48 protein-coding genes, 1 tRNA gene and 1 pseudogene (1 of these 50 running past the window's edge) are annotated in these 57,671 nt (G+C 38.6%); 13 read left to right on the top strand and 37 right to left on the bottom strand.

Annotated features, from left to right (window positions below; all coding sequences use genetic code 11):
* On the top strand, positions 1-665 hold the 3' portion of the coding sequence (locus tag CL42_RS05445; protein WP_035265911.1) for a thiazole synthase. It extends 121 nt beyond the left edge of the window; the window shows 665 of its 786 coding nt (coding positions 122-786); its start codon lies off the left edge, out of view; it ends in the stop codon at positions 663-665.
* A 31-nt stretch (positions 666-696) separates the two neighbouring features.
* Here the strand turns inward: CL42_RS05445 and CL42_RS05440 are convergent, their stop codons facing one another.
* Together CL42_RS05440 and CL42_RS05435 are read right to left on the bottom strand one after the other, a co-directional pair.
* The gene (locus tag CL42_RS05440) at positions 697-1,356 is read right to left on the bottom strand and encodes a glutathione S-transferase family protein (RefSeq protein WP_035265910.1); all 660 of its coding nucleotides are present in this window, start codon (positions 1,354-1,356) and stop codon (positions 697-699) included.
* A gap of 264 nt (positions 1,357-1,620) precedes the next feature.
* Positions 1,621-2,232, bottom strand: coding sequence for a glutathione S-transferase N-terminal domain-containing protein (locus tag CL42_RS05435; protein ID WP_035265907.1), 612 nt, complete (start codon positions 2,230-2,232; stop codon positions 1,621-1,623).
* Positions 2,233-2,441: 209 nt separating this feature from the next.
* Here CL42_RS05435 and CL42_RS05430 point away from each other — a divergent pair, with 209 nt between their 5' ends.
* Positions 2,442-3,887, top strand: coding sequence for a SulP family inorganic anion transporter (locus tag CL42_RS05430; RefSeq protein ID WP_035265905.1), 1,446 nt, complete (start codon positions 2,442-2,444; stop codon positions 3,885-3,887).
* A 37-nt stretch (positions 3,888-3,924) separates the two neighbouring features.
* On the opposite strand, the gene CL42_RS05425 is transcribed toward CL42_RS05430, so the two are convergent.
* Positions 3,925-6,387, bottom strand: a complete 2,463-nt coding sequence (locus CL42_RS05425; protein WP_051586531.1) for an ExeM/NucH family extracellular endonuclease — start codon at positions 6,385-6,387, stop codon at positions 3,925-3,927.
* A 210-nt stretch (positions 6,388-6,597) separates the two neighbouring features.
* Here CL42_RS05425 and trmB point away from each other — a divergent pair, with 210 nt between their 5' ends.
* Positions 6,598-7,314: a tRNA (guanosine(46)-N7)-methyltransferase TrmB gene (trmB, locus tag CL42_RS05420; protein ID WP_035265903.1), complete on the top strand. Its 717-nt coding sequence runs from the start codon at positions 6,598-6,600 to the stop codon at positions 7,312-7,314.
* Positions 7,315-7,342: 28 nt separating this feature from the next.
* On the opposite strand, the gene CL42_RS05415 is transcribed toward trmB, so the two are convergent.
* From CL42_RS05415 to CL42_RS05390, 6 genes are all read right to left on the bottom strand, one after another.
* Positions 7,343-8,119 (bottom strand): Rossmann-like and DUF2520 domain-containing protein, encoded by a 777-nt coding sequence (locus CL42_RS05415; RefSeq protein ID WP_035265901.1) that lies wholly within the window; start codon positions 8,117-8,119, stop codon positions 7,343-7,345.
* Positions 8,120-8,204: 85 nt separating this feature from the next.
* Positions 8,205-9,230 carry a hypothetical protein gene (locus tag CL42_RS05410; RefSeq protein WP_035265899.1) on the bottom strand — a complete coding sequence of 342 codons (1,026 nt, stop codon included), beginning with the start codon at positions 9,228-9,230 and terminating at the stop codon, positions 8,205-8,207.
* Between the two features lie 128 nt (positions 9,231-9,358).
* Positions 9,359-10,258 (bottom strand): lysozyme inhibitor LprI family protein, encoded by a 900-nt coding sequence (locus CL42_RS05405; protein ID WP_035265898.1) that lies wholly within the window; start codon positions 10,256-10,258, stop codon positions 9,359-9,361.
* A 191-nt stretch (positions 10,259-10,449) separates the two neighbouring features.
* Complete coding sequence (locus CL42_RS05400; RefSeq protein ID WP_035265897.1) at positions 10,450-11,685, bottom strand: dihydroorotase; 1,236 nt, start codon at positions 11,683-11,685, stop codon at positions 10,450-10,452.
* 10 nt (positions 11,686-11,695) lie between these two features.
* On the bottom strand, positions 11,696-12,712 hold the full coding sequence (locus CL42_RS05395; RefSeq protein ID WP_035265895.1) for an aspartate carbamoyltransferase catalytic subunit: 1,017 nt from the start codon (positions 12,710-12,712) through the stop codon (positions 11,696-11,698).
* Between the two features lie 307 nt (positions 12,713-13,019).
* Positions 13,020-13,637 (bottom strand): LysE family translocator, encoded by a 618-nt coding sequence (locus tag CL42_RS05390; RefSeq protein WP_035265893.1) that lies wholly within the window; start codon positions 13,635-13,637, stop codon positions 13,020-13,022.
* A gap of 171 nt (positions 13,638-13,808) precedes the next feature.
* On the opposite strand from CL42_RS05390, the gene rlmKL reads away from it, so the two are divergent.
* Entirely contained in the window at positions 13,809-16,013 is a 2,205-nt protein-coding gene (rlmKL, locus tag CL42_RS05385) for a bifunctional 23S rRNA (guanine(2069)-N(7))-methyltransferase RlmK/23S rRNA (guanine(2445)-N(2))-methyltransferase RlmL (RefSeq protein ID WP_035265891.1), read from the top strand.
* A gap of 46 nt (positions 16,014-16,059) precedes the next feature.
* On the opposite strand, the gene CL42_RS05380 is transcribed toward rlmKL, so the two are convergent.
* From CL42_RS05380 to clpB, 6 genes are all read right to left on the bottom strand, one after another.
* Entirely contained in the window at positions 16,060-16,494 is a 435-nt protein-coding gene (locus CL42_RS05380; RefSeq protein ID WP_035265889.1) for a hypothetical protein, read from the bottom strand.
* A 99-nt stretch (positions 16,495-16,593) separates the two neighbouring features.
* Positions 16,594-17,736 carry a hypothetical protein gene (locus tag CL42_RS05375; protein WP_035265888.1) on the bottom strand — a complete coding sequence of 381 codons (1,143 nt, stop codon included), beginning with the start codon at positions 17,734-17,736 and terminating at the stop codon, positions 16,594-16,596.
* Between the two features lie 10 nt (positions 17,737-17,746).
* Entirely contained in the window at positions 17,747-19,270 is a 1,524-nt protein-coding gene (locus CL42_RS05370; protein ID WP_035265886.1) for a GH3 family domain-containing protein, read from the bottom strand.
* Positions 19,270-19,845, bottom strand: a complete 576-nt coding sequence (locus tag CL42_RS05365) for a hypothetical protein (protein ID WP_155756959.1) — start codon at positions 19,843-19,845, stop codon at positions 19,270-19,272. Before CL42_RS05365 ends, CL42_RS05370 begins: the two co-directional genes overlap by 1 nt.
* Positions 19,832-20,107, bottom strand: a complete 276-nt coding sequence (locus CL42_RS16980) for a hypothetical protein (RefSeq protein WP_155756958.1) — start codon at positions 20,105-20,107, stop codon at positions 19,832-19,834. The genes CL42_RS05365 and CL42_RS16980 overlap by 14 nt, the downstream gene beginning before the upstream one ends.
* Positions 20,108-20,312: 205 nt before the next feature.
* The gene (clpB, locus tag CL42_RS05360) at positions 20,313-22,889 is read right to left on the bottom strand and encodes an ATP-dependent chaperone ClpB (RefSeq protein WP_035265885.1); all 2,577 of its coding nucleotides are present in this window, start codon (positions 22,887-22,889) and stop codon (positions 20,313-20,315) included.
* Positions 22,890-23,331: 442 nt separating this feature from the next.
* Here clpB and CL42_RS05355 point away from each other — a divergent pair, with 442 nt between their 5' ends.
* Positions 23,332-23,820: a rhodanese-like domain-containing protein gene (locus CL42_RS05355; protein ID WP_035265884.1), complete on the top strand. Its 489-nt coding sequence runs from the start codon at positions 23,332-23,334 to the stop codon at positions 23,818-23,820.
* Between the two features lie 64 nt (positions 23,821-23,884).
* On the opposite strand, the gene CL42_RS05350 is transcribed toward CL42_RS05355, so the two are convergent.
* The gene (locus CL42_RS05350; RefSeq protein WP_035265883.1) at positions 23,885-24,310 is read right to left on the bottom strand and encodes an OsmC family protein; all 426 of its coding nucleotides are present in this window, start codon (positions 24,308-24,310) and stop codon (positions 23,885-23,887) included.
* A 149-nt stretch (positions 24,311-24,459) separates the two neighbouring features.
* Between CL42_RS05350 and crp the strand changes: the two genes are divergently transcribed.
* Together crp and CL42_RS05340 are read left to right on the top strand one after the other, a co-directional pair.
* Positions 24,460-25,173, top strand: coding sequence for a cAMP-activated global transcriptional regulator CRP (crp, locus tag CL42_RS05345; RefSeq protein WP_035265881.1), 714 nt, complete (start codon positions 24,460-24,462; stop codon positions 25,171-25,173).
* A 159-nt stretch (positions 25,174-25,332) separates the two neighbouring features.
* Positions 25,333-26,382 (top strand): NADP(H)-dependent aldo-keto reductase, encoded by a 1,050-nt coding sequence (locus tag CL42_RS05340; protein ID WP_035265879.1) that lies wholly within the window; start codon positions 25,333-25,335, stop codon positions 26,380-26,382.
* A 117-nt stretch (positions 26,383-26,499) separates the two neighbouring features.
* On the opposite strand, the gene CL42_RS05335 is transcribed toward CL42_RS05340, so the two are convergent.
* From CL42_RS05335 to gap, 5 genes are all read right to left on the bottom strand, one after another.
* Entirely contained in the window at positions 26,500-27,276 is a 777-nt protein-coding gene (locus CL42_RS05335; protein WP_035265878.1) for a M48 family metallopeptidase, read from the bottom strand.
* A 102-nt stretch (positions 27,277-27,378) separates the two neighbouring features.
* Complete coding sequence (locus CL42_RS05330; protein WP_035265876.1) at positions 27,379-27,687, bottom strand: hypothetical protein; 309 nt, start codon at positions 27,685-27,687, stop codon at positions 27,379-27,381.
* 138 nt (positions 27,688-27,825) lie between these two features.
* The gene (locus CL42_RS05325) at positions 27,826-29,145 is read right to left on the bottom strand and encodes an adenylosuccinate synthase (RefSeq protein WP_035265875.1); all 1,320 of its coding nucleotides are present in this window, start codon (positions 29,143-29,145) and stop codon (positions 27,826-27,828) included.
* Positions 29,146-29,215: 70 nt separating this feature from the next.
* Entirely contained in the window at positions 29,216-30,382 is a 1,167-nt protein-coding gene (locus CL42_RS05320) for an ATP phosphoribosyltransferase regulatory subunit (RefSeq protein ID WP_035265874.1), read from the bottom strand.
* Between the two features lie 227 nt (positions 30,383-30,609).
* Positions 30,610-31,641, bottom strand: coding sequence for a type I glyceraldehyde-3-phosphate dehydrogenase (gap, locus tag CL42_RS05315; RefSeq protein ID WP_035265873.1), 1,032 nt, complete (start codon positions 31,639-31,641; stop codon positions 30,610-30,612).
* A 368-nt stretch (positions 31,642-32,009) separates the two neighbouring features.
* Here gap and alaS point away from each other — a divergent pair, with 368 nt between their 5' ends.
* The 3 genes from alaS (at position 32,010) to csrA (ending at position 36,548) form a co-directional block, all read left to right on the top strand.
* Positions 32,010-34,703: an alanine--tRNA ligase gene (gene alaS, locus CL42_RS05310; protein ID WP_171076753.1), complete on the top strand. Its 2,694-nt coding sequence runs from the start codon at positions 32,010-32,012 to the stop codon at positions 34,701-34,703.
* Between the two features lie 65 nt (positions 34,704-34,768).
* Positions 34,769-36,049: an aspartate kinase gene (locus tag CL42_RS05305; RefSeq protein ID WP_035265871.1), complete on the top strand. Its 1,281-nt coding sequence runs from the start codon at positions 34,769-34,771 to the stop codon at positions 36,047-36,049.
* 244 nt (positions 36,050-36,293) lie between these two features.
* A complete protein-coding gene (gene csrA / locus CL42_RS05300) occupies positions 36,294-36,548 on the top strand; it encodes a carbon storage regulator CsrA (RefSeq protein ID WP_035265869.1) in 255 nt (84 codons plus the stop codon).
* A gap of 66 nt (positions 36,549-36,614) precedes the next feature.
* On the opposite strand, the gene rnhB is transcribed toward csrA, so the two are convergent.
* On the bottom strand, positions 36,615-37,181 hold the full coding sequence (gene rnhB, locus CL42_RS05295) for a ribonuclease HII (RefSeq protein WP_035265924.1): 567 nt from the start codon (positions 37,179-37,181) through the stop codon (positions 36,615-36,617).
* Between the two features lie 66 nt (positions 37,182-37,247).
* On the bottom strand, positions 37,248-37,598 hold the full coding sequence (locus CL42_RS05290; protein ID WP_035265866.1) for a hypothetical protein: 351 nt from the start codon (positions 37,596-37,598) through the stop codon (positions 37,248-37,250).
* 234 nt (positions 37,599-37,832) lie between these two features.
* On the opposite strand from CL42_RS05290, the gene CL42_RS05285 reads away from it, so the two are divergent.
* Positions 37,833-38,390 carry a cytochrome b gene (locus CL42_RS05285; protein WP_035265864.1) on the top strand — a complete coding sequence of 186 codons (558 nt, stop codon included), beginning with the start codon at positions 37,833-37,835 and terminating at the stop codon, positions 38,388-38,390.
* Between the two features lie 12 nt (positions 38,391-38,402).
* On the opposite strand, the gene CL42_RS05280 is transcribed toward CL42_RS05285, so the two are convergent.
* From CL42_RS05280 to efp, 14 genes are all read right to left on the bottom strand, one after another.
* Positions 38,403-38,726, bottom strand: a complete 324-nt coding sequence (locus CL42_RS05280; protein WP_228133230.1) for a hypothetical protein — start codon at positions 38,724-38,726, stop codon at positions 38,403-38,405.
* A 130-nt stretch (positions 38,727-38,856) separates the two neighbouring features.
* Positions 38,857-39,855, bottom strand: a complete 999-nt coding sequence (locus CL42_RS05275) for an adenosine deaminase (RefSeq protein ID WP_035265862.1) — start codon at positions 39,853-39,855, stop codon at positions 38,857-38,859.
* A 73-nt stretch (positions 39,856-39,928) separates the two neighbouring features.
* Positions 39,929-41,248 (bottom strand): NCS2 family permease, encoded by a 1,320-nt coding sequence (locus CL42_RS05270; protein WP_035265860.1) that lies wholly within the window; start codon positions 41,246-41,248, stop codon positions 39,929-39,931.
* Positions 41,249-41,698: 450 nt separating this feature from the next.
* Positions 41,699-41,815, bottom strand: a complete 117-nt coding sequence (locus CL42_RS17235; protein ID WP_092766106.1) for a hypothetical protein — start codon at positions 41,813-41,815, stop codon at positions 41,699-41,701.
* 236 nt (positions 41,816-42,051) lie between these two features.
* Positions 42,052-44,256, bottom strand: a complete 2,205-nt coding sequence (locus CL42_RS05265; protein WP_035265923.1) for an OsmC domain/YcaO domain-containing protein — start codon at positions 44,254-44,256, stop codon at positions 42,052-42,054.
* A 235-nt stretch (positions 44,257-44,491) separates the two neighbouring features.
* A complete protein-coding gene (locus tag CL42_RS05260) occupies positions 44,492-46,723 on the bottom strand; it encodes an NADP-dependent isocitrate dehydrogenase (RefSeq protein WP_035265859.1) in 2,232 nt (743 codons plus the stop codon).
* Between the two features lie 565 nt (positions 46,724-47,288).
* Positions 47,289-47,365, bottom strand: a tRNA-Val gene (locus CL42_RS05255).
* 26 nt (positions 47,366-47,391) lie between these two features.
* Positions 47,392-49,302, bottom strand: a complete 1,911-nt coding sequence (locus CL42_RS05250) for a DUF3488 and transglutaminase-like domain-containing protein (protein WP_265596982.1) — start codon at positions 49,300-49,302, stop codon at positions 47,392-47,394.
* 132 nt (positions 49,303-49,434) lie between these two features.
* Entirely contained in the window at positions 49,435-50,340 is a 906-nt protein-coding gene (locus tag CL42_RS05245; RefSeq protein WP_155756957.1) for a DUF58 domain-containing protein, read from the bottom strand.
* Between the two features lie 10 nt (positions 50,341-50,350).
* Positions 50,351-51,310: an AAA family ATPase gene (locus tag CL42_RS05240; RefSeq protein ID WP_035265922.1), complete on the bottom strand. Its 960-nt coding sequence runs from the start codon at positions 51,308-51,310 to the stop codon at positions 50,351-50,353.
* Positions 51,311-51,414: 104 nt separating this feature from the next.
* Positions 51,415-52,425, bottom strand: a complete 1,011-nt coding sequence (locus CL42_RS05235) for a 2-dehydropantoate 2-reductase (protein ID WP_035265857.1) — start codon at positions 52,423-52,425, stop codon at positions 51,415-51,417.
* A 125-nt stretch (positions 52,426-52,550) separates the two neighbouring features.
* A complete protein-coding gene (locus CL42_RS05230; protein ID WP_035265855.1) occupies positions 52,551-52,853 on the bottom strand; it encodes a YbdD/YjiX family protein in 303 nt (100 codons plus the stop codon).
* The gene (locus tag CL42_RS05225) at positions 52,850-54,943 is read right to left on the bottom strand and encodes a carbon starvation CstA family protein (protein WP_035265853.1); all 2,094 of its coding nucleotides are present in this window, start codon (positions 54,941-54,943) and stop codon (positions 52,850-52,852) included. Before CL42_RS05225 ends, CL42_RS05230 begins: the two co-directional genes overlap by 4 nt.
* Before the next feature lie 170 nt (positions 54,944-55,113).
* Entirely contained in the window at positions 55,114-55,683 is a 570-nt protein-coding gene (gene efp / locus CL42_RS05220; RefSeq protein WP_035265851.1) for an elongation factor P, read from the bottom strand.
* Positions 55,684-56,030: 347 nt separating this feature from the next.
* On the opposite strand from efp, the gene epmB reads away from it, so the two are divergent.
* Positions 56,031-57,047 (top strand): EF-P beta-lysylation protein EpmB, encoded by a 1,017-nt coding sequence (gene epmB, locus CL42_RS05215; RefSeq protein ID WP_035265849.1) that lies wholly within the window; start codon positions 56,031-56,033, stop codon positions 57,045-57,047.
* A gap of 12 nt (positions 57,048-57,059) precedes the next feature.
* A pseudogene (locus tag CL42_RS05210) lies at positions 57,060-57,671 on the top strand (GTPase); the annotation flags it as partial.

The following is a 57,671-nucleotide window of genomic DNA, read 5'->3' as shown; positions in this document are numbered from 1 at the left end:
TCGTTACTGTTGCAATCCGTCGCGTAAACATTGGTCAAAATCCAGATCAACCTAACCTACTCTCAGTGATTCCACCGGAAAAATACACCATTCTTCCCAATACAGCTGGTTGCTTTGATGCCAATAGTGCCATTCGCACTTGTATGCTCGCACGTGAACTTTTAGATGGTCACAATTTAATCAAGCTTGAAGTATTAGGTGATGAAAAAACGCTTTATCCTAATATTACTGAAACCTTAAAAGCTGCAAGAACATTGATCGATGATGGTTTTGAAATCATGGTTTATACCTCTGATGATCCTATCGTCGCGCAAGAACTTGAGAGTATGGGCTGTGTCGCTATTATGCCTTTGGGGAGTTTAATTGGTTCTGGTTTAGGTATTCTTAATCCACATACCATTTCTATCATCAAAGAAAATGCCAAAGTCCCTGTCTTGGTGGATGCTGGGGTTGGTACAGCTAGTGATGCTGCTATTGCGATGGAATTAGGTTGTGATGGCGTACTCATGAACACTGCAATTGCTGCTGCACAGAATCCGATTCTAATGGCTTCTGCTATGAAAAAAGCCGTTGAAGCTGGACGCGAGGCTTATCTTGCTGGTCGTATGCCACGCAAACGTATGGCAAATGCAAGCTCTCCAGAAACTGGATACTTTTTTAAATAAAAAAAACCCACTTTTTAAAGTGGGTTTTTTCTTAACTCACTCGACGATACAAAGGATCATCCAATCCATCAATTTTGATAAAGTTAGGTAAATCTTTTATTCTTTCAATCCAAGCGCGTACGTTTGGATAAGGCTCTAGAGAAATATCACCCATAGGTGCTAACGCGACATAGACAAACACTGCGATATCCGCAATAGTTGGTCTATTATTCGCTAACCATTCACGGTCTTTGAGCACACCATCTAAAATAGCCAAAGATTTGTGACCACGTATTTTCGCCTCTTTAAATGTTTGCTCAGTACTTTCTAATCCCAAACCATTGTATGGACCTTTGAAAGACAATATCGCGCGTGCCGTGAAAACCCCGAATTGCACCCAACTGGCAGCAAAGGCAAGCCAATCTACAATTTTAGCTTGTTCGACTAAATCTTCAGACCACCATGTGTTTTTATCTGAATATTTACCTGCTAAATACACCAAAATTGCGGCAGAATCAGTTAAAACAATATCGCCATCTACTAATGCTGGCACTTCGCCTTTAGGATTAATTTTTAAAAATTTCTCACTATGCTGTTCATCACTGAAATAATCTAGTTCTACAATTTCAAGATCCACTTTCAATAATGCTGCTAACAGACGTACTTTATAACTGTTACCTGATTCGTTGTAAGAATATAATTTCAAACTCATTTTTTAGTCCAACGATTTAAATACAAAATATAAATATCATATTTTAATCAACAACTTAAATAATGTTTAGTTCAAAAAATATCATGAATAAAGATATCTTATTTAATGAATTATCACTGAATCTGAAACGAATTATGATGAAAAATTTGTCTTTTTAATGCTCTCTATTTCTAAATAATCTTTGTGAAATTACTCTGAAAATTTTAGATTAAAAAAAGAGCCTTTCGGCTCTTTCTCAAAAAAAACGGAACGAAACCTTAAATGTTAAGGAATCAATCCTTCATCTCTCATCGCAATCTGTACAGACTGACGCTCTGCAACTTTATTGCGTATATGAATAATATTTTTATAAGGACTCAAGTCATGTTCAATAAGATTCGACCAATTGGTGAGTACAAATAAGTACGCATCTGCAGGTCCAAAATTATCATCTACCAAATAATCATTATTAGATTCACCAATGGTTTTATCAATGAATGTCAGTAAACGATCAACTTCGGCATACGCTTTTTGTTTTGCATCGTCCGTGAGCGTTGCACCGAAAAACACTGCATAAGCATCGTGTAATTCAGAATTTAGATAACCAAGCCACTCTAATACTTTTGCTCGACCTAATCCAGAAGGTGGGATTAAATCTTGAGCAGGATCATGCTGTGCCAAAAATGGTAAAATTGCGACATTTTCCGTTAAAATTAAGCCAGGATTAATTTCTAGCGCCGGCACATAGCCTTTAGGATTAATTGCGAAGTAATCCTCGCCTTTTTCAGTGGTATGAGTTTTAAGATCAACACGAACCAAATCAAAATCAACATTAATTTCATTTAAAATAATATGCGCTGCGAGTGAACATGCACCTGGCGAATAATACAACTTCATACTTTTTCCTTGTTATCTAACTACTATCATTTTTAAATTGCTTCACGCTTTTTTTCAATAAGAACTGTTTTTTAAATTGCAAGCAAGCGTAAACATCGATGATCTCCTTATGAATATTGTGCAGATTGAATTAATTTTCAAGCTTTTTTCAGCTTTTATTTGTGTGATGTTTTACCATAGCGCTGCTACATCTTTGTGAAAGGCAAATTGTGATTTATTTAAAGAAAGATCAGTGGTTTTCTAACATTCGAACTGACGTACTTGCAGGCTTAGTCGTAGGCTTAGCTTTGATTCCAGAGTCAATCGCATTTTCGGCGATAGCTGGCGTTGATCCTCAGGTAGGTCTGTATGCCTCATTCTGTATAGCTGTTACGATCGCCTTCTTTGGTGGTAGGACTGCTATGATTTCGGCTGCTACAGGTGCAATGGCGCTGCTGATGATCACTCTTGTTAAAGAACACGGATTACAATATTTATTGGCAGCAACGATTCTGACAGGTGTAATTCAAATTATCGCTGGATATCTCAAAGTCGCAAAACTCATGCGTTTTGTTTCCCAGTCGGTGGTCTATGGTTTCTTAAATGCTTTAGCGATTCTCATTTTTATCGCTCAATTTCCAGAAATTGCTCAAATGAATAGCTTAGGTTATATATTTTTAGCGATTGGTTTATTGGTCATTTACGCATTTCCTCATTTGCCCAAAATCGGAAAAATCATACCATCGCCATTAGTGTGTATTATTGTACTCAGTGTATTGGCACTCCTTCTTGGCGCTGACATGAGAACAGTCAGTGATTTAGGTGCATTTCCAGATACCTTGCCTGTATTTTTAATTCCTGAAATTCCATTCAGTCTCGACACTTTACTTATTATCTTACCGTACTCTCTCACGCTCGCCACAGTTGGTTTGCTTGAGACCATGATGACTACGACTGTGATTGATGAAATGACTGAGTCTGAAGGAGATCGTCATCAAGAATGTCGCGGTCAAGGGATCGCGAACATGGTAAGTGGCTTTATGGGGGGTATGGCTGGATGTGCAATGATCGGTCAATCCATCATCAATGTCAGCTCAGGTGCAAGAACAAGGTTATCCACATTAGTGGCTGGTGTTTTTTTGCTATGTCTCGTGGTCTTCTTTAAAGATTGGTTGGCTTATATTCCTATGGCGGCTTTAGTCGCCATTATGATCATGGTCGCGTTCACCACATTTAATTGGGATTCAGTAAAAAATTTCCGCAAACATCCCGTGCAAAGTAATGTTGTCATGCTTACTGTCGTGATGATAGTTCTTGCAACACATAACCTTGCTCTAGGCGTATTGATTGGTGTAATTCTGTCAGCCCTATTTCTCATTAATAAACTCGAGAGTGAAGTAAAAGTTCAATCTGAATTAGAAAATCACGTGCGATACTATACGGTGAAAGGTCAAATATTTTTCAGTAGTGCAGAAATTTTTTATGCATTTTTTGATTTCAAAGAAGATATCAAGCAAGTAGAAATAGATCTCAGCTATGCTCATATTTGGGACATCACGTCTGTCAATATGTTAGCGAATGTCGTGGCTAAATTTGAAGCTCAAGGGACTCAGGTACGTGTGATTGGTTTAAACCAAGCGAGCGTAACATTGATAGAACGTATCTCAAACACTTAAAAAAAGAGCCAAATGGCTCTTTTTTTACTGCTAAGTTTTAGGAATGGTTTCTGCGTCTCCAACCAATCAAGGCTAACAGGCTTAATCCTAAAATGGATAGCCAGTTCAACGAACCACCACCTGACTTAGTGTCACGCTGTGGCTGCTCAGCATTTGTTGAGCTGTTAAGCTCTAAGTCGACAATCACTGGATCATGATCAGATGATCTAAATGCATGATCAGCATAAAAGAGCGACTTCTGCTCTGTAGTCTTAAATTCTTCGTTATAATCTAGGTTCGTTGGCTCATCAGCGTTAATGTGCCATACAAATGCACGCTTAACCGCAGGAAAGAGCGAAGCATCAGCTAAAGCATGATCCAAATTACCAGCTCCACCAAATCCAGCTTTGTTACTGTCGACACCAAATACATAGGTATACGCCTGTTCGCCGAGCCCTACAACCTTGTTCGCCAGTACATTCGTATAATTAGCACGCTCTAAAGCCAAGATAGGATCTTCTTTTGCATAACTGTTTAAATCACCAATCAAGAGCGTATTCGGATGACCTGTAATTTGCGTTGGATTCTTTGCAATCCACTGCATGAGTTGTTGTACCGCTTTAACCCGTGTCGCATTCCAACACCCCTGACCATCACCTTGATCCGCATCAGCAGATTGATCATTTGAAGGACAACTACCTTTAGACTTCAAATGATTCGGAATAACCGTAAAGATTTTACCGCCACTTAATGGTTGAAAACTCTGAGCGAGGGTCACTCGATTTCTTTGTGACTGATCATCAAACACTGCAGCAGCATTAACAGGTTTTACACGCTTACTGTTGTAAATAATCGCAACAGCAATCGCATCATCACCTAATCGATTTGAATTTGGCGGAGTGATATATTTCCACTCCGATCCAAGTGCTCGTGTTAAATATGCAATGGCACTATTTTCACCATAACCATTATTCGCAATTTCCATTAAACCAAATACATCAGCATCGATTTCTTTCATTGCACTGACTATTTTGGCATGTTGCTTCTCAAACTCAGCTTTGCTGCTAGCACCTCGCTCAGTTGGAAAACCATTTAAGCCATTGTCATAGTTCAAAACATTGAAAGCCACGACACGGGTTTGGTTTGAATTTTTCTGAATCATCGGTGGCCGCGGGTTGTTCGCTTTAATTTGGATTTGAGTACGACCTTGTACAGGTTGAATACGCCAAGAATTAAATCGATATTCTAGAATACCCTCAACAGCATTTAACTGATCACCTGCACGTAGGGTATTTAAAGCACTAAACTGACTTGGCAGTGTAGGCGTTAAATTTTGTGCATTATATCCATCATCAAGTTCAATTTTGGACAAAAGATTTTTTTGCGCCAATGCCGTTGCTTCTCCTGATTTAGCTGGATAAATATTGGTCGGCATAAACAAACGTCCTAGACTTAATGACAGTTGTCCGTAGCGACCATAATTGTAATTTTCACTTACCGTTAATGTTTGAGGGATTTTAACCAACATACCTTGATAACGCTTTGGCGCATGCCCTGACGCGTTAGTTAAACTCTCAAATGGTAACTCGATTGATAATGGCGTTATCCTAGCGCTTGCCGCTTGATTACAAGTTAAAATATTTTCGGATAAATTATCAATCTGTAACTGATTTTGATATTCAGTTAATCGACCTTTAAGAACGACTTCTTCTCCGACTTTTCCTCCTTTTATAGGACTTGAAGCAGGAGCATATACAAAAATCGCGTTAGTTAGATCGGGTTTTGCTTTGGCATCAGGGGTTTGGATATAGAAACCTGAGAATCCATTCGCATAACGATAATCCGCAGTAATCACCCCCTTCACAGTATAGTTTTGATTCTTAGCTGCTTGTGAGAGTTCAGCGATAGGTGTATTCGCAGAGTTACAACTTAGAGTCGTCGGAGATGGCTCTATTGGTTCATTTGTACTAATCTCTAAATACTGGTTAAAAGCATTTCGATCCGACCATTTAGCCCACTCTTTTTGAATTTCAAAGGGTGCAGATGGATCTATCGAAACGACATCATGTGTTTTCTTTGTACGTTCAAAGCTTAAACCGGTTGCCCAGTTTTGCTGTATTCCAATCGCACCAAAACGGTCGACAGCCACATTGTTTTTATAGAGAACAATTGCATCATCGCCATTGAATGATAGGTTAGCAGTTTGCTGAACTACTTCACCCAATTCAGTTTTTAAATTTGAATGTCCAATTAAAAAGTGCTGCTGAGCTGTTAAAGTTCCTTGCAGCTTAACCGTCAAATTCGCGGTGGTTAGACCATTCGGAAATATTTTTAATTGATACGCGGATAAATCGACAACACCTCCATCTGGATTGTATAGTTCAATACCTTTCTTGTTGTTATTACCATCCACATACTGGCTGATCATGAGTTCAGCATACGGCGTTGAACTAAATCCGATCAAACATAAAGATAATGTGAGTTTATTGAACACCCATTTATTTAGCGTTATTTTATTCATTTTAAGTCTTATTCATTGTTCATATTATTTTCCAAGCCTAGTGTACAGGCATGACAAGTAGATGAACAATTCATGACATTTTGAAAAAGTTCATGAATAGATCGACAAATCATTGATAGCTACGTAGCGCTTTCAGGTAGAAAAAGGTTTGACTTAGGAGACTCAGGTCTTAAAATACCGCATTCGAATTTTTTCTCATTTGCCAAAGTTATGTCGAACGATCAATTAGACCCGCAAGTTGTAGAATTAGACAACTTGAACGAGCATCGCGAAATTGTCACATTTATGCGCCGTTCATCTCCGTTGAATACTTCTCAACGAACTGCGCTTGAACAATATGGTCACTTAATTTTGGAATATCCTGTTGGTGATTTACGTCAGCAATTTGAGCATCCTGAACGTCCATTGACGGTTGAAATAGGTTTCGGTATGGGGCGCTCTCTTGTACTTATGGCAAAAGCCAATCCTGAACGCAATTATGTCGGCATCGAAGTACATGTTCCCGGCATTGCACAATGTGTATATGAAGCGGGTATGGCTGGTTTGACAAACTTACGTTTACTTGATGCGGATGCAATTCAAGTTTTGCGTGAAATGCCAGATAACAGTATCAATGCAATTCAACTTTATTTCCCCGATCCTTGGCAGAAAAAACGTCACCATAAACGTCGCTTCGTCTCACACGATCGTATGCCTTTAGTTGAAGAAAAACTTGAAATGGGTGGAACATTCCATGCTGCGACCGATTGGGAACCCTATGCAGAATGGATGTTAGATGTATTAGATAACCGCCCTCGTTTAGAAAATATGGCGGGTAAAGGTAACAGTTATCCTCGTCCTGACTGGCGTCCTCAAACTAAGTTTGAACGTCGTGGAATTGAAGAAGGCCATAAAATTAACGACTTCTTATTTAAAAAGATTCAATAATAAAAAACAGGACTTAAGTCCTGTTTTTTTATTCTGATTGTCTTTTATAAATTTGATCACTCACCACACTATACACTTGGCTTAAATCCGTACGTCCAGCCTGCGCCAGCATCTCTTGATGCATATGGATAATGTTTTGATCACCACGCATCGCTGGACCAGTTTGCACCTGTTTTGGGGGATTTAAAGTCGCTTTTTTCGCAGTTTCCAAAATCAATGGGTACAATAAATTAAAATCGACTTTTTGTGCATCTACGAGCTGCTTAGCGACGTCATAGCAGTAGTTGGTAAAGTTACACGCGAAGACAGCTGCTAAATGCAAACTCAAGCGCTGTGTTGAGTCATATTGATAAACCTTTTGACTCAACTCTTTTGCCATTTGAGTCAAGGAGGCTAAATCTTGGTCGCGCATCGCTTCAACAAATATTGGCGTACTCAACCAATCAATTTGACTTTCAAAGCTAAAGGTTTGTAGTGGATAGAACACACCTGCACGCTCATGATATTGCGTGATTTTAGAGATATGGGTACTGCCAGACGTATGTACAATTAAAGCCTGAGGAAGCTGTTTTGCAACTTTTTCAGCAACTTCTTCAATTGCCTTATCACTCACCACCAATAATGCAATATCAACAGTGTCTTCGAGATCTTCAATTGCATTGCATGGTCTAGCTCTTACTAAAGCCGCCAACAAATTGGCTTTAGATTGCTCTCGACTAAACACTTGGACAATCTCATGATGCTGACTCAATACCTGAGCCAAATGATGAGCTACGCGCCCTGCTCCAATCACACTAATACGCATATCGCTTCCACATATATTCTGTATACCTAAGCATGCCGATAAAAAAAGGGCGAATCAATTCGCCCTTTTGCTATATTGTAATGAATTAATTAAACACATTGTTTAGGTATACAATTCTCTCATTGGTCTTTTGAATGAAACATTTAGAATATTGCATCTCAACATTCATTTGATTCATTTCATTGTCCCAATATTGATAATGTTGCTGATAAGTTTCGCGTTCTTTTTCTGGGATACTTTCAATTGACTTTTGAGAGACCACTTTACAGTCCACGTCACGACGTTCGAACCATTCAGTTTGATCGCTCTTTAGCTGCTCTTTTTGTTCGCCGCTCAAATTATCCCAAGTTAAATTAAGTCGCTCGACAGCTCTTGCTTGCTCTTTATCTAAATCAGATTTTCTCAATTGCATAGCTTTGAGTGCCAAGGCCTTTTGTTTTTGTTGAACAGCCTCATACTCTTCGTAAGCTTTTGATTCATTCTGATTTGCTTTACGAAATGCTTCAAATTGAACAGCATATCTCGTCATACTTGCAGCAATATCTAACAATGCATTATCAGGTTGCACACTCAGCATTAAACCTTCTTTATCCGTCTTGGTAATCTCATAATTCAAAGTGCCTGTGAGCTTATCTTGCCCATAACTGATATTGCCATGAACATCATTAATCCAATGTTGGAGCGTATAACTACCTTCGTCATGTTCACATTCATATTCGCAAGGTTTTTCAAGGTATGCATTTTCAGCACGACGTTGAAGCCCCTTCGGCAGGTGGATAACCAACTGGCTTGAACACGTCAATTTGTTTGTTGCATTTGAAGGATCACTCGTTGTTGTAATCGACTTGAGTTCAAATCTAAGCGATGAGTTGATTTGGGAAAGTAATTTTAAATCTGACTCATACTGATCTGTTGCTTTTAAACGACGATCTAAAATGTTGTTATATTCCTGTTGCGCAAAGCGTTCAATTTCTTTGACATTCGTAGGAGAAGTACAACTCCAATCAGCAATTTCTACATTCTGTGAGGTGTCTTTGCTTTTCTTATTCAGATCACAACCTGCAACGAAGATGGTAGAGATAATCAAAGCCAATTTAATCTTATACGTCATTTTTTATACCGCATATTTATAATTTTGACATATTTAATCAAATAAAAAACAACAACTCCATCACATTTTTATTTTTTTAAAATTTGATGCGTAAAAGCTAACGCTCAACAACCCTGATTAATCAATGCCTAACTTAGAGTGAAAATTTTTTGCTGTAATTCAGATGTTCGACTAATCGCCATATTTGTTTCGCAATTCAATCTAAAAACTTCAGGATTATCGGCACCTTCACTATTTAGTTTGCATTCTAAATTACGCTTTTTAGCCCACAGTTCTTGCTCGTATTGTATTTTTTGGCGTGCTTGAAGTGAAGATCTACTCCATACAGAATTTAGATCTTCATTGGCTTGATCTAATTTAAGTTGTGCTTCAGCAATAAGAACGGATTGATAATCGTCTGAGGTTTTATTTTGATTATTTAAAAGTGCTTGTTTCTTTTGACGATCTAACGCTAAAGCCGTCAAACGTGAAGGTTTTAAATGTGCATCTATTAGAACTTTTTGCATAAAGCTGGTGAAATGTAGTGCATTCACCAATTGTACAGTTACTTCATGCTCTGAAATTCGTACACTATAATTTAACTCAGTAGAAATCTGATTGTTCTCAAAGTTTAATTGAGAAAGTGCGGCTGATTCTAAAACATTTGACTCTCGATTTAATGCGCGTGATACATCAGCATCCGTCAGATAATTTGATGGTAGTTCAGCAGTGACTCTTGCTGTACACATCGTCTGATCAGAGGATCTCATTTTCTTTATTTTATCAATGTTTTCAATTTTAAATTGAACTGGTTTCAAACTACGCTGTAAGAGTTGACCATCTATAATAACTTGATCATTTTCTATAATACTTTTGAGTTGAGTCGCTGAGATATTCGCGATGTCTTTATGGATGACTTGTTCGAGTTTTAATTGCACTTCAGGTTGATCACAACGATTAAAAGCATACATGATTGAATACACTTGTTGGCATCCTGACAACACACCAACCATGCACAATGTGGTCAATGTTTTCATCTGAAGTTTCATGCTACTCCCCCAATCAAACTCAAGCTCTTGATACCAAACCTCATTGGTTTTGTTTTGATTCTTATTAAAGCTCTCAGTTAAATTTTATTAAAAAATAAAGATCTTCATAAAATATACTGAATCATGAATTATTCAATCATCCATAATAAAAAAGGCCGATATTAATCGACCTTTAAATGATTGAATTCACATTATTTTATGAAAGTACGAATTACCTTACCTTTGACTTTTTGATTAATCAATGGTGTATTTTTACCTTGAGAAATAATAGAAGATTTATCAAGTGTCCATTCCAAATCTGGATCAACCAGCACCCATCCAGCCTGTGCTTTCCATGTCTCAGTCATCTGTGCGACAGCAGCTGGCGCACTCGTTACTTTTTCAACCCACTCTAATGGACTAAATAGACCTTCTTCAATCAATTTGATTCCAAAAGGAACATATGAATCAAAAGCAGTAAAACCTGGCAAAGTCTCTGCAAAAGGTGCCATTTTTGCAGAACTACTGAGTGGTTCATGATGCGTACAAATCGCGTCAATTACTCCAGATTTCAGACCCTGACGAAGTAATTCTTTATCAGATTCTGCACGCAAAGGTGGACGTACATGTGCCAAGCAGTTGAATCCATCAATTAAAGACTCTGTAAGATGTAACTGATGCATTGCAACATCACACGTGACTGGCAATCCTTTTTCCTTCGCGATACGTATTAACTCAACTGAAGCACCACAAGACAGTAACCCGAAGTGTGCGCGGACTTTTGTTGCCTCTATCATTAATAGATATTTTGCGATCGCGACCGTTTCTGCCAAAGCAGGAATCATTGGTAAACCTTGGCGTGAAGCAATAAAGCCTTCATGCACACAGCCATCTTTCGCAATTTGAGGCTCTTCAGCATAGAATACGACAGTTAAATTCAAACCTGCAGCATATTCAAGCGTACGAAGCACCACATCGTCATTCGCAAAAGGTGCATTTGCATTTGATACAGCAGTACAACCACCCTTTTTTAAACCCGCCATGTTGGCAGGTTGATTTCCTTGAAGCCCTTGTGTTTGTGCACCTATCACCTCAAGGTAAATCCCGCCATCTAACATTGCCTTTTCAACAAGACCATGAATTAAAGCGCCATTGTCCTGAACGATAGGTTTTGAATCTGGTGGGGTAAATACATGTAAAATGCCATTTTCACGTGCTGCTTTACCTTCAGATTTCAACGTTCCATGTTGTTGTTGACCTGGCTCTCGTAAACGTGCACACAAATCAACCATCGTTGGCATCAGCCATTTGCCTTGCCCATCGATGCTTTCATGAACCTCAGAAGTCGCTTCGATGCGTTTTCCATCTTGAATAAAAATAGTTTCTATTTGATCAGTTTGAGCAATTGGATCTAGGACGCGTACATTTTCGACTTTAACAATAGACATGACTGATTCCTTATACCGCAACTGCTTCAATTAAACCTTGTTCTTGTAACTGACCCTGCATCGCCAGCGCGAGAACTGCCATACGCACCGCAATACCATTAGTCACCTGATTCAAAATCACGGATTGAGGACCATCTGCAATACTTGAATCAATCTCAACACCACGATTCATCGGCCCTGGATGCATCACGATACAATCAGGTTTCGCCAAAGCCAAACGCTCTTTGTTCAGACCATACATTTTGTAAAATTCGGCTTGTGACGATAATGCAGGTGAATCGATACGTTCATTTTGAATACGTAAAGTAATGATGACATCACAATCCTTAATCCCAGCTTCCATATTGTTAAATAGGCGAACACCTTCACCATATTCATCAAAGCCATAAGGAAGTAAAGTATTCGGCGCAATCACACGAATATCTTTACAACCTAATGTTTGCAACGCAGCCACATCAGAACGTGCAACACGTGAATGTTTAATATCCCCAATGATCGCAATGGAAATATCTTCAAATTTTTTATTGGTTTCACGGCGAATCGTAAGCATATCTAACATTGCTTGAGTTGGATGCGCATGACGTCCATCACCCGCGTTGATAATCGCAACAGTTGGACAAACATCCTTCGCAATAAAATGTGCAGCACCCGATGAAGAATGTCGAACCACAAAGATATCGGCCGCCATTGCCTCTAAATTCCACAGTGTATCTCTCAATGTTTCGCCTTTAGAAGTACTTGAGCGAGCAATATCAATATTGAGTACGTTGGCAGAAAGACGTTTTGCCGCTGCTTCAAATGTCGTTCGTGTACGTGTCGAATTTTCGAAAAACAGATTCATTACCGTTTTGCCTTCAAGCAAATTATTGGTAATGAGCTGATTTTGGTCATTAAAAAAGGACTGTGCAGTGTCCAATATTTTTGTAAGAGTTTCTTTTGAAAGGCCTTCGATGGTGAGGAAGTGTTTGAGATTCCCATCTTGGTTGAGTTGAATCTGGCTCGGTGTATGCAATGCAGCGAAGTGCATGAGAGATTCCTTATACGTTAAGTCAACGTATTATACAGATTCTAAAATGATTTGGCAGTGACCCACACTGCAGCTGATCAATATCTAACTTCATCACGACTTATGATGTTTCATAAAATTTTTCAAAAACTTAATTTAACCAAAAGCATTCCATTGAAATCTTCTAATTCTCTCAAAATTAGGCTCATAACTCCTACATAAAAGCTTGTTTATCTTTATTTTCATACATATGTTCAATCCAATTTCCCTGAAATAGTGAGTTAGATTATAAAAATAGAAATTTTCAATAAATGATCCACTCATAGTTTTATGGATATGTTAAAAAATAAGTGAGACACATCTGTATAGCAATCACAATTAAAAGACTTCCCATCACCCTATTGAAAATTCTTGCCCGATTTCCCACATTAAGAAAGTGAGCCAATTTTTCCCCTGCATATCCCCAAAGCCATAAAGAGACATAGCAGACCATAAAATAAATCAAAACAAAAAGCGCTAAATAAACACTATTCTCTGAAGCTGAAAATAGGGCTGCACCTGAAACGGCGGCAATCCAAGCTTTTGGATTCAGCCACTGCATTAACGCACCTTGCGTAAAATTTGGAATCTTCTCTAGATCTTTGTGATCTGTTCGAATTTTTTCGCCTTTAGCGCTTAAAATATTCCAGCCAATCCAAACCAATAGAGCCGTTCCTAACAGCGCAATAGCGTCCAAAAGAACCGGATACAATAAAATAATCTGATATAAACCAAAGCAAACTGCTGCAAGTAAAGCAGTAAATCCAATGGTAGCACCTGAAATAAAAGCAAAAGTTTTTCGAACACCAAAGTTCATACTGCTACTGAGAATAGTTAAATTAACAGGTCCAGGAGAGATAGACATCGATAATAAAAAGGTAAACATAGAGAAAATTAAAGCCAGCATATTTTTTTATCTTTTAGTGTTTTTTAGTTTTATGGGGCTATATCAACCAGTTTCAATCAATCTTTTAAATTTAAATTATTTTTAAAATGGTTGGATCAACGCATTAAAGCAGTTTTAAAATCAAAAATAAGTTAAAATATACGATTGCTTTATTAGTCTTTGGGAATGTTCATGAATTCTAAACCTCGTCTTTCTACATATTGGGTTACCTGTGCAGATGGGCTTGAAACCTTACTTCAAGAAGAAATTGAAGGTTTAGGAGTACAAAACGTTGAACGTTTCCCTGGGCGATTGGTTTTCAAAGGTCAATTGGCTGATGCCTACCGCATTTGTATGTGGTCTCGTCTTGCATCACGTGTTTTGACGCCTATCCATACGTTTGAAGTTGAATTTACTCACGATGCACGCGATGTAGCTGAAGAACTCTACGAAGGTGCAAATAGTTTTGACTGGTCGCTTATTTTTGCACCTCAAAGTACATTTGCTGTGCGTTTACATGTCGAACGTGAGATCAAAGTCAACAGCCAATTCGCCACCTTACGTGTGAAAGACGGTATCGTAGATTCCTTCATGGAGGCTGTCGGTAAGCGTCCAAGCATCGATATCAAACAACCAGAAATAACCATTTACGCTTTGGCTGGTAAAAAAGAACATACTTTCTGTTTAGATTTGTCTGGCGATTCATTGCATAAACGTGGCTATCGCCACTATATGACTGATGCACCTATCAAAGAAAACTTGGCTGCAGCCATTCTTCAACACGCACAATTAATTGAAAAGAATCCAGATATTGTTCTTGATCCAATGTGTGGTTCAGGAACATTTATTATTGAAGCTTTAATGATGTTAACTGACCGCGCGCCTGGTTTGGTTCGTCGTTTCGGCTTTAATGGCTGGAATGGTCATGATCATGATCTTTGGATGCAAATTAAAGGTGAAGCTGCGGAACGTCACAAAGTTGCCTTAGAAAAACCGCTTCCAAAATTCTATGCCTTTGACGCAGATTGGGAAGCAGTAAAAGCAACCAAAAATAATATCCGCGCAGCAGGATTTGAGGCGTTGCTTGATCAAATTCAAATTGAAGAGCGTACCCTTTCTGATTGGCCAGATTTTAAAGCAGAAGGTAAATCTGTGGTCGTTGTCACTAACCCACCTTATGGTGAGCGTCTTGGTGATAAAGGCTCTAGCCGTTCATTCTATCTTGGTCTATCTGGCTTACTTCAAAAGAACTTTGCCAACCAAACTGCCGCAGTTATTGCAGCTCAAATTGAACAAGCAGACGTGTTGGCATTTAGCGAAACTCAAACGCTTCGCTTAATGAATGGTAAGCTACCTATTTATATTCGCTCAGGTAAGATTAAGCCACCTGTTGTGACACAACCTTTCTTAGCCAATTGGCTACCACTTCAATTCGATAAAATTGAAGGTGCTGAAGATTTTACAAATCGTTTGCAAAAGAATATGCAGAATTTGAAAAAATGGGCTGTAAAAGAAAATATCTATTGTTTGCGAATTTATGATGCTGATCTACCAGACTTCAATGTCGCTGTAGATCTATATGGTGACCGATTGCATGTTCAAGAATATGCCCCACTAAAATCAATCGATCCTGAAAAAGCGAAAAAACGTTTTAATCTTGCTTTACAAGCAATCCGTGCTGTCACAGGTTTAGGTCGCGATGCCATTTTTATCAAGACTCGTGCTCGTCAGGAAGGTAAAAACCAATACACTAAACAAAGTACTGCCTCTAAACGCTTTATCGTTCAAGAAGGCAAAGCGAAAATCTTGGTTAACCTCACAGATTATTTAGATACTGGTCTTTTCCTCGATCATCGCCAAATTCGCTTACGCATCGCTGCTGAAGCGAAAGGTAAACATTTCCTTAATCTATATAGTTATACCTCAACTGCAAGTTTACATGCTGCGTTAGGTGGTGCTGCGAGCACGACCAGTGTCGACCTTTCAAATACTTATTTGAACTGGTCTAAAGAAAACTTTGTCTTAAATGGTTTAACGGTTGATCATGCTGACCAACAACACCAGTTCTTTGCCAGTGATTGTTTTGAATGGTTAAAAGAAGGTCATGAACAATATGACTTAATCTTTATCGATCCGCCAACGTTCTCGAACTCTAAAAAATTCCATGGTACGTTTGACGTTCAACGTGATCACTTATCCCTGATTAAGCGTGCAATGAATCGTTTAACCACTGGTGGTACACTGTATTTCTCAAATAACTATCGTGGTTTTGAATTAGACGACGAAATCAAAGCGTTTTATGACATTGAAGAACTCACCCATGAAACAATTGGTCTAGACTTTAAACGTAATACTAAAATTCACCGTTCATGGAAAATTAGACATCTTCAAGCCTAATGATTAGAGAGCTTGACCAATAAAAAGGGCAATTCGTTTGCCCTTTTTATTTTCTTAAATTTTTTGAAGGTGGATATTCCTTAGTCACAATAATGATAGGATCAGTTGAAACATAGACAGTGCGTGGTAGCGTATCATAAGGATAATGCGTCAGTGGTTTAATGGTTTTGCTAATCTGCTCTGGATCTGCTTTTTTGGTCAACTCAAAATCAGAAACCGCATTTGAAACCAATTGCTTCTGATTAAATTCTTCTGCTTGAATCTGAGCCAAATGTTGTTGATTCTGTATTTGTTCTTCAGTGCTTTGTGCTACTTCATTTTTTAATTCTTGCACTAAATTTTCATTCAAATTTTGATCAATCACTTGCTGTTCGATAAGTTCAGATTCATCTAATTTCTGTGCAGTTGCCCATTGAAAACTACACATCAGCATGCCAGAAATTAAAATTGACCGTCGAAAAGTAACACTTATAAATTCCATTTTTTATCTCGAAAATTATTATTGTAGTTTTATTTATATATTTATTAATTACAGCTAATCAAGTGCGTTCACCCGCATTCCGATGAACGCACCACATTCTTAAATACGACTCACTTCAAAGTAAGAGTATTTAGAACGATCAATCACGTCATAGGGTTTACTTTCATAACTATGAAGCGTGTGAACTGCTTTCATTTTATGTGATGAACACTGTTCTAGAACTTGCTTACGTGGATCATTCTCAACCACTGTCACACAAAATGATGTTTTACCCTGAGCTTTCACCAATGTGTTTACATTGGTCAGCATAAACTTTAATACTTCAACCGCATTTGGATGACAGAGGAAACTATGCGTCATGAGATAATCAAAGGATTGCCCCTCTTCTGGAAGCGTTAACTGTCCAGTAATACGAGCATAAGTGTTATAAACAGGCTTCAACAGTTTTAACGTTTTAGAATAACTCGCCACTTTAGTTTGTTTAAAATCTTTTTGATCCCACAAACCAAATAAACCTACGATTTTTTGATCTGAATTGAGCACTAAATGAAAGTCTTCTAACCTCAACCCATACCAAAAAGGATGATTAGCTTCCAGTAACTGTTTAAAGTCATAATCAGGTAAAAAATTATAATGAGAAGCCATTTCTTGTATAAAACCATTGACCGCATCAATCTTATCTATGGTCAGTGTTTCAAGGCGAAGTCCAGCAGACTGCTTAAACTTAGGTACCTTAGAAATGGTAAAAGTAGTCATCGAATCAAAGATATAAGGTAAAGCGTATCCTTCTCTTTCACGATGCATCATATTTCGAGCTACTTTATTATCTTCTAAAATCACGCTTTGAAAGATAATTTCACGTGGTAAGCAGTCAAAAATGTATTCCATAAAGACATTAAAGGCTTTTTTACCCCGGGCAGTGAGCTTGATCCGTAGATCTGAAACATAGCGTAATTGTTCAGCGGCACCATTAATCCAATACAATTTCCAACCGATGTTCATCATGGCAATAATCTGATCAGGTTGATCTTGATGTACGACAACCAAAATTTCGGGCTTATTATATTGTGCATGTGTGGCCCGAAAATAACTCGGTTTTCGCTCAAATGAAATCACCATACCGTTACTCGGCATACTTTCAGAAATCAGCTCAATCAATTGAGGATCATCTTGCTCCGCAGCATAACGTAGATAAAATTCAGGCGATATTTTTGATCGATATAGTAAATTTTGCTCTGTCATTTTTAAATTCTTAAATAAATTTCATTTTCTTCAAAGGTTCTGGCTTGATATTCCCCTCAATCATGCCATTGCGCATTGCGATAGTCTTATATTCATGCCATGCATCTTCCACATGCATCACGCGCGCTTCATCTAATTGCCCTAAATTACGCGCCAGCTCATAGTGAAAATTTTGTTTTAGCAATTGATCTAACTGTTGATCAGACGGCTGCCCACTCACACTACCCTCAGAAAGCAAAACATAATAAGGTTTCGATTCGGTCTGTTCTATTCCAAGTAAACTAATGGGTAAAAAACCGTTTTGTTTAAATGTATCGATCACACTCAAAGCAACCGTTTGATCAATCTTCTCACCGACCAAATCAACTGTCATCTTTCGACCAAGGAATTTAAAGCAAGGGATACCCTGATAAAAAGTATCAACCAATAACTCATCATCAATAATATAGCGTTTCAAACCTGACCCCGTCGTAATAATAGGACTCACGATTTGACCTGGTTTAAGCAGCCAAGCAGGATAAATTTGCTGAGTATCTAAATCCTGAAACTCATAAAAATGAGCTTGATACATCAGTGGATAATGATCTTCTAAAGGTATAGTTACCACACCTTCAGTGGCCCAAAGCCCTTTACCCTCAAAACTTACACCCTTAATTTTGGTTTTTAGAATTTGTGCCCAGTGCTGTGCACTTGCTGTATCCCAAGATGAAATTAAAAATAGCTTTGGCCATAATTTTTTCCAACAAGTCGGGTCTTCCAAATCTAATTGTTTTAAAATCTGGCTACGTTGCACAGATTTTTTGATTTTTAAGAAATCTAATCTCTGACGACTCCACTGACCAGTCGATAAAACTTCAACGATTTCACTCTTATTTTCTTGGATAATTTCGATCAGTTGCAGTGCAAAAGTTGGACTCCAAACCGAAATCATGCCGAGATTTGCATCTCTGACTAAATACACAGCTGTAGCGAACATCGCATCTTCAGCAGTTTCTGCCAAAGCAATGTCAGCAGGCACGGCCTGCGTAATTTGAGTTAAAATTCGTTTTGAAAAAGAAAGTAAGGCACTATCATCATTTAAATTATGAGTGGTCGTCAGTTGACGCTGGCTTTCAGGCAACCAAGATACAGACCAATAGTGTGTTGTACGTTTTAATTCAGGATAACGACGATATAAACTCGTGAGCCATAAACCAATCGCCTGATCTATTTCACCTAAAAATTGTTGGGTATATGGAATAAATTTGAGTGCTTCACTTGAACCACTTGTAGGCTGGAATCGGATAATTTTACTTTTATTAAGTAAATTTACGCATTGATTACGTGATGCTTCAACTTTCTGCTTCCAATCAGCATAACGTGTTACTGGAAAATGTTGAGCAAACGACTCATATTCCATCTTTGGATCATCACATATAACTTTTAATTTATCACGCTGAACTTTTTCCAATTGATCAGCGTATTGATAAAAGTCTTTAAATGATTTTTTACAGGCCAAATTTAAAACTTGATGAGCTGCAAATATCACAGACATTAGGCCACCTTAGAATCTTGATCTTGATCTTTGGTTTGAGCCGATTTAGATAATTTATCTTTATTCAGATTCGACTTATTTTTTTTGAGCGATGATTTTTTCACAAACCTTACCGCTGTTTGCAAAATATCAACCCAACGCAGCTCACCAATACACGGTAATTCAGTACCTTGAACCCAAGATGGATTGCATTCCTCAAAAAACTCAATTTTACGATTTTTCTGGCGCATTTCTTCTGTTATTGGGGCCACATCAGGTTTCAGACACTGATAGTTTTCTCCAAAATCAATCAGCTTTGATTCATCATCATAGTATTCTGCAAAATACTCACGACAATACGCTTCAACATAATCTTTTAAATATTCATCTTTATTTTCAGGATTTGGATAATAGTGATAATAATTATTTGCAAGAAGTAAGTAGGTCTTAAAGCCCTTTGAGATCAGCATCCAATAGATCGGTACACCCGTATGACGTAATTTGAAGGTCATTACATAACGGAACATCGCACGTTGTAATGCTCGACTACCCCAATACGCCTCCTCAATAATGGTATCACCACTAAAAAAAAGCATGGGCAGTTTTACCGTTCACGGTAAAATTTCGCTCCATTACAGTTGAGAAACCCACTAAAAAATCTTTTTTGGGTTCTCGAATGATAAACACACCAGTCTTTTCCAGAAGGTCTCTTTCAAAAATTTCAAAGACTGTATTTGAATAATAGTTACTGTAAATATTGAACATCTTTTCAATATCACGGGGTTTTAAATCTTTTACCTTAACAAACTCACTATAAGGTTCTTTTTTTAATTTTCGGAGTCGTTTTAATTCTAGCATATTGATCCCATTAAGCTAAACAATGAATTCCTTTTGTGAATCAATAAACAAATTAAACATTTATTCACAAAAATATTGAGTGCAATCTTATACTTAATAGATTTGAGTAGCAATTTTATTAAAAAATAAATTTATTATTTTTAAATCACTTAAATGAAAAAAAACCTAGAACGAATTCAGGTTTTCTAAGTTTGTTTATTAAATTCTAATTTAATTTAAGTTTACTAAAACTCAAATTTCCATCAGTGCTTTGTATAACAATTGTATCTCCTGGCAAAAATTCTCCCGCCAAGATTTTTTGAGCCAATGTATTTTCAACCTTTTGTTGAATAGCACGTTTAAGTGGTCGAGCCCCATAGATTGGGTCATATCCTGCCTCAATTAATTCATCGAAAGCAGTGTCATCTACAGTCAAACTTAAATCACGATCAGCCAAACGAGCACGTAAGCGATCTAACTGAATATCCGCGATACCTCGAATCTGCGATTTTTTCAGTGCATGGAAGATTACAAGCTCATCAATTCGGTTAATAAACTCTGGTCTAAAATGCTCAGAAACAGCAGCCATCACAACACTGCGTACATCTTGTTCCGTCGCCATGTCACCTAATTCGCGCACTTCATTTGAACCTAAGTTTGAAGTCATGACGATCACGGTATTTTTAAAATCCACCACACGCCCTTGCGAATCAGTCAAGCGACCATCGTCAAGTACCTGAAGCAGAATGTTAAATACATCTGGATGAGCCTTCTCTACTTCATCAAATAACACCACGCTATAAGGCTTACGGCGTACTGCTTCAGTTAGCACACCACCCTCTTCATAACCAACATAACCAGGAGGTGCTCCCACCAAACGACTAACAGAATGTTTCTCCATAAATTCAGACATATCGATACGGATCATGGCATCGTCACTGTCAAATAAGAAGTTTGCTAAAGCTTTAGTTAACTCAGTTTTCCCAACACCTGTTGGACCTAAAAATAAGAATGAACCACTTGGGCGATTCGGATCTGAAAGTCCAGCACGTGAGCGTCGTACAGCATTAGAAACTGCAACTACCGCTTCATCTTGGCCTACGACGCGGTTATGTAAAAATGTTTCCATACTGAGTAATTTTTCACGCTCACCCTGTAGCATTTTTGCTACAGGAATTCCTGTTGCTGCACTTACAACTTCGGCAATTTCATTGTCCGTCACTTTATTACGCAATAATTTAGGTTCAACTTTCTCTTCAGATGCTTCTTCACTGAGTCGTTTCTCCAAATCAGGAATAACACCGTATTGAAGACGAGCCATTTCAGCTAGATCATTTTCACGTTGTGCCTTTTGCATCGCAATACGTGCTTGATCAAGCTCAGCCTGAATTTGTTGATCGCCTTGGACCAAACGCTTTTCAGAAACCCACACTTCTTCAAGATCGCTGTATTCCTTCTCCACTTCAGCAATTTGTTTTTCTAAGTGTGAAACTTCAGCTTTACTTCCCGCATCTTCGTCTTTTTTTACAGCCTCAAGCTGTAATTTGAGTTGAATAAGACGACGCTCTAATTTATCTAGAGACTCAGGTTTTGAATCAAGCTCCATCTTAATTCGAGATGCCGCCTCGTCAATTAGATCAATCGCTTTATCTGGTAGTTGACGATCTGTAATGTAACGATGTGACATTTTAGCTGCAGCAATGATGGCAGAATCTAAGATTTTGACACCATGATGTACTTCATAGCGCTCTTTTAATCCACGTAAAATCGCAATCGTGTCTTCAACGCTAGGCTCGTCAACCAATACTTTCTGGAAACGACGTTCAAGTGCTGCATCTTTTTCAATGAATTGTCGATATTCATCTAAAGTTGTAGCACCTACACAACGTAATTCTCCGCGTGCTAAAGCAGGTTTCAACATGTTACCTGCATCCATTGCACCGTCGCCTTTACCTGCACCGACTAGAGTGTGCAACTCATCGATAAACAGAATAATTTCACCATCATGTTTAGCAAGATCTTTTAATACTGCTTTTAAGCGCTCTTCAAATTCACCACGATATTTTGCACCAGCTAAAAGCGATCCAAGATCAAGTGATAAGACACGTTTATTTTTTAAACTTTCAGGCACTTCTCCATTAACGATACGCTGTGCTAAACCCTCAACAATGGCAGTTTTACCGACACCCGGCTCACCAATCAAAACAGGATTATTTTTTGTACGGCGTGATAAAACTTGAACTGTTCGACGAATTTCATCATCTCGCCCAATCACTGGATCAAGCTTGCCAGAAAGTGCTCGCTCAGTGAGATCGATGGTGTATTTGTTTAATGAATCACGTTGATCTTCATGATTGTTACTCATGACTTTTTCATCACCTCGAACTTTAGTTATCGCCGCTTTTAAACCTGCGGATTGAACTCCAACCGCATTCAAAATAGTTTTGGTTGCACCCGTTTCCGCTAAACCAAGTAACACCCAATCTGTTGAAAGAAACTCATCACCCGATTTTTGTGCATAACTATCTGCCAAGTTAAGCGCTTTAACCACATCTGGACTGAGATTGATATCCCCAGTTGGATGGGCAAGTGTTGGTGCATCAGCAAGCGCCTGTTGCAACTTTGTGCTCAATTCTCGTAAATTCGCCCCTGCCTGCTGCAACAAACTCATATTTGATGGCTCTTCAAGCAGTGTCGATAGTATATGGATGCCTTCAATCGCTGTATGATCCTTGCCCATTGCTAAAGATTGCGCATCAGATAAGGCTTGCTGTAAGCGATTTGTAAATTTTTCAAAACGCATTATTATTTTCCTCACAACAAATTTGGTACTTGCTTAGTTAATGGGTGAGAAGCGTCATATTTCAAGTCGGTTTTTTAATTATTTTCTTAAATTTCAATTATTTAAAAAATAAAGATAGATTATAATTATAATATTTGTGCTGCTCATACATTTTTCAATACCACTTCACAATTTTTTCATGGTGATTATGATATTTATCTACTATTCACTACATATGACAAAGAAAATATATTCTCAGTAAACGGTCATTATTGTTCTCAAATCATCACATAGGAGTACGCCGAACTTATATCGACCTAATCGGTACATGTTGTGCAAAATCATTCAATATGAATTTATAAGATAAACAATCAATTTTATATTTATTTAAAGAATATAGATAAAACTTATAATAATCACCGTTTTCCATAAACGGATGATTTAATCATTCAGGCATACTTACATGAATCATTTTATAAATCTCTCAGAAAATAAAGTCCATCAAGATAAAATTAAATTTATTTTATCTGAAGCAAAAAAAAATGTAGAAGATCATACACTCCTCTTTGCAGGCTCTTTAAAACCCCAAGATGCGTGGCTTTTGTTCCAATCCCAACAAGCGATCATTATTGATGTCAGAACACATGAAGAGCGAAAATTCGTAGGTTATGTCGAACATTCTGAACATATTCCTTGGCTCACAGGCATCTCACTTGAACGTAACCCTGAGTTTTTAGAGAAGTTACAATCTTTTGTTAATGCATATGACATCATTTTGCTCATGTGCCGTAGTGGAAAGCGCTCTGCAGCAGCAGCGAGTGTGGCGTATAACGCTGGTTTCACAAACGTATATAATATCGATCAAGGTTTTGAAGGTGATTTAGATCCCAACTCCCATCGTGGTACTTACAATGGCTGGCGATTTCATAATCTGCCATGGGTACAAGAGTAAAATTGATTCGCTCAACTTACATAAAAAAAGCAACCTTAAGGTTGCTTTTTTTAACTCGATAAAATCAAGCTTCGGCTTCAATGATTTCAAAATCATGTGTAATTTCAACACCGCCATCTGAAAGCATTTTACTTGCTGAGCAATATTTTTCTGCAGATAGCTCAACCGCTTTAGCGACTTGCTTTTCTTTAATTGCTTTTCCTGTAACCACAAAATGCAAATGTATCTTCGTGAAAACCGCAGGAATTGTGTCTGCCCTCTCAGCTTTCAACTGACATTGAACACCAGTCACATCTTGTCTAGATTTTTTTAATATGGTCACAATATCAAACGAAGCACACCCACCAAGCCCCATTAAAATGAGTTCCATCGGACGTGGACCACGGTTTTCACCACCGTAAGCTTCAGCACCATCCATGATAATTTGGTGACCGCTTTCAGATTTTGCTTCAAAAGCAACATTCTCTAACCAATGTACGCTAGTATGCATTGCAACTACCTAAAAAAAACTATAAATTTACTTAGGACTGTACACTAGCATATATTGAGCTGATAAGGAATTTCACCTCTTATGCTTCACGTGGCAAGTTTATTTAGGTCTAAAGATCTAGTTACTATCCAAATCGGAATTTAAAAAGCATGACTTCTAATTTTTCACAACTTAGTACAGATGCTTTGTCGCCAGGTCAATTACCTGAATCTGTCAAAGCTTTGCTCAAGCGTGCGCACATCAATAGATTTCCAAAACGAACTTCAATTATTGATGCGGGCTCAGAGTCGAAATCTCTGTATCTAATTTTAAAAGGGTCGGTTTCAATTATTTTACGTGAAGATGATGAACGTGAAATTGTTGTAGCCTATTTAAACCCAGGGGACTTTTTTGGAGAGATGGGATTATTTGAAAGTAATCCTCAGCGTACTGCAGAAGTACGTACACGTGATGTATGTGAGATTGCTGAAATTTCATATGCTAACTTCCATGAAGTAAGTAAGCAGTATCCAGATCTTAGCTATGCGGTGTTCGCACAGCTCGTTCGTCGCTTAAAAAATACAACTCGAAAAGTAACTGACCTAGCATTTATTGATGTATCGGGTCGTATTGCACGTTGTTTAATCGACTTGTCAGCTCAACCTGAAGCAATGATTCTTCCAAATGGACGCCAAATTCGTATTACTCGTCAAGAAATTGGTCGTATTGTAGGTTGTTCACGTGAAATGGTTGGTCGTGTTCTTAAAACACTTGAAGAGCAAGGCATGATTGAAACTGATGGTAAAGCTATCTTAATTTTTGATTCATCATTAGAAGCAGTAAATTCTGTTGAAGAAGACTTTGACAACAATGATGATGAATAAATTTTCATCTGATCTACATTCAAAAAAGCAAATCTGACGATTTGCTTTTTTATTGCCTTTTTTCTGAAAACTTTCGAATTTATTTTACATACGTTTTGAAGCTTAGATTCGGTATGATTTCAATATATCAGCTTAAAAAATACAGCAAGGATGTTTAGCATGAAATTTAATCGACTTGGGCAAACAGATATACACGTTCCCGAAATTTGTTTAGGAACAATGACCTTTGGTGAGCAAAATAGCCAGTCCGAGGCTTTCCAACAACTGGAATATGCACTCGAGCGGGGGTTAAATTTTTGGGATACTGCAGAGATGTACCCAGTACCACCTAAAGTCGAAACTCAAGGAGCGACGGAAGAAATTATCGGCAATTGGATTCAGCAGCGCGGCCAACGTGATCAACTTTTTCTTGCTTCAAAAATTGCAGGTCCAGGCCAAGGTGGTAGCAATATTAGAGGCGGCACAACTCGCTATACTGCCAGCGACATCAGCTCAGCCTTAGACTCAAATCTTAGACGCTTAAAAACTGACTATATTGATCTTTATCAGCTGCATTGGCCTCAACGCCCAACCAATATGTTTGGTCAATTGGGTTATACCAATCACCATGCTCACAGTACACTAGATATCACACCACTCGAGGAAACCTTATCTGCCCTTCAAGCGGAAATTAATAAAGGCAGAATTCGTTATATCGGACTCTCCAATGAGACACCATGGGGAACCATGAAATTTTTACATTTAGCAGAAAAGTTAGGGCTGTCTAAATTTGTTTCTGTACAAAACCCCTATAACTTATTAAATCGTACCTATGAAATCGGCATGTCGGAGATTGCTAAATTTGAAGGCATCGGTTTACTGGCCTATTCACCACTCGCTTTTGGCTATTTAACAGGAAAATTTAGACATGGTGCGAGACCTGCAAATGCCAGAGTCACCTTATACTCTAGATTTTCGCGTTATAGTAATCCTGAAAGTGAATGGGCAACTGAACAATACGCACTCTTAGCAGAAAAACATGGACTGACATTAACGCAATTAGCGTTAGCTTTCATTAAGCAGCAGTTCTTCGTGACCAGCACAATCATTGGTGCAACCGATTTAAATCAACTCAAAGAAAATATTGATGCTTTTAATGTGTCATTGTCAGAAGAAATACTTCAGGAAATTGAGATCATCCATAAACAACAGCCAAATCCAGCACCTTAAGTGTCTAATAAATTCGATTTCAATACATTTGAATCAAAGCCATACTGTGATAACAATTTACTGAGTGGTGAATATAAAAAAAAGGATGCTAACGCATCCTTTTTTAGCTTTATTCTTTTAACGGCGACTTTGGTTATAAATCGCTTGAGCTGCAGGTAAGTTTTTACGCATCGCCTCAATTCGTTGAGCATTTGAAGGGTGTGTTGATAAGAAAGATGCATTGCCACCATTACTTGCTTTAGCCATTTTCTCCCATAATGTAATCGCTGCTTGTGGGTTATAACCAGCTCGAGCCATTAACATTAATCCACCCTGATCAGCACGGCTCTCCAAGTTACGTGAATAAGGCAACCCTACACCCAGTTGAGAACCAATTTGTGCAACTGCTGCGCCACCTTGACCTACCCCAGCTGCACTTAAACCAACACCTAAAGCCAAGTCAGTTAAAGCTTGAGCACCCAATTTGCTTTTTGCATGCTCTTCCAAAGCATGGATCATTTCATGTCCCATGATGGCCGCAATTTCAGCATCTGTTAAATTTAAACGTTCCACAATACCTGTATAAAAAACAACTTTACCACCCGGCATGACAGAAGCATTTAATTCACTTGATTTAATTACAGATACCTGCCATTGGAATGGCTGACCCGTTTGATTCATTTGATCAGCATATGGACGCAAACGATTGTAGACATTGGTAATACGCTTATAGGTATTTGAGCTTGTATCCAATAAGCCCTTGCTGCGAGCTGTATCAATGGCTTGCGAGTAACTTTGTGCAGCAGCTGCATTTAATGTCGCTGAGTCCGCACCCGCCATATCCGCAAATGTTGTACACCCTGAAATCGAGATCACCGCAGATGCTGTAAGACCGAGCAATAATTTGTTCTTCATTATAATGTTCCAATCTACTTGAAAGTACTTGTTCATAATTATAGACAAACTCAACTAAGCTTAATATCTCATTTTTCTTCACTTTTTTATTTGTTATGTAATTTAGTAAACAAATTGATAGCTGATCCAAAAGACCAAACAAAAAATATTAAGCACGAGATAGGTTTGACTCCACGGTTTTAAATGAGTTTCAAGCTTCTCATCTTTACGTTTAAAAAATAAATAGGTGTTCTGAATTAAAATAATAGGGACCAATATGCAAGCGATCATAATCGACAGCCCAATAAAGACTTGGTAAACCACATCTTCGGCTACTGTTTGAGATCGAATTATCATCATCGCAATCGTGGGTGCCCCCCCCATTGCAAATAACAACGAATAAAACATTGTTCCAGAAATATTTTTATGCATCCTGCACACTCTATTATTTTATACATTCGATTTTAACAATCTCTAAGATTCAGCACAGCCTAATTTTTATACAACTTTGGTCGTTGTTTAGATCAAAAAAAGCCCTGTGATATCACAGGGCTTTTTTAAAACTTTTAATTAAGCTTCAAACGGGTGACGAAGAATAATAGTTTCATCACGGTCTGGACCAGTTGATACGATGTCGATTGGACATTCGATTAACTGTTCAAGTCGCTTAATATAGTTGATTGCTGCTTCTGGCAATTGGTCTAAAGATTTAGCACCAAAAGTAGACTCAGTCCAACCAGGCATTGTTTCGTAAATTGGTTTTAAAGTTTCAAATGCAAGTGCATCAGAAGAACCTACGCAGCCCGAATCTGCAGCTTCATAACCTACACAGATTTTGATTTCTTCTAAACCATCAAGAACGTCAAGTTTAGTCAAGCAAATACCCGAAAGTGAGTTTACTTCTACTGAACGACGAAGGATTTCAGCATCGAACCAACCACAGCGACGTTGGCGACCAGTAGATGCGCCAAATTCTGAACCTACAGTACCAAGGTGCTTACCAATTGCATCACCAACATCGTTTGCAGCATCATAAACCAACTCAGTTGGGAATGGACCTGCACCTACGCGAGTTGTATAAGCTTTGGTAATACCCAATACATAGTCAAGGTGTAATGGACCAAGACCAGAACCAGAACTCACACCACCAGCAGTCGTATTTGAAGATGTTACGTATGGATAAGTACCATGGTCAACATCAAGAAGTGAGCCTTGAGCACCTTCAAACATGATGTTGTCACCATTCTTACGATATTTATGCAATTCGCCAGTAACATCAACAACCAGTGGAGCAACAACTTCACGCCATTGATCACATAACGCAAGCACGTCTTCAAGCTTAACCGCTTCTACACCGTAGAATTGTGTTAATTGGAAGTTATGGTATTCAAGTAACTCTTCAAGCAATGCTTTAAGATGATCACCACCACGCACTAAATCAGCGACACGAACCGCACGACGTGCAACTTTATCCTCATACGCTGGACCAATACCACGACCTGTTGTACCAATCTTGGCATTCCCACGTTTTTTCTCACGTGCTTGGTCTAATGCAATATGGTTTGGCAAAATTAATGGACAGTTTGGAGAAATACGTAAACGTTCTTTAACTGGCACACCTTGCTCTTCAAGAATCGTCATCTCTTTGATTAACGCTTCAGGAGAAAGCACTACACCGTTACCAATTAAGCAAAGTACGTTTTCACGTAAAATACCAGATGGAATGAGGTGTAAAACAGTTTTCTTACCACCTACGACGAGAGTATGACCTGCATTGTGTCCACCTTGATAGCGAACAACTGCAGCCGCTTGATCTGTGAGCAGGTCAACGATTTTACCTTTACCTTCGTCGCCCCATTGGGTACCAAGTACCACAACATTCTTGCCCATAATAGCCTCATTGCATCATGCTGTTAAAATTGAAGAACATGATTTGAAATTTAGTATTCAAATCAGGTGATTAAATCTGTTCGAGTTTCCACTCACCCGCTTGATTCACCAACTGGTGAGTCGCGTTAGGTACTGAATTCAACTCATCTTGACCAAGCAACTGCACAACGCTTTTACCTTGATCACGTAATCCTTGAATTGCTTTGACTAGGTCAGCATTATTGCCCTTAGGTGCAACGATCACTTCCAATGCTTTAAATTGACCAGCGCTTAAAGCGTATAAGTCACATGAAAAGCCAGTTGCTGGACGTGCACGACCAAAATGCTCACCAATACCATCATAACGTCCACCTTGAGCTAATGGCGCAGCACGATTTGGTGCATACACTGCATACATTAAGCCAGTGTGATAGTGATATGAACGAAGCTCTACTACATCGATACCAATATGCAGATTTGGCCAACGTTGCTGAATCGCATCTTGTGTGCTTTGAACTGCATTAAATGCTTCTTGGAATGCCGAATCTTCTAAGATTTCTTGGCTTAAATGTGATTTTAAAGCGACTAAATCACTTGCATAACGACCAAGCGAATAAAAATCAGATCCGAATTTAAGTTGTTGCGTATATTCAGCAAGTTCTGGCAATGCTTTACGCTGATATAAATCAGATAGATGCGACTCTGTAGCTTTGTTCAATCCTGCATGTTTGACTAAGCTACGGAATAGACCAACGTGTCCAATATCTAAATGGATCGCCTCAGTTACACCTGTATTTTTTAATAATTCCAACATGACATCGATCATTTCGACGTCAGCATCGATACTGTCTGAACCAAACAACTCAGCACCGAGCTGTAAAGGCGCACGTGTGGTATTGAAACCTTGTGGTTTGGTATGAAGTACCGTTCCAGCGTAGCAATAGCGTGCAACACCTTCAACTGGATACACGTGTGCATCTATACGCGCCACCTGAGGCGTCATATCTGCACGCACACCAAGTAAACGACCTGAAAGTTGATCGATTACTTTAAATGTGGCTAAGTCTAAATCTTGATTCGATTCTGAAAGAGAAGATAGAGATTCGATGTATTCAATAAATGGCGTGTACACCAATTGATAACCTCGAGCTGCGAGGAAATCTAACGCGGTACGACGCAAAGTTTCAATAACTTGCGCTTGCTCTGGTAATACATCAGCTACACCATCAGGTAATAACCATGTCTCTGAAATGGGCATGTTGTAAACCTAAATTCTGTCAGCGCGGAACAAATCCGCATAAAAAAATCGGGAACACACCCGATTTCTCCTAGTCTATCACGATCAACCCCCATGTGCATCAGACTTTTAAATAATTAAATCGGAATTTTAGATTATTCATAAGCTTCGATTGGTAATTCTGAACGCACTAGCAGTTGATCTATGTTATAGACATAAGCCTTTATAAAAGACACAGCATTTCAGTTTCATGACTGATCTGGAAATGAATGACATAAATCCAGTAAACGATTGGTATATCCCCATTCATTATCATACCAAGCATAGACTTTAGCTTGCTTCCCGACCACCATGGTTTGAGTTAAATCTACAATGAGTGAAAATGGAGAATGATTAAAGTCAGATGATACTAAAGGCTCATCTGTTACCGACATAATTTCCGAAAATTGCTCTCGTGCTGCTGAAATTAACGCTTCATTTAACTGATGGTCTGTAATTGGCTGTTGCGCTATAAATGTCAAATCAATAGCTGCCACATTAATGGTAGGAACACGAATTGAGTAACCGTCTATTCGCCCTTCCATTTTTGGCATGACACGTTTGATTGCACCTAGAGCAGATGAAGTCGTTGGAATAATGTTTTGCCCAGACGCCCTCGCACGACGTAAATCGCGGTGAACGTGATCTAAAACGGATTGATCCGCTGTAACAGCATGAATTTCTGTCATTAACGCACTTTCTATGCCAAAGGCATCGTCAATAATTTTGACCAGAGGAACCAATGCTTGTGTCGTACATGAAACACTCGAAATAATCTGATCCGTAGTTTTAACCTCTTTATGATTTACCCCGTAGACGATTGCCGCATCAACCGTATCAAAAGGTGCAGCCCCAATTATCACGCGTTGAGCGCCAGCATTGAGATGGCGTGTCGCTTCTGCTCGAGATCTAAATAAACCAGTACACTCTAAAACAACATCAACGTTTAAACGCTTCCATGGTAGTTGATCTGGTTCTGTTTGACAGTGAACTTCAATAGATAATTTTTTTTGATAGGCATAAATATTGAGAAATACTTGCTCTGCCACATAACTCAACTCCACTTCCCCATGAAATCTTCCATGTGTGGTGTCATATTTAAATAAATGAATTAAAGTTTCTACATCAGCCACATCATTAATCGCAACGATTTCAAAATTGAATTGCTTTGGATTTTCAAACCAAGCTCTTAAAACATTTCGCCCGATTCGTCCAAATCCGTTAATTGCGATACGTTGCATATGTAACCTTCAACTCTTTAATACAAGTTCTTGAAAGCTCTATGTTAAAGTATTTCTAAACTATACAGTAATAAATAATGGTCTTATGACTACTCAATATTTTTGATTGATCTTCGTACGAGATACACAGCTTGAGCATTTAAGAATCGTCTCAACAACGTTAATGCTTAAAATTCCACCTAAAACCAGAATTAAAGAGAATTGTCATTAAAACACTTTAAAATCATTGGTACAGGTTGCAAATTCCGTTATAATTTGGCGTTTTTAAACTTTTAGCCCGGTATGCTGGGGTGAATTTTATTGTGAATTCGCACTTTATTTCCCAGACATATTATTTGCCAATACAGAATTAATGGAGTGACTTGGTTGTGAGTACTCGTTTTATGACATCAGCTGAAATTCGTGAAGCATTTTTGCGTTACTTTGAATCGCAAGGCCACACACGTGTCGCGTCGAGTTCTCTAGTTCCTGCCAATGACCCAACTTTGCTCTTTACAAATGCTGGTATGAACCAGTTCAAAGATTGCTTCTTAGGCCTAGAAAAACGAGATTATGTACGTGCAGTGTCATCACAAAAATGTGTTCGTGCTGGCGGTAAACATAACGACTTAGATAACGTGGGCTACACAGCTCGTCACCATACGTTTTTTGAAATGTTAGGTAACTTCTCTTTCGGAGATTACTTTAAACGTGACGCGATTAAATTCGCTTGGGATTTCTTAACCAATGAAAAATGGTTAGGCCTACCTAAAGACAAATTATATGCAACGGTTTATCACACTGATGATGAAGCATTCGACATCTGGAACAAAGAAATCGGTCTAGATGAGTCTCGCATTATTCGTATTGGCGACAACAAAGGCGGTCAATACGCTTCAGATAACTTCTGGGCAATGGGTGACACAGGTCCTTGTGGTCCATGCTCTGAAATCTTCTTTGACCATGGCGATCACATTTGGGGTGGTTTACCAGGTACACCAGAAGAAGATGGCGACCGTTTCATCGAAATTTGGAACAACGTATTCATGCAGTTTAACCGTACTGCTGATGGCGTACTTCACCCTCTTCCAGCACCTTCCGTTGATACAGGTATGGGCTTAGAGCGTATTTCTGCTGTTTTACAACACGTAAACTCAAACTACGAAATCGACCTATTCCAACATTTGCTTAAAGCTGCAGCTGAAATTATTGGTTTAGATACTGCTGAACTTGAAGCGAAAGCACAAGCTGAAGGCAAACCAGTTGAATACCCTGCGTCTTTAAAAGTAGTTGCAGATCATGCACGTTCATGTTCATTCTTGATTGCTGATGGTGTAAACCCTTCAAACGAAGGCCGTGGTTATGTACTACGTCGTATCATCCGTCGTGCAGTACGTCACGGTAACAAATTGGGTGCGACAGGTTCATTCTTCCACAAAATGTTAAAGCCTTTAATTGAGGTGATGGGCGCTGCCTATCCTGAACTTGAAGCACAACAAGCGCGTATTGAAGCTCAACTTTTAAAGGAAGAAGAGCAATTTGCTAAAACCTTAGAACAAGGTTTGAAATTGCTTGAAGGTGAACTTGCGAACTTAAAAGGTTCTGTAATTCCAGGCGAAGTGGTCTTCAAACTTTACGACACGTACGGCTTCCCAACTGACCTTACAGCGGATATCGCACGTGAACGTGATTTAACCATTGACGAAGCTGGTTTTGAAAAAGAAATGGCTGCTCAACGTCAACGTGCACGTGATGCGGGTAAATTCGCAATCGACTACAACAGCGTTGTAAAAGTTGAAGGCGAAACTCAGTTTGACGGCTACGATGCAACTGCTGGTGAGGGTCAAATCATCGCAATCTATAAAGATGGCGAACAAGTTGATGAAGTCGTTGAAGGTGATGAAGCTTTAATCGTTCTAAACCAAACACCTTTCTATGCAGAAAGCGGTGGTCAAATCGGTGATACAGGTATCTTTAAAAACGATACAGGTATTTTCGAAGTTCAAGACACGAAAAAATCTGGTGGTGCGTTCGTTCACCAAGGTATCGTGACCATGGGTAACTTTAAAGTTACTCAAAATGTAGAAGCAACAGTTAAAGCAGACATCCGTGCAGCAACAGCACGTAACCACTCTGCGACTCACCTTCTACATGCTGCACTTCGTCAAATCTTGGGTTCACATGTTCAACAAAAAGGTTCATTGGTTGCTTCTGACGTGTTACGTTTCGACTTTGCCAATGATCAACCCGTGACATTTGAACAGATTCAAGAAATTGAACGTCTGGTAAATGCTGAAGTGATTGCCAATACGCCTGTAACAACCGAACTCCTTGACATCGAATCTGCAAAAGCTAAAGGCGCGATGATGTTGTTTGGTGAGAAATATGGCGAAGAAGTTCGCGTACTTTCTATGGGTTCAATCATTGAAGAGAAAAACTTCTCGATCGAACTTTGTGGCGGCATTCACGTAAAACGTACAGGTGACATTGGTCTGTTCAAAATCACTTCTGAAGGCGGTGTTGCTGCAGGTGTACGTCGTATTGAAGCAGTTACAGGTTCGAAAGCAATTGAGGTGGCTCAAAAAGCTGATCGAGACATCAACACGATTAATGGCTTATTGAAAGCACAAAAAGATCAAACGATTGAGAAAGTTGAAGCCTTAGCGGACACAGCATCAAGCTTACAAAAGCAAATCGATCAATTGAATCAAAAACTTGCACATTTACAGGCGGGTGAACTACTTAGCCAAGTTAAGGAAATTGCAGGTCGCAAAACGTTAATCACGACTGTTCAAGGTATGGATGCAAAATCACTTCGCAATCTACACGACGGCGTGAAATCAAAATTAGAAAATGCTGTGATTGTCCTTGCAGGTGTAGAGGGTGACAAGGTGAGCTTGATCGCATCTGTAGCTAAAGACTTCACAGCTTCTATAAAAGCAGGTGACATCATCAAACACTTAGCAACTGAGCTTGGTGGTAAAGGTGGTGGTAAGCCTGATTTGGCACAAGGTGGCGCGCCACTTAACGAGAAGTTTGCTTCCGTCATGGCAGAATTAACTGCTTGGCTAGCTGCAAAATAAAACTTCACCTTTTGTGTAACTGACCTTGAACAACTCTTCAAGGTCATGGTTTATATGGAACAACTATGGCATTAATCGTTCAAAAATATGGCGGTACTTCAATGGGTACTCCTGAGCGCATTTTAAATGTTGCTCGTCGTGTAAAGCGTTGGCATGATCACGGCCACAAGGTTGTGGTTGTTGTATCAGCAATGAGTGGTGAAACCAATCGCCTACTCGCTTTAGCGAAAGCCATTACCGACACCCCTGACCCACGAGAATTAGACCAAATGGTTTCTACGGGTGAACAGGTAACGATTTCAATGTTAGCAATGGCACTGAATTCTATCGGTGTGGAAGCTAAATCTTTGACTGGACGCCAAGTTGGTATTAAAACTGACAGCTCATTCACAAAAGCACGTATTGAATCAATTGATACAGATGTCATGACTGAACAATTAGATGCTGGTCGTGTCATCGTTGTTGCAGGTTTCCAAGGTTTTGATGCTAACGGCAACACAACAACTTTGGGTCGTGGTGGTTCTGATACCTCTGGCGTTGCATTAGCAGCTGCACTCAAAGCGGATGAATGTCAAATTTATACAGATGTGGATGGTGTATATACAACAGATCCACGTGTTGCACCAAAAGCGAAGAAAGTTGATCGTATTTCTTTTGAAGAAATGCTCGAAATGGCTTCTCTTGGTTCTAAAGTTTTACAGATCCGTTCTGTTGAGTTCGCGGGTAAATATCAAGTCCCTTTACGCGTACTCTCTAGCTTCGACAATGAAAATGATGGCGCATTTGACGAAGAATTCAAAAACAACGTCGGAACACTTATCACTACTGAATTGGAAGACAAAATGGAACAGCCAATTATCTCTGGTATCGCATTTAACCGTGACGAAGCTAAATTAACTATCTTAGGTGTGCCTGATCTTCCTGGTATTGCATCTAAAATTTTAAAACCGATTGGTGATGCAAATATCGAAGTGGATATGATCATCCAAAACGTTGAAGAAGATGGTACAACTGACTTCACATTCACAGTCAATCGTGGCGAACTTGCTAAAGCGAAAAAAATTCTTGAAGAAACTGCTCAAGCAATCGGTGCTCGTGAAGTTGCAACACGTGATGATATTGTAAAAGTATCTATCGTAGGTGTTGGTATGCGCTCTCATGCTGGTGTTGCAAGCAAAATGTTTACAGCACTTGCTGATGAAGGCATCAATATCCTGATGATTTCAACTTCTGAAATCAAAATCTCTGTTATTATTGAAGAAAATTATTTAGAGCTTGCTGTTCGCTCACTTCACACTGCGTTTGGTCTTGACCGCGAACATGGCGAGTCTAGCGCACGTGCTTAATTTTCTGTCATGAGTTAGCAGAAACAATGCATACTTGATGAAGAAATATTCAGAGCCACTATAGTTTTTCCTATAGTGGCTCTGTTATATTAGGTCTAGAGGTTTATGGGATAATTTCAATAGTCCTGTGCGAATGGTTAAATTCGTCACACTTATCTATTAAAATATTTCGTGGTGCCGAGGTTGTTATTTTCACTTTTTGAAAAAACTATCGCAGGTTTAGCGTTTAAGCAAGGAGATAAACATGCTGATTCTCACCCGTCGTGTTGGTGAAACATTAATGATTGGGGATCAAGTCAGTGTCACTGTACTTGGTGTAAAAGGTAACCAAGTGCGAATTGGTGTGAATGCGCCTAAAGAAGTATCTGTACATCGTGAAGAAATCTATCAACGAATTCAACATGAACGTGCGATGCATGAGCACTTGCAACATCTTGACCAAGATTACCAACCTTCTTACGAAGAAGAGAATTACACTCAAAATGATTTCAATCGTTGATTAGAAATGATTTTGTGACTAAAGCGGCTAAATTTAGCCGCTTTAAATTTTTGGTGTTTAAGCTGTTTAAAGTCCCAATGATTTGCGTACTGGACCAAAACTACGCCTGTGCTCTTCAACCACGCCAAACTGTGCAATAGCTTCAAAATGAGCTTTGGTCGGGTAGCCTTTATGTTTTGCAAAACCAAACTGAGGATATTTAGCATCAAGTTCTAACATTTGATGATCACGTGTCACCTTAGCCAGGATACTGGCAGCAGAAATTTCTGGATGTAATGCATCTCCTCCAACTACAGCATCACAACTCATACTCAATCCTTGGGGAATTTTATTACCATCAACCAATACATGTTGTGGTTGCACAGTCAATTGTTCAACGGCACGACGCATTGCCAACAACGAAGCATTCAATATATTGAGTTCATCAATTTCTTGATGACTCGCTTCAGCTATAGCCCAAGCTAGTGCTTTTTCTTTGATCTCTATAAATAATTTTTCACGTTTCTTTTCACTGAGTTTTTTAGAATCATTTAACCCAAGAATCGGATTGTTAGGATCCAAAATTACAGCAGCCGCAACGACCGATCCCACCAGTGGACCGCGCCCTGCTTCATCAGCACCAGCAATCATCATCATTTTCCTAATTTATCCTTAAAAAAATAGGCCGATCAAAATCAGCCTATTCATATATCTTTAAAATTAACGTACAGCTTCAGCTACACATTCATTAATAGTTTTAGTCACGATATTGCTGACGATTGTTGCACGTGCTGTTGGATCAATTGCTGCTGTAGCCAAATCAACCGTAGTTACGCTTTGAGGAGCTTTTTCACTTACACATCCACAAATTTCACCTTGGATATTTTCTTTCTGCTCTGCAGTCATTAATTTCGTTGCAGTTTTCCAAGCAGAAATATTGTTCAATTCAGTTGTGCATTTTGCATTGATCGCAATTTTAAGTGCAGCCGAACCTAACTGTTGAGTGGTATTTGCTGCAGGTGATGATGTCCCTGTTGTACCTGTAGCACAAGCTCCGAGCACCAATGTCATTGGTGCGAGTAAAGCGATTAATTTTTTTCACAGTATTGTCCTTATGATCTTACGAATTGAGCTATTTTGCCTAATGTAACATCATGAAGAAATAGATTTTTTGTATTTCCCGACTATATGTTCAGTTATAAATCGCATTCCGTTGCATATTTTCAACACTGTGTCCCATTTCAATACTTATAAATAATTTATGCTTAAATTATTATGTGCGAAATTCAATCATAAGTTTATATCATGAATAATAAATCCAAATATTACACACGTACAGCTCAAGTCTTGCATTGGGTCATGGCGATTATTTTTATCACGGCGTGGGCGATCGGCTTTTATAGCGGCAATTTTTTAAGTTATGAAGTAGATGGTAGCTTCAAAGGTGACGTCATCACGCTTCACAAAAATATTGCAACCACAATTATTTTTCTGGTCGTGGTTCGTATCTTTTGGCGCTACACTCATCCTGCACCCGAGTTACCAGAGACAATGTCTCCCCTCATGAAAAGACTCGCACATTTAGGGCATCTTGGACTTTATTTTATGCTTCTGGCTTTACCAATTACGGGTTGCTTATGGAGTTGGAGTCTCGGCTACCCTGCACCAGTATTATTCTTATTTGATCTACCCGCTTTAATAGGTGAGAATCCTCAAGTAACTGAAATTGTAAAACCACTTCATATTTGGATTTCTTGGGCTGCAGGTTTACTTTTACTCGGACATATTGCTGCGGCATTAAAGCATCACTTTATAGATAAAGATCATGTCTTAGACAGCATGACCAAACAACCTAAAGATTGATTGAGTACGGCTCTAAATTTCTGAGTTAGATTTAGAGCTAATCACACATGCTTTTAGGCTATTCAACATGGCTTTTCGAATGACTTCTTGCTTGATATCTTCGTTAACTGTTGCTTTGGCAAGTTCCTGAGCCGGAATATCTTTTAAAGCATGATTTGATACACAATCACAGGTTTCTAATTTTAATTTCTTTTTGTTTTCTTCATTCATTAAATATGTCGTTATTTTCCATATTTTTGAATGGTCGACTTCACGCTCACATTGATACTGGATGACAGGCTTTAATATACGCTGTGTCAATGTCGTATTTGCATTCGCGATAACTACGGGCAACATTAGCAGACTCAAGCAAAACAAAGACTTCAATTTCAACATCACATTCGGCTCTATTGTTTAAAGCATATTAAACCAAAGGTGGGATTTTGCCCCCACCTTCCAGTATTTCACATAAACAAGTTTAACTGTTTTAAATTGCGAGAATTTTATCTTTCCACTTTTGTTTTTGCACATCGGAAATAAACGATGCTTCAAATGAATTTATAGCGAGTTGCTTTAATTCATGATTTGTTAAATCTAAGGCCTCAGCAATCGCAATAAAGTTATCATTCATATACCCACCGAAATAAGATGGATCATCTGAATTGACGGTTACATGCACACCCTGCTGTAACAAACGGCGAATATTATGATCTGCCATATCATCTACAACACAAAGCTTTAAATTTGATAATGGACAAACCGTTAAAGGCATTTTTTCAGCAATCAAACGCTCCAACAACTTTGGATCTTCTTCAGAGCGTACGCCGTGATCAATACGATTCACTTTAAGTACATCCAAAGCTTCCCAAACATATTCTGCTGGACCTTCTTCACCTGCATGAGCAACAACCAAAAATCCTTCATCACGTGCTTTTGCAAATACCCTTTCAAATTTAGAAGGTGGATGCCCAACTTCACTTGAATCTAACCCTACCCCAATAATTTGGTCTTTGTAAGGTAAAGCTTGTTCAAGTGTTTCAAATGCTGCCTCTTCACTCAAATGACGTAAGAAACACATAATCAAATGCGTTGTGATGCCTAATTTTACCTCAGCATCGTGGCAAGCTCGTTTTAAGCCTTTAATTACCGTTTCAAATGACACACCACGATCCGTATGGGTTTGCGGATCAAAAAACATTTCAGTATGAACCACTCGATCTTCTGCACATTTTTCAAAATATGCCCATGCAAGATCATAAAAATCTTGCTCATTGATCAATACATTCGCACCTGCATAGTAAATATCTAGAAATGATTGCAGATTGTGAAAATTATAAGCCTGTTTGACTTCTTCAACTGATTGATATGGGATTGCAATTTCATTGCGCTGAGCAATGGCAAACATCAACTCAGGTTCAAATGTCCCTTCAATATGGACATGAAGCTCAGCTTTAGGTAAAGCTTTAATTAACTCAACACGGTTCATTGCTACTCCTCATGAAACCAAAAAATAAAAAGGGTGCAAACTGAGTTTACACCCTTTTAAAAACTGTTAAAAATTAGCCGCCAAACATTGCAAATTTTAGCGCCCATAATACTGCGATAATCCATACCATATATGGTACTGTAGATGCTTTACCTGTAAGTAACTTCACCAATGCATAACTGATAAAGCCCATGGCAATACCATCAGCGATTGAGTAAGTGAACGGCATAAACACGATCGTTAAGAAAGCAGGAACCGCTTCAGTAATATCATCCCAATCAATATGCGTAATTCCCTGAATCATCAATACCCCTACAAAGAGTAAGGCTGGTGCAGTTGCAAACCCAGGAACAGATTGAGCTAACGGTGCTAAGAACAAACAAGCAATAAAAAGTAAGCCAACTATTACCGCTGTAAGACCTGTACGCCCCCCTGCTGCTACACCCGCAGAAGACTCAATATATGGTGTCGTTGATGATGTACCTAATGCAGCACCAGCAACAATCGCTGAAGAGTCTGCAAACAGAGCTTTCTTTAAGCGTGGCAATTTACCATCTTTGAGTAAACCAGCACGATGTGAAACACCAACCAGCGTTCCTGTTGAATCAAATAGATCAACTAAGAAGAACACAAAAATTACACCGATTAAACTTGCGGTAAATAAGCCTTCAAAATCCATTTGCATGAATGTTGGTGCAATTGAAGGAATTTGACCAACCACACCTTTAAATTCACTCAATCCTAGGAATGTTGAGATTGCAGTCAACACTAAAATACTAATGATAATCGCACCACGTATTTTAAAGTGATGCATAACAACAACCATCAAAAAACCGAATAAGGCTAAGAGAACGGTTGGTTGTTTTAAATCACCTAAACCCACTAGAGTCGCAGGATTATCCACAATGATGCCAGCATTTTTCAAAGCGATTAATGCTAGGAATAAACCAATACCACCACCAATAGCCAATTTTAAAGACATTGGAATGGCATTCACGATAGCTTCACGAATTTTAAACATACTGATCGCGATGAAGACCAGACCAGACACAAATACCGCAGCTAAAGCGGTTTGCCAAGGCACACCCATTCCTAAACATACGGAATAGGTGAAATATGCATTTAAGCCCATACCCGGAGCCAATGCGATTGGGTAATTGGCAATAATACCCATGACAAAACAACCAATTGCTGCTGCCAAACATGTCGCAACAAATACCGCACCATGATCCATTCCTGTTTCAGACAGAATCATTGGATTGACAATGATGATGTAGCACATTGTCAGGAATGTCGTCATCCCTGCAATCATTTCAGTTCGAAAAGTTGTTTTGTTTTCGCTTAGTTTAAATAAGCGTTCAAGCAAACCCGCTGAAGAATTTGGATTTGTCATTGTCGAGCCCCTGCTTAAGATCGAGCGAGTCGTAAAAATTATTTAGATCATTTATTCAATGATTCATTGGCAAATGTAGCTCAGATGACGCATTCAATAAACGTACCAAAATGACATTTCCGATAAATTGAAGCACAATTAAAAAAGCTGCAATAAAGCAGCTTTGATATGATGATCTATCAATTGAACAGTCGCTAGACAATTCGATCTATCGGGATATATTTTTAATTATAACATAGACTGAATTTGAAGGGCTGAATACACAGTCATAGGTTATAAAGCGCAAAAATTTAATCTTTATTTAAATTATGTTAAAAAATATAAATTTAAATATACCCCTTAAAAAATAACTGATGATTTTTAGATCATTTAATTTTAAATGGTAAATAGATTAAGCTTGCTGACAGTGAATACTTTCTAAATTTGCATTCTCACCGATCAGCATGAACTTTATTTCATTTGGAGGTATTCCCAAATCAGGTAACCTAATCCAAAGCCTAGACAGGAATACGCAGTAATAATAAAGAAAACGAAACTTGCTTTATTCTTTTTTTTCAAGAAATTCATAATGTTCGCCTTAAGTTAACTCGTCATGCACTATGATAATGCATTTAGCAAATAATACTAGTGAAATAGAATTATTTTCCTTAAATATCAATAAATTACTATTTTTAATAAATACTATCAGTACTTTTCATAACCACTTCATTTTATTATAAAAAAATTGAATATCCCACCTAAATGCATCAATTTTCAGATCTTTAAAATAAAAAGGCCACTCTTCATAGTGGCCTTTCATTCGATCAGTTTTGTTGAGAAACAAAACGTGCTCTGGCAGCATGAAGCTTCTTATAGCTCTCAATAAGTTTTAAATGACGATCGAGGCCTTCGAGTTGCATATTGGTTGGCGTTAATCCATAAAAACGTACATCACCTTCGATTGAGCCTATTGCAGCATCGACTCTCTCATCACCAAACATACGTCTAAAATTTGGTTCGTAGTCCTCAATTTCCATCTCTTCATCTAACAATACTTCTAATACAACATCCATGCATTGATAGAATAAACCGCGTTCTACAGTATTGGTGTTGTATTGTAAGAACTGTTCTACTTGGTCTTTCGCTTCTTCGAAATTTTCCAAAGCTAAGTTAATCAATAATTTTAATTCAAGAATAGTTAACTGACCCCACACCGTATTATCGTCAAATTCAACACCAATCAAGGTAATAATATCGGTATAGTCATCCACTTCAACTTCTTCAAGTTTCTCAAGCAAAGCTTCGAGCTGTTCATTATCCAAACGATGTAAATTAAGAATATCTTCTCTAAAGGCTAAAGCTTTATTGGTATTGTCCCAAACCAGATCCTCAACCAAATACACCTCAGAATATCCTGGCACCAGAATTCGGCATGCAGTTGCACCTAAATGTTGGTATACAGCCATGTAAACTTCTTTACCCATCTCTTTTAGGATATTGAACATCTTTTCAGCTTCTTCAGCATTTGTATTTTCACCCTGACTGGTGAAATCCCACTCTACGAAATCATAATCAGATTTCGAACTAAAGAATCTCCAAGATACAACGCCCGATGAATCAATAAAGTGTTCCACAAAGTTATTTGGTTCTGTCAGTGCATGGCTATTGAAAGTAGGACGTGGTAAGTCATTTAAACCTTCAAAACTACGACCTTGTAAAAGTTCGGTAAGGCTGCGTTCCAATGCAACTTCAAAGTTTGGATGAGCCCCGAATGATGCAAAAACACCACCCGTTCTTGGATTCATTAATGTCACGCACATGACTGGGAATTTCCCACCTAATGAAGCATCTTTGACCAGCACTGGAAAACCTTGCTCCTCAAGCCCCTTAATACCCTCAACTATTTTTGGGTACTTTGCTAGAACATATTCAGGTACATCTGGCAGGGTAATTTCACCCTCTAAAATTTCGCGCTTCACCGCACGCTCAAATATTTCAGATAAACATTGTACTTGTGCTTCAGCCAAGGTATTTCCTGCGCTCATACCATTTGACAGATACAAATTTTCAATCAAATTTGAAGGGAAATATACAATTTCACCGTCTGACTGGCGCACAAATGGTAACGAACAAATACCTCTCTCAGTATTTCCAGAATTTGTATCGTACAGATGTGTACCTAATAACTCATCTTCAGGATTGTAAATTTCAAGTGTATATTCATCTAAAATTTCTGATGGCAATTCACCATTTGGACCTGGTTGAAACCACTTTTCATCTGGGTAATGCACAAATTCAGCATTTGCGATTTCTTCACCCCAAAATTGGTCGTTATAGAAGAAATTACAATTCAAACGTTCAATAAACTCGCCTAATGCAGATGCTAAGGCACTCTCTTTCGTTGAACCTTTACCATTGGTAAAGCACATTGGCGCTTGTGCATCGCGAATATGTAAAGACCATACGTTTGGCACTATATTCCGCCAAGACGCAATTTCAATCTTCATCCCTAAGCCCGCCAAAATTGCAGACATGTTGGCAATCGTTTCTTCAAGCGGCAAATCTTTGCCCGGAATAACAGTCACATTTTCCTTGGCAATATTTGGCATAAGTAAAGCTTGAGCATCCGCATCAATGCTTTCAACTTCCTCAATAACAAATTCTGGACCTGTTTGAATCACTTTTTTTACAGTGCAACGGTCGATTGAACGTAAAATACCTTGTCGATCCTTATCAGAGATATCTGAGGGTAATTCGACTTGAATTTTAAAAATTTGTTTATAACGGTTTTCTGGATCAACAATATTATTTTGGGATAATCGAATATTTTCTGTAGGAATATCTCGTGCAGCACAATACACCTTTACAAAATAAGCTGCACATAATGCTGAAGACGCAAGAAAATAGTCAAATGGGCCTGGCGCAGATCCATCACCTTTATAACGAATAGGTTGATCGGCAATAACCGTGAAATCATCGAACTTTGCTTCCTGTCGAAGATTGTCGAGATAATTGACTTTGATTTCCATGCGGGCACCTACAGAACTTATCCAAACAGCTAGATAAGTTAAAAATAAATTAAAACGCATTGTAATCAGAAATGCTTGCAAATTGAATGAAAGTTTTTTAAATCCTCCCCTTAAGCTCTCTCTAATTGGGCGTAATCAGTATTTTATTTACAAAAATTTTAACAAAAAAAAGCTGGTACCGTAGTACCAGCTTTTTTAATCCGCCAAACTGAAATTCAGTTCAACTTAAGTGTTATTAGATGCTTGCAATAGCAGCATTTAAAGTTGCACTTGGACGCATAACTGCATTTACTTTCTCTGGATCGATTGCGTAGTAACCACCGATATCAACAGATTTACCTTGAACCTCTGCAAGTTCAGCAACGATCTTCTCTTCATTTTCAGCTAAAGTCTTCGCTAAAGTAGAGAATGTCGCTTTTAATTCAGCATCTTCGTCTTGAGCTGCTAATTCTTCAGCCCAGAACTTCGCTAAATAGAAATGGCTACCACGGTTGTCTAACTCACCTGTACGACGTGATGGAGATTTGTCGTTGTCAAGTAATTTACCAGTTGCAGCATCCAATGTTTTCGCAAGTAGTTTAGCTTTAGGGTTGTTTTCTTTAATACCAAGCTCTTCAAGTGAAACAGCGAGTGCAAGGAACTCACCTAAAGAATCCCAACGTAAGTGGTTTTCTTCAACAAGTTGTTGTACGTGTTTAGGTGCTGAACCACCTGCACCAGTTTCGTACATACCACCACCCGCCATTAAAGGCACGATAGACAGCATTTTCGCAGAAGTACCAAGCTCCATAATTGGGAACAAGTCAGTGAGGTAGTCACGTAGAATGTTACCCGTTACAGAGATTGTATCTAGACCACGAGCAACACGTTCAAGTGTGTAACGCATTGCACGTACTTGAGACATGATTTGGATGTCTAGACCATCTGTATCGTGATCTTTTAAGTATTTTTGAACTTTCTTGATCAATTCGTTTTCGTGTGGACGGTATGGGTCTAACCAGAAGATTGCTGGCATACCAGAGTTACGTGCACGTGTTACAGCTAGTTTTACCCAGTCGCGGATCGGTGCATCTTTCACCTGACACATACGCCAGATATCACCTTCTTCCACGTTTTGAGACATTAAAACTTCGCCAGTTTCGATATCTGTGATGTTAGCAACACCAGCTTGCGCGATTTCGAAAGTTTTGTCGTGTGAACCGTATTCTTCAGCTTTTTGAGCCATTAGACCAACGTTAGGTACAGTACCCATTGTACGTGGGTCAAAGTTACCATTCCACTTACAGAAGTTGATCATTTCTTGGTAAATACGCGCAAATGTAGATTCAGGCATTACTGCTTTACAGTCGTAAGGCTTGCCGTCAGCACCCCACATTTTACCACCACCACGGATCATTGCAGGCATAGAAGCATCTACGATCACGTCGTTTGGAGAATGGAAATTAGTGATACCTTTTGCTGAATCCACCATTGCTAAAGCAGGACGGTGTTCTTGACATGCGTGTAGATCTTCGATGATCTCTTCACGTAAAGAAGTCGGTAAAGTTTCGATCTTCTCGTAAAGACCAGCCATACCGTTGTTTACGTTAATACCTAGTTCGTCGAACAGTTTACCGTGTTTTTCGAACGCTTCCTTGTAATAAATCTTCACACAGTGACCGAATACGATCGGGTGTGAAACTTTCATCATGGTTGCTTTAACGTGTAAAGAGAACAAGATGCCCGCTTCTTTACAATCATCTAATTCTTTTTCATAGAAGTCGCAAAGTGCTTTCTTGCTCATGAACATAGAATCGATGATTTCGCCGTCTTGCAGTGCAACTTTTTCTTTAAGAACGATGGTTTCACCAGAATTCGTGATCAGTTCCATTTTCACATTGCGAGGACGATCTAAAGTCATAGACTTTTCGCCGTGATAGAAGTCACCTTCATCCATGTGAGAAACGTGAGTTTGTGACCACTGTTTCCACTCACCCATAGAATGTGGGTGTTTTTTCGCATAGTTTTTAACAGCAGCAGGCGCACGACGGTCAGAGTTCCCTTCACGCAATACAGGGTTTACTGCTGAACCTAAGCATTTACCAAAACGTGCTTTGAGTGCTTTTTCTTCTTCAGTCGTAGGATTCTCAGGATAATCTGGAATTGCATAGCCTTTTGATTGAAGCTCTTTGATACATGCAGTCAACTGAGCTACAGATGCACTGATGTTTGGAAGTTTGATGATGTTTGTGTCTGGATCTTGTGTAAGACGACCTAATTCTGCAAGATTGTCTGATACTTTCTGCTCTTCGCTAAGGTATTCAGAGAATTCAGCGAGCACGCGTGCTGCAACTGAGATGTCAGTTTTTACAATCTCAACACCAGCAGGCTTAGTAAAGGTCTCAATGATCGGCAGTAGTGAGTAAGTCGCCAGTAATGGCGCCTCGTCGGTCAGTGTGTAGATGATAGTTGACTTTCCACCAGCCATATATAGCCCCTTGCTTTGGATTGAGTTACAGAGCACCGAACTTTTGGTCCAGTCTCTTAGAACCGATTTGCTTAAATTAAAACGTTGAGAGTATCGTTCTTCGTCGCATTTCAGTCAATGAAATAAGCTTTTAGTACGCTATTTTGATGAAATAACATACAAAATAGTATCCATCTTTAGTTTGATAATACTGTATGAATTTCATTACTTCTGAATGAAAAGTGAAGAACTGGTAATGAACGTTGATCTCAACTTCCCTGTAATATGAACATTATACGTGTCTCATATTTAAACAGGATGGCAAAAGCGTACATTTCGGGCGTTATTGTAAGTGTTAATGTACGGGCATATTAATAAATTACGGAAATACCCAATATTTAGATTAAAGCATTTTGGGTATTTATACTTAAAATATATAATTTAATATCAAATTTAGAGATTTTTTAAACGCAATTTTTCTTGATAGAGCAAGTGATAACGAATACTTTACTTTTAAAAAAAGAAGTAATGTCTTGATTACGAAAAAAGGGCTTAAGTAAAATACTTAAGCCCTTTTTTTAAATCTTGGTAGGTATATCCAGACTCGAACTGGAGACCTCTACGATGTCAACGTAGCGCTCTAACCAACTGAGCTATACACCTAGAATGCTTCGCATCTTATGCAAAAATCACTTGGCTGACAAGCCTTTTTCATATTTAACCAAAAGATATGAACAAGTTTTAATCATTGACTTAAAATTTGCGAACTCTTGTTTGGAAATACTCGATTGTGAATAACTTAAGTGCTCGTACAGAATGATAATTTCGAGGAAAACAGCTCTATCATTTTGACTTAAAGGTGATGAAATTCTTTCTAACCATTGTCGAACCGTTTCGTAAGAATAACGGCGACTGTGAAGTCCTAATTTTCTATTAAAAACATGAAGTACCCAATCGATTTGTGAATAGTGTTTTCTCTTTTTTCTCAACATCCATAGCACATAACATCCTAATATGATCAGTGAGCCTGCAAGGATAATCACAAACACTGAAGCAACTGAATGAATTCCAAATTTTGTCATCCAACTCAGCTGTTGATCAGCGTTATATCCAACAACTTTACTTTGCCATTGATAACTTGCGTAATCACTCCATATGCGAATTTTTGTCAAAAAAGGATATTTTGCAACTGACCAATTTGTATTCTCAGAGTAGAGTGTTTGGTTATTTTGAATTAAACTTTGCATTCCCTGGTCAATACGCTCTGGAGCAATCATTGCAGTGGGATCAATCCTCTGCCATTGACCTCCAAAATATACTTCAGTCCAAGCATGTGCATCTAACTGCCTCACTTCCCAACTTTTTTGGTCTGGCGCAAATTGACCTCCTTGGTAACCTGTCACGACTCGGGCAGGAATACCGACATAACGCATCATCATGACAAAACTAGAAGCAAAATGCTCACAAAATCCTTGTCGTGAATTAAACATAAATGCATCTATCCGATCACCACTCAAAACACCGGGAGATAAAGAATACTGAAAGCTATTTTGCTTAAACCAGTCTAAAACTTGCTGGATATAACGCTCTGGCCGCTCTCCACTTTTAATAAATAAGTCCCACGCTAAACTTTGACTTTTGATATCACGCTGATGGAGATACTGAGTGTAATACTGAATTTGAAACTGACTAAGTTCATGATTTATTTTCGTCTCACGCCCTAACCAAACTAAGTTTATGGGTTGAGCCGTTTGAATAGGTCGTTGAGCTGAAATACCACCGTCATAACGGAGATAATAATTTCGTTGTTGAGGTACAGATTGCTCTAATCCCATGATCCATTCTACAGAAGGATCTTTAGCCAAATACTGATATTCAACTTTTTGATTTAAACTAGAAAGTTGATAAGAGTTTAACTCGTTTAACCCTCTATTAAATCCATGACTCGTCCATTTTTGACCATCATATTGATCTAAGACCAAAGCTCGCCAATACATTTCTGAACGCGTCGGTAATTTTGTGATATCACCAATAATACGAAATGCTAATTCATTTGACTGAGACAACTCAGCAATGTCACCTGGGGACATAGAGTCACTGATTCCTGTCATTCCCTTATTTTGTTGAATCGGGATATGCCAAAGCGGAGGTAATCGTGGGAAAAAAATAAAGAGCAATATAAAAAAAGGAATTGCCAATCCGATGAATTTGCCGACATGAATGATATCGTGCTTTAAGCCATTTTTAGTTTCAGGAGTGGACAGAAACTCCGCGGTTTGAATTCTATAGAGTCCTACAAAACAGCTCACTAAGCACAGCACCACTCCCAAAGCAACATACAACGTTTGACTGTATAAAAACGTACTTGCCGCCACGAATAAGGCAAAATTAAAAACGATGATCAAATCACGTTTTTTTTGGGTTTCTAATGCTTTTGCAAATAGAAAAGTTGTCAGCGATGCTACCCCAGCCTCAACACCAACAAAGGTATGGTAATGCAGATAAATCGCGCCAAGTGCAATTGCTGTAAAACTAAATTTTATTGCTTTGGAGACTATTTTTTTTACTTTTTTGAATATGCCATAAATATATAAGCTCAATACAGAGCACCAAAAATAAAGCATAAGGTAGATAAATAATCTGGATAAATAAAATGAGTGCCAAACTCAATAGCATGGATTGTGAAACTTTAGGATGTACCATATATCAAAACCTATTTTCTATTTCACACTTTATGCCTGAGCAAGCAGAATTTTAGCCTGCTTGATATGCTCAGCTCCAAATCCTTGATTCAATTCGGCATGAGGTAACACCAGCTTAAAAGGAATTTGTAATTGCTCACACTGCTCCACCACACCCATCATATATTTGAGCTTTTCTTCATGCTCGACTGATGGCATATGATGATAATGAATATCAACACATCGATCCTGTTGATGCTCTTCAAAAACTTTAATATACAAACCTTGTCCACGAGCAGCCTGCTTCCAAGATACACTTTGTAATGAGTCGCCGACCTGAAAACTTCTTAATTCATTAAACTCATCTTTTTCCTGATCCAATACAAATGCATTTGAAAAGCTTGTATTCGGATTTATTTTGGCTTGTGGCGCAATCCATGCATGTCGTCCATGAAAGATATAAGTCCAAGCTCGAACAAGACCAAATGGATACACTGAAGCAATGTGTATATCGGGATAGTTATACTTTCCTCGTTGATCAACATGAATCGGTATAACACATTCAGACTGTTTTTGGTCAATGTGAATGTGCTGTGTCTCAGAATCGATGGAGATCGATAAATAACGTGAATATGAATAAGGTTGATTCAAGTAGATTTTAAATAAAATCGAGTGCCCTACCTGTCCGACTTCATCAGTAATGATGTCTATCTCAAGACCATGCAATTGTTTAAAGGTGATATAAAAACTAATGCATAAGATCGCACTAATTAAAAAGCAGAAACCTAATATCAAATTATTGGCATAGTTAATACCCGCAATAAATGTGATCAAAATCAACACAAGATATAAGAAACCTTGCTGATAAATAAAAATCAAAATATCGCGTTGACCAATTTTTTTACTCTGCTCAAACCGAAATCTTTTTTTTAACCATTGCTTCCAGATACTGGTCACCTGCATACCCTCAAATCAATTTAACCTGATTCATTAGGGAGACCGTCTCATCCTCACTCAAGTTTAATCGATGAGCGCATACTGCTGAAAATACAGCTTTTACATCATCAGGAATGACAAAGGCTCTGGCATGCACGATCGCTCTCGCTTGTGATGCTCGTTTTAAAGCCAATAATCCACGCGTCGATAAACCATGCGCACTTTTTCGTGTTACCGCAGCCAAATCCAATAAATAGTCTTGAATTGCATCACTTAAATGGACTTGATGAGTCAAGGATTGCAATCTTAGTATTTCAGTCTCATTAAATACATGGATCAACTGTGCGATTAATTTGGCACGTGATTCTTGTTGAAGAAGTATTTTTTCTGCATGGCGAGATGGATAGCCAAGAGATAACCGCATGAGGAATCTGTCTAACTGAGACTCTGGTAGTGCATAAGTCCCGCTTTGAAAGAGTGGATTCTGAGTTGCTATCACCCAAAAAGGCTGAGGTAAAGCATATCGCTGTCCATCAATCGTGGCGTAGCCCTCTTCCATCGCTTCTAGCAATGCACTCTGTGTCTTTGGACTACAGCGATTAATTTCATCTGCCAAAAGAACTTGGGTAAAGACAGGTCCGTACTTAAATTCAAACTGATGCTCTTTTTGATTAAAAACATTCACGCCAATCACATCACTGGCGAGCATATCATTGGTAAATTGGATTCTTTGAAATGATAAACCTGATAAAGATGCCAAACTACTGGCCAATGTGGTCTTACCCAATCCAGGTAAGTCTTCAAATAAAATATGACCACCTGCAATTAAACTACATAAAGCCAATTCAGTTTGCGTATTTTTATCCAAAACAATTTGATTGATTTGTTCTAGAAATAATGAAATTTTGGGAGTAAATGATTGAATCTGAGATTCTAACTCAGGCTGTATAATATCTTTTGATTGAACACTCTGCTTCATTCCCCAAATCATCATTTACATTTCCAAAACTATATATTTCTAACATACAGGTTTTTTTTATTTTCTCAAATATTTCTAATAATCAGTGTATTAAAGAATGAGTTTCAAACTTAATGCTAAATAAGCTTCAACTGTCTGAGCATCTCTTTAGGTCCAATTTGAAGGCTTGAATTATTATTTTCCGCCAGCTTGATCTGTTCAATAAAATAGCTGTTGATCGGTGCATTCACCCCGAGTGTGTTGGCAAGTCTGACCACTTCACCATTAATCCAATCAACCTCCGTCGTGCGCCCTAAATTCAGATCATCCTGCATAGATGAACGAGCTAGTGGATCAATGGCTAACATTTTGCGACTGATCAACTTAAACAACCAATTAGGAAGTCGAAGAATATGAGGAATAATGTTCGCTGGTACAGGCGTTAATTGTGCGGGTTGAATATTTGCCTGCTTTAAAATTTGAAGCGTCTCTAACTGTGCCTGAGCAAGGCACTTTCGATACATTCGATTAGTAAGTTGATTTCTTAAAGTTAGACCAGATAAAGCGTTAATCGAATTGTTCAAGTTGAATAAGACTTTAGCCCACTGTACCTCTAACATATCATCACGGAATTCAAATTGTAGTTTCGCCGCATCTAACACTATTTTTAGCTGATTATTTTCTGCAAATTTTTTTATCATTAATATTCCATCAGAACCTTGATGAAAATGAGACGGTTTGAGTTCTGCGACATTAAATGGAACCATTCCTTCCATAATTTCCCATTCTGGCAGCATTTTTTTTAACCGTGGAACATTACTCACCCCATTTTGAAAACTGATGAGACTCGGTTTATTGACTGTGTCACAACTTCGTATTTCAGATGCCACTTGCTCTGTCGCTGCTGATTTTACACAAATCATGACTAAGTCCGTGTCTAGGACTTCTGCTAGATTTGTTGTAAGTCTTAATTGATCTGGAGTGAGCTTATGATGGTAGCCGTTTAAATCACTGAGCTCCAACCCATTTTGGCTTAATTTTTGATAGCTTCTTTCTCTACAGTAAAATGTCACCTGATGGCCTGCTGCGACCATTCTTCCACCGATATAACACCCAATCGACCCAGCACCATAAATTCCAATTTTCATGTTTTTATCCTTTGTTATTGATCAAGAGTATACGAGTTTCAGAACAATAAATTTGTCAGGTTTTATACAATTAAGACAAATAAAAAACGACACCTCAGTGCCGTTTTTTATGTAAAGCTAGAAAATTAACATGGACATTTCTTCATAACGCCTGCTGCACTTGGATAGCGTGCATCGACACAATAACGATGAAAAGTTTTTTCATCCATTGGCTCTAAGTCAGGGTGATGCTTTTTCATATGTTCTACATAGTTTTGGTAATCTGGCACACCCACCATTAAACGAAAACTTTGTTGTAGCCGCTGCCAAATCAGTTGAACTGTTTTGATTCCATTCAACATTAAAAACTTCTTCGGCTGAGCCAAAATCGTGAATTTAATGATTTTACCCAATGCTAGCTTTTGACGAATTTGTTCTTTCAAACTCATTTGGTCTCTCCTGCAGGGATTTGATCAGTATAAATTGCTTCAGCTTCTTGAGCCGTTGGCTGCGGATTTGCTAAAGCACGACGAATCACTTTAATAGCAGCAAATAACATCACCACAGCAACAATCATAAAGAATGCACATAACGCAGCATTAATCTGATTTGATAAAGCAACAGTTTGCATTTCCGCAATTGATTTCGCAGGCGCTAAAATTTCGTTTCGCTCAATAGCCGCATTGAAACGATCTGCTTGTGCCAAGAATCCGATTTTTGGATTTTCATGGAAGATTTTTTGCCAACCAGCAGTCATCGCTGTAATGAATAGGAAAATCGTTGGAACAATGGTGACCCATACATATTTTTCTTTCTTCATCTTAAACAGAATTACGGTACCCAGCATCAGCGCCATCGCAGCTAAAATTTGGTTACCAATACCAAATAATGGCCACAAACTATTAATACCGCCCAGTGGATCAACTACCCCTTGATATACAAAGAAACCCCAGCCTGAGACTGCAACGGCAGTACCAATCAAGTTGCCCACAAATGACTTAGAGTTTTTAACCGCAGGGACAACGATCCCCACAGTATCTTGAACCATAAAACGGCAAGCACGTGTTCCTGCATCAACAGCAGTTAGAATAAATAGCGCTTCAAACAAGATCGCAAAGTGATACCAAAATGCCATCATTTCTCGACTATTAAAAATTTCAGTGATGATGTGCGCCATACCAATCGCAAACGTCGGTGCACCACCAGTACGAGAAAGAATTGTGCTTTCACCAACCTCTTGAGCAAGTAGTGTTAGAGCTTCAGGCGTAACCACAAATCCTAAATTACGTACCGCCTCTGCGGCACTTTCAACCGTCGTTCCTATCACCGCAGCTGGTGAGTTAATGGCAAAATAAACGCCTGGATCCAAGATCGTTGCACAGATCATCGCCATGATTGCGACAAATGATTCCATCAACATACCGCCGTATCCGATCATCCGGATATCGCGTTCATTATTTACGAGCTTAGGTGTAGTTCCTGATGAAACCAATGCATGGAAACCTGAAATTGCACCACAGGCAATGGTAATAAATAAGAATGGGAAAAGTGATCCAGAGAATACAGGTCCCGTGCCATCTACGAAGTGGGTAATTGCAGGCATTTTTAATTCAGGCATCGCAAATACGATACCCAATGCTAAACCTGCAATCACGCCAATTTTCAAGAAAGTCGATAAATAATCACGTGGAGCCAATAACAACCATACTGGTAATACAGAAGCGATGAAACCGTAGATAATCAATGCCCATGTTAACTCTGTACCAGATAAAGTGAATAATTGCCCCCAATAAGGATGTTGAGCAATATTTTCACCGTAGATGATACCGAGCATCATCAGTACAAAGCCAATGATTGAAACTTCGGCAATCTTTCCTGGACGGATATATCGCATATATACGCCCATAAATAATGCAATTGGAATGGTGGCAGCAATACTAAACACACCCCATGGACTATTGGTTAATGCTTTAACCACCACGAGTGCAAGCACAGCTAGGATAATGATCATTACCCCTAATGCGCCAAGCATCACAATAATTCCTGCAAATGAACCCAGTTCTTGTTTTGCCATTTCACCCAGTGAACGTCCGTCACGGCGTGTAGAAATAAATAAAACTAGAAAATCTTGGACTGCACCTGCCAGTACAACACCGACTAACAGCCAAATCGTTCCTGGTAAATAACCCATTTGCGCAGCAAGAATAGGCCCAACTAACGGACCAGCACCTGCAATCGCAGCAAAGTGATGACCAAACAGAACACTTTTATTTGTAGGCACATAATCTAGACCATCCGCTAGACGGTGCGCAGGTGTTAAACGCCGAGCATTTAACTCGAATACTTTATTAGCAATAAATAAACTATAAAAACGATATGCAATACTGTAAACACAGACTGCAGCGAGTACGAGCCAAACTGCGTTGACATGTTCTCCACGACTAACCGCTAATATTCCAAAGGATACTGCACCGATTATGGCCACAATAATCCAAATCAATTTCGAAGTCATGGATGACTTCGGTTGTATTTGATCCATATCAAACCCTCATTATTTCGTATTTGCAATCAGCTCAATTTTATTATTCGTGTTACTGCTGTTTTCCCTTGCGACTATACTCCTCAATAATTCTTCTTTACCTTAGACCTTGGCATTAAAAAAGGGATGATTGTCATCATCCCTTTCGATAATAGTATAAATTTACACCATTATGCACGTTCTAAGTATTCACCAGTACGTGTATCAACACGAACGCTTTCTTCTTGTTGAACGAATAATGGAACACGTACTACAGCACCTGTTTCAAGTTTCGCTGGTTTACCACCACCGCCAGAAGTATCACCACGTACGCCTGGATCAGTTTCAACAATTTTTAATACCACGAAGTTAGGTGCATTCACTGTTAAAGGAACACCATTCCATAACATGATTGTGCATTTTTCGTTTGAATCGTCTTTCAACCATTTCGCAGCATCACCCATTGCAACTTTATCAGCCGCAATTTGCTCGAAAGTCACAGGATCCATGAAGTTCCATAGTTCGCCGTCGTTGTATAAGTAGTCCATTTCTACTTCTACGATATCTGCTGCTTCTAAAGAATCACCAGATTTAAATGTTTTTTCTAATACTTTACCTGATTTAAGGTTACGTAATTTAACACGGTTGAACGCTTGGCCTTTACCTGGTTTAACGTATTCGTTTTCCATGATTGAGCATGGGTTACCATCAAGCATTACCTTAAGGCCAGACTTGAAATCGTTCGTAGAATAATAGGCCATGAGAGGCTCACTCCAAACTTACTAACTTTAATCTATTAATGCGATGGGCTGCTACACTGTCATTTAGCAAGTCTGACAGGTGCATGATATGCCACATGCACATGCATTTATGTTGCGTATTCTAAATGACCAACCTACTCTGCCGCAATGATAAATTCCGAAATACAACGTTTAAGCTGTCTAAGTTCCATGCAGAACTACTGTTGTAGACTTAATTTGATCATCTTTAGGCTTGAGTATTTTCATCCCGACATTCAATAAAGAAGGCTTAATCAGGACACAACTGAGTTTTTCAATGGGTTTTGATTTAAAATGAAGCCTTTCATCTCCCTCTAAATTTAAACTGTATGACCCACTATTTGTATCAAGAGCAACATTGGCAAAATCAACTCAGCGATTTAATCACTGACCCACATGAGCTCATTGAACTCTTGGAATTGCAACCTGAAGATTTAATACATGGTGCAATTTTGGCATCAGCCCAATTTAAATTAAGAGTCCCTCGCGCCTTCGTCGCGAAGATGCAAAAATCTAATCCTGATGATCCACTGTTACTTCAAGTACTCCCTCATCATCTGGAATTAAATGAACATCCTGATTTTGTGACAGACCCCCTTGATGAGGAGGCTGCCAATTTAATTCCAGGTGTATTACATAAATATCAGTCACGTTTTTTACTGACTTTAACAGGTGCATGTGCTGTTCATTGTCGTTATTGTTTTAGACGTCATTTTCCATATCAAGAAAATTTACCTAAAAATGACGACTGGAAAAAAATACAAGACTACTTACTCGCTCATCCAGAAATCAATGAAGTGATCTTAAGCGGAGGGGATCCCCTAACACTTTCAAATCGTAAACTTGCCGTTTGGATCGATAGATTAAGTTCAATTCCACATCTTAAAATTTTGCGTATTCATTCTCGAGTTCCAATCGTTATCCCAAATCGGCTTGATGATGAACTTATTTCTCTGTTAAAAAACAGTAGGCTACGTATTATTCTAGTGGTACACTCAAACCATGCTACTGAAATTGATGACTTTACCGCTTCGAAATTAATGCAAATTTCACAACAAAATATTTTGGTGTTGAATCAAGCTGTGTTATTAAAAGGTATTAATGATCATCCTGATATTTTGGTTGATCTAAGTCATCGATTATTTGATGCGCGTGTGATGCCTTATTATTTACATGTGTTGGATAAAGTGAAAGGTGCTCAGCATTTTGATTTACCAAGTGAATCTATTGATTCAATCTATAAAGAGGTTTTGGCAAGGTTGCCTGGATACTTGGTTCCAAAGCTGGTTAGAGAAATTGCGGGAGAACAGAATAAAACACCGCTTTATGGAGTTGCCACTTTTTAGAGACTCATTCACATGCTTCAGGCTCAGATTTCAGAAATTTTTCACTATCCTACTGCCTTGACTCGAGATCAACTGAGTTTTGTAAATGCAAATGTTCAGGACTTGGGTTTTTGGGCATCTCAACTTTCAATTATGCAATTAGGTGACACCTCTGAAGCGGTGTTGAAAGCCCTATATGAAATCGCTGAACTCAAATGTTCGGAAACATTGCGCTTTGATCTTATTCAAGCGCTACACCCTTTGATCGAAAATATTTTAGAGAGACTTGAAAAAAACTTTTTAAATCAAGGTCTTTTTCTATCTGACCGTAACAAAGATATTATTGAATTAACCACTCGCTTGAGAACATTATTTGCTGATATCTACATAGATATTGCACAGCGCAGTGAAATGCAGCTAAAACAACAAAAGTTTTCTATTTTGAAGTTTGCTCAAAAGCGTAATGTGAAAACTGCACGACTCCTTTCCAGTTATTACGCTCTTCAACAATTGGGTTTATTGCTAGTACAACAACAGATGCTTTATCGTTCTGCCTTGTCTAAGCAATGGTTAATGACCCATTATCTGTATGATTTGGCATTAAAAAACCAAGAACACACGGTCAATATTAATTTATTGCAAGGC

The organism is Acinetobacter sp. Ver3 (assembly GCF_000632455.1).
GTDB lineage: Bacteria > Pseudomonadota > Gammaproteobacteria > Pseudomonadales > Moraxellaceae > Acinetobacter.
The sequence above is the reverse complement of the archived record's forward strand: the minus strand, read 5'-3'. Positions and strand labels throughout refer to the sequence as shown.

What these genes read in the sequence shown, in the direction of transcription:
- CL42_RS05390 (WP_035265893.1), bottom strand. Translation starts at nt 13,637, where the DNA reads ATGCTGGCTTTAATTTTCTCTATGTTTACCTTTTTATTATCGATGTCT.
- CL42_RS05395 (WP_035265895.1), bottom strand. Translation starts at nt 12,712, where the DNA reads ATGCACTTCGCTGCATTGCATACACCGAGCCAGATTCAACTCAACCAA.
- rnhB (WP_035265924.1), bottom strand. Translation starts at nt 37,181, where the DNA reads ATGATGATTGCTGGTGCTGATGAAGCAGGGCGCGGTCCACTGGTGGGA.
- trmB (WP_035265903.1), top strand. Translation starts at nt 6,598, where the DNA reads ATGTCGAACGATCAATTAGACCCGCAAGTTGTAGAATTAGACAACTTG.
- CL42_RS05355 (WP_035265884.1), top strand. Translation starts at nt 23,332, where the DNA reads ATGAATCATTTTATAAATCTCTCAGAAAATAAAGTCCATCAAGATAAA.
- CL42_RS05330 (WP_035265876.1), bottom strand. Translation starts at nt 27,687, where the DNA reads ATGCATAAAAATATTTCTGGAACAATGTTTTATTCGTTGTTATTTGCA.
- CL42_RS05285 (WP_035265864.1), top strand. Translation starts at nt 37,833, where the DNA reads ATGAATAATAAATCCAAATATTACACACGTACAGCTCAAGTCTTGCAT.
- CL42_RS05275 (WP_035265862.1), bottom strand. Translation starts at nt 39,855, where the DNA reads ATGAACCGTGTTGAGTTAATTAAAGCTTTACCTAAAGCTGAGCTTCAT.
- CL42_RS05280 (WP_228133230.1), bottom strand. Translation starts at nt 38,726, where the DNA reads ATGTTGCCCGTAGTTATCGCGAATGCAAATACGACATTGACACAGCGT.
- CL42_RS05290 (WP_035265866.1), bottom strand. Translation starts at nt 37,598, where the DNA reads ATGACATTGGTGCTCGGAGCTTGTGCTACAGGTACAACAGGGACATCA.
- CL42_RS05235 (WP_035265857.1), bottom strand. Translation starts at nt 52,425, where the DNA reads ATGAAAATTGGAATTTATGGTGCTGGGTCGATTGGGTGTTATATCGGT.
- CL42_RS05415 (WP_035265901.1), bottom strand. Translation starts at nt 8,119, where the DNA reads ATGCGTATTAGTGTGATTGGAGCAGGGCGCGTAGCTCATCATTTGGCT.
- CL42_RS05335 (WP_035265878.1), bottom strand. Translation starts at nt 27,276, where the DNA reads ATGAAGAACAAATTATTGCTCGGTCTTACAGCATCTGCGGTGATCTCG.
- csrA (WP_035265869.1), top strand. Translation starts at nt 36,294, where the DNA reads ATGCTGATTCTCACCCGTCGTGTTGGTGAAACATTAATGATTGGGGAT.
- CL42_RS05325 (WP_035265875.1), bottom strand. Translation starts at nt 29,145, where the DNA reads ATGGGCAAGAATGTTGTGGTACTTGGTACCCAATGGGGCGACGAAGGT.
- CL42_RS05400 (WP_035265897.1), bottom strand. Translation starts at nt 11,685, where the DNA reads ATGTCTATTGTTAAAGTCGAAAATGTACGCGTCCTAGATCCAATTGCT.
- CL42_RS05410 (WP_035265899.1), bottom strand. Translation starts at nt 9,230, where the DNA reads ATGACGTATAAGATTAAATTGGCTTTGATTATCTCTACCATCTTCGTT.
- CL42_RS05440 (WP_035265910.1), bottom strand. Translation starts at nt 1,356, where the DNA reads ATGAGTTTGAAATTATATTCTTACAACGAATCAGGTAACAGTTATAAA.
- CL42_RS05260 (WP_035265859.1), bottom strand. Translation starts at nt 46,723, where the DNA reads ATGGCTGGTGGAAAGTCAACTATCATCTACACACTGACCGACGAGGCG.
- CL42_RS05240 (WP_035265922.1), bottom strand. Translation starts at nt 51,310, where the DNA reads ATGATTTGGGGAATGAAGCAGAGTGTTCAATCAAAAGATATTATACAG.
- CL42_RS05370 (WP_035265886.1), bottom strand. Translation starts at nt 19,270, where the DNA reads ATGTCTGTGATATTTGCAGCTCATCAAGTTTTAAATTTGGCCTGTAAA.
- CL42_RS05405 (WP_035265898.1), bottom strand. Translation starts at nt 10,258, where the DNA reads ATGAAACTTCAGATGAAAACATTGACCACATTGTGCATGGTTGGTGTG.
- efp (WP_035265851.1), bottom strand. Translation starts at nt 55,683, where the DNA reads ATGGCCTATTATTCTACGAACGATTTCAAGTCTGGCCTTAAGGTAATG.
- crp (WP_035265881.1), top strand. Translation starts at nt 24,460, where the DNA reads ATGACTTCTAATTTTTCACAACTTAGTACAGATGCTTTGTCGCCAGGT.
- CL42_RS05225 (WP_035265853.1), bottom strand. Translation starts at nt 54,943, where the DNA reads ATGGATCAAATACAACCGAAGTCATCCATGACTTCGAAATTGATTTGG.
- CL42_RS05350 (WP_035265883.1), bottom strand. Translation starts at nt 24,310, where the DNA reads ATGCATACTAGCGTACATTGGTTAGAGAATGTTGCTTTTGAAGCAAAA.
- CL42_RS16980 (WP_155756958.1), bottom strand. Translation starts at nt 20,107, where the DNA reads ATGCTAGAATTAAAACGACTCCGAAAATTAAAAAAAGAACCTTATAGT.
- clpB (WP_035265885.1), bottom strand. Translation starts at nt 22,889, where the DNA reads ATGCGTTTTGAAAAATTTACAAATCGCTTACAGCAAGCCTTATCTGAT.
- CL42_RS05380 (WP_035265889.1), bottom strand. Translation starts at nt 16,494, where the DNA reads ATGGAATTTATAAGTGTTACTTTTCGACGGTCAATTTTAATTTCTGGC.
- CL42_RS05230 (WP_035265855.1), bottom strand. Translation starts at nt 52,853, where the DNA reads ATGAGTTTGAAAGAACAAATTCGTCAAAAGCTAGCATTGGGTAAAATC.
- CL42_RS05305 (WP_035265871.1), top strand. Translation starts at nt 34,769, where the DNA reads ATGGCATTAATCGTTCAAAAATATGGCGGTACTTCAATGGGTACTCCT.
- gap (WP_035265873.1), bottom strand. Translation starts at nt 31,641, where the DNA reads ATGCAACGTATCGCAATTAACGGATTTGGACGAATCGGGCGAAATGTT.
- CL42_RS05320 (WP_035265874.1), bottom strand. Translation starts at nt 30,382, where the DNA reads ATGCCCATTTCAGAGACATGGTTATTACCTGATGGTGTAGCTGATGTA.
- CL42_RS05435 (WP_035265907.1), bottom strand. Translation starts at nt 2,232, where the DNA reads ATGAAGTTGTATTATTCGCCAGGTGCATGTTCACTCGCAGCGCATATT.
- CL42_RS05270 (WP_035265860.1), bottom strand. Translation starts at nt 41,248, where the DNA reads ATGACAAATCCAAATTCTTCAGCGGGTTTGCTTGAACGCTTATTTAAA.
- CL42_RS05340 (WP_035265879.1), top strand. Translation starts at nt 25,333, where the DNA reads ATGAAATTTAATCGACTTGGGCAAACAGATATACACGTTCCCGAAATT.
- CL42_RS05265 (WP_035265923.1), bottom strand. Translation starts at nt 44,256, where the DNA reads ATGGAAATCAAAGTCAATTATCTCGACAATCTTCGACAGGAAGCAAAG.
- CL42_RS05425 (WP_051586531.1), bottom strand. Translation starts at nt 6,387, where the DNA reads ATGAATAAAATAACGCTAAATAAATGGGTGTTCAATAAACTCACATTA.
- rlmKL (WP_035265891.1), top strand. Translation starts at nt 13,809, where the DNA reads ATGAATTCTAAACCTCGTCTTTCTACATATTGGGTTACCTGTGCAGAT.
- CL42_RS05365 (WP_155756959.1), bottom strand. Translation starts at nt 19,845, where the DNA reads ATGCTTTTTTTTAGTGGTGATACCATTATTGAGGAGGCGTATTGGGGT.
- CL42_RS17235 (WP_092766106.1), bottom strand. Translation starts at nt 41,815, where the DNA reads ATGAATTTCTTGAAAAAAAAGAATAAAGCAAGTTTCGTTTTCTTTATT.
- epmB (WP_035265849.1), top strand. Translation starts at nt 56,031, where the DNA reads ATGACCCACTATTTGTATCAAGAGCAACATTGGCAAAATCAACTCAGC.
- CL42_RS05375 (WP_035265888.1), bottom strand. Translation starts at nt 17,736, where the DNA reads ATGACAGAGCAAAATTTACTATATCGATCAAAAATATCGCCTGAATTT.